We start from the raw sequence: 55,238 nt of genomic DNA on the forward strand, positions 1-55,238 counted from the left end.
ATCGCGCTCGCGAAGCGCTTTCCGTACCGTCTGTTCTTCAAGACCCACCGCCTGCTGGCCCTCGCCTACCTCGCGCTGGTCTTCCACTCGGTGCTGCTGACGCCCTTTGCCTACTGGGCGCAGCCGATGGGCATCGTGCTCGCCGTGCTGATGGCCGGCGGCAGCGTCGCCGCCGTGGTGTCCCTGTCCGGACGCGTCGGCCATCGGCGCAAGGCGGTCGGCGAGATCGAGGAGCTGGTGCCCTTCCCCGACAACCGCGTGCTCAAGGTGGCGATCCGCTTCAAGGACCGCTGGCCGGGGCACGAAGCCGGGCAGTTCGCCTTCGTCACCTTTTCGACGGACGAAGGCGCGCACCCCTTCACCATCTCCTCGGGCTGGCAGGGGGACGGCCGCCTGTTCTTCCTGATCAAGGGCATCGGCGACTACACCGCCCGCCTGCGCGAACTGCTCCGCGTCGGCGACCTCGTGACCGTCGAAGGCCCCTATGGCCGCTTCGATTTCGCCAGCGGCAGCGTCGGCGGCAAGCGCCGGCAGATCTGGGTCGGCGGCGGCATCGGCATCACGCCCTTCATCGCCCGCATGAAGGCGCTCGCGGTGGCGCCCGACGGGCGCGAGGTCGATCTGTTCTACAGCACCGCCGAACCCGACGAGGGCTTCATCGCCCGCCTGCAGCGCGATGCGCAGGCGGCGGGCGTGAGGCTGTACGTGCTGGTGAGCGCGCGCGACGGCCGCCTCGACGTGGCGCGCATCTGCGACACGGTGCCGGGATGGGCCGAGGCGGACGTCTGGTTCTGCGGACCCGGCCGTTTCGGCCAGGCCCTGCGCGAGGGCTTCGTCGCCCGGGGCCTGCCGGCGGCCGACTTCCACCAGGAACTCTTCGACATGCGCTGAGCGCGGGCGGCGTGCGGGCGCATCGGCGCCCGTCCCCGCCGCTCCTTGGCGCACGCTCTTTCTCCGTTCAGGTTCGATTCAGTGGCGCACTTGCACACTGGGCTCGCGATTCCGGACGACTGGCATCCGCGATGCCCGTCCGGTCGAGTCTTCAGCCCGGATCAAGGAACGAACCATGAACAGCCAATTCCGCGCGTTTGCGCTGCTGTGCGGCCTCGCCGCCAGTGCCGGGGCGCTCGCCGCCCCAAGCACCGCCCTCCTGGAGCGCTACGCCGCCGAGGCGCGCGTCGCCGACCCCGCCTTTGCGGGTTTTTCCGCTGCACGCGGCGAAGCCCTGCACCGCACCCGCCACGGCCTCGGCAAGCCCGACACGCCCGCCTGCACCTCCTGCCATGGCGAGAACGCGCGCGCCGCCGGCCAGACCCGCACCGGCAAGGCCATCGAGCCGATGGCGGTGTCGGTGTCGGCCACACGCTACGGCGATCCGGCGAAGGTCGAAAAATGGTTCAAGCGCAACTGCAACGAGGTGCTCGGCCGCGAGTGCAGCGCACGCGAGAAGGGCGACTGGCTCGCCTGGATGAGCACCCAATAACGCCACCCCGGAGACCCGTCATGAAGACCCCCGCCCTTCGCCCCTTCGCCCTCGGTGCCGCCGCGATCGCCGTGACCCTCATGCTGCTCGGCCGCGCCCAGGCCGGCGACGACGACTTCTATCCGCCGGTCACCGACCCGCTCACCGTGCAGGAGTGCGCGAGCTGCCACATTGCCTTCCCTGCGTCGATGCTGCCCGCGGCGTCGTGGAGACGCATGATGAGCGAGCTGGAAAATCATTTCGGCGACGACGCCAGCGTCGATGCCGACACCACCGCCGCGATCACCCGCTACCTGGTCGAACACGCCGGCGACGCGCGCGGACGGCCGGGCAAGCTGCTGCGCGGCCTGCACCCCGGCGATGCGCCGCTGCGCATCACCGAGCTGCCGAAGTGGGTGCGCGAGCATGACGAGGTCCCGCGCTCCGACTGGACCCGCAAGGATGTGGGCAGCAAGGCCAACTGCACCGCGTGCCACATCGACGCCGCGAAGGGCTACTTCGAGGACGACTGAAGGAGGGACCGGATCATGAAACGCTTTCTGTCCGCCTTCATCGCCCTGGTCGGCCTGGCCTGGGGCTGGGAAATGCTGTCGGCGACCGGCGCCGTCGCCAGCGCGCCGGGCAATCCGTGGGCGGTACGCGAGCACGCGTTGACCTTCACCGGCCTCTCGTCCTTCGCGCTGATGTCGCTGGCGATGCTGCTCGCCACCCGACCGGCGCGGCTGGAGCGTCTTTTCGGCGGCATGGACCGCATCTACCGGGTGCACAAATGGGCCGGCATCCTCGCGGTCGGCTTCGCGGCGCTGCACTGGCTGGTCGAACTCTCCGACGACCTCATCAAGGCCCTGTGGGGGCGCGAGGGGCGCCTGCCCAAGGATCACGGCGGCGGCCTGCTCGAAGCCATGCGCGACGTCGCCGAGGAGCTCGGCGAGTTCGCGGTCTACGCGCTGCTGGCGATGCTGGTGCTGACGCTGTGGAAGCGCTTCCCGTTCCGGATGTGGCGCTACGTGCATAAGGTCATGCCGGTGCTGTACCTGGCGCTCGCCTTCCATGCCGCCTTCCTCGCGCCGCTCGACTACTGGACGCAACCGGTCGGCGTGCTGCTGGCGGGCCTGCTCGCTGCCGGCAGCGTCGCCAGCGTCGTGGTGCTGGCTGGCCGCATCGGCCAGGACCGCCGCGTCGGCGGCGTGGTGGAGTCGGTCCGCGACGCCGGAGCGGGCGTCACCGAGGTGGTCTGCCGGCTCGACGAGGGCTGGCGCGGACACCGGCCGGGGCAGTTCGCCTTCGCGACCTTCGATCGTCTGGAGGGCGCGCATCCCTTCACGATCGCCGGCGCCGACCGCGGCGACCGTCGGGTGAGCTTCCAGATCAAGGCCCTGGGCGACTACACGCGCGGCCTCGCACAGCGCCTGCAGCCGGGTCGGCCCATGCAAGTCGAAGGCCCCTATGGATGCTTCGATCTCCCGCAGTCGGGGGACGGGCGGGAGCAGGTCTGGATCGCCGGCGGCATCGGCGTGACCCCCTTCCTCGCCTGGCTCGAGGCGCTGCAGGCGAGGCCGGAGCAGGCGCCCGACGTCGATTTCTACTACAGCGTGCGCGAGCATGCCACCGACCCCTTCCTCGCCCGCCTCCAGGCCTTGTGCGCAAACCTGCCCGCGGTGCGCCTGCACGTGATCAGCGGCGCCCGCAACGAGCGCCTCACCGCGGCGACGCTGCGCGACCGCCCGCGCGCGGGCGCGGCGCCGGAGATCTGGTTCTGCGGGCCGCGCGGCCTCGCCACCAGCCTGCGCAAGGGCTTGCGCGGCCTCGGCATGGGCGGCGCGCGCTTCCACCAGGAGGCGTTCGAGATGCGCTAGCGCGTCGGGCGCGCGTGCAGGTCCTCGACCGTGGTGCGTGCCGGCGGCTGGGCAAGGAGCAGGCCGAGCAGCTGCTCGCGCTGGCGCACGTTGAGGATCGCGCGCTCGGCGATCAGCTGCTCGATGATCAGGCGCTGCTGGGCCTGCTGCAGCTCGGCGATCGCCGCACGCTCGGCTTCGATGCGCAGCGGGTCGATCGACTCGGCGAAGAGCGCTTCGACGAGGGCGTGGCGGTGACGCTCCAGGCGGACGGCGGCCGCCTCGAACTGCTGCAGGAAGGGCGCTTCGACCGCCTCCCAACGCGCGCGCTGCGCCTCGTCGAGCGCCAATACCCGATGAAGGGGTGGCGCCGGCGTGGCGGCGGCACCCGGCCCGAGCCGATCCAGCAGCACGGCGCCGAGCACGCCGAGGTTGAGCGCGACCGACAGCAGCAGCGCCATTCCAGGCTTGGTGGTCTTCATCGCGTGCTCCCGCTTGCGCCGCAGGCCCCGGCCCGCGGACAGAGATTTCCCGGTGGGACGGCGCCGAACACGCTCATGGCGGCCAACGTCGTGTTCGCTGCAGGCGGCGACCGCGGCGCTTCGAGCTCCATCAGCAGTCCGCCCAGCCACAGCCCGAGCCCGACGGCTGCGACGGAACCGGCGAACGGAGAGAGGCCGAAGCGCCAGGGCGTCGGCGGGCGGATACGATCCGCCCAGCGCACCCACCAGGGGCTCTGCCTGCGCTTGCGCGCGGCCGGCGTCGCGCCCGCCTGCAGGCGGTCGACCAGCTGTGCTGCCAGATCGACCTCGAGGCGGATGGCGGGGAGCGCCGCAAAGGCGTCGCGCAGGGCGCGCAATTCGGCGAGCCGGCGCGTGCAGCGCGGGCAGCCCGCGCAGTGCGCGATCAGTCCGGTGCCGGCCTCGGAGGGCAGGGCCGCATCGGCGAGGGCCGACAGCGCTTCGTCGGCGGGGCACGGCCCGGAAGGGCACGACCCTGTGGGACAAGAGCTATTCATGGGAGGCTCCGGTGTGCGGGTCGAAATGTTCGAGCAAGGCGCTGCGTGCGCGTGCGAGGCGGGATTTCACCGTGCCTTCGGCGATGCCGAGGACGCTCGCCAGTTCGCCGTAGGCCAGGCCCTCGACCTCGCGCAGCAGCAGGATCTCGCGGTGCTCGGCGGCGAGCCGCCGCAGCGCGCGCTCGAGTTGGACCTGGCGTTGTCGGCTGGCATAGCGGGCCTCCGGCCCCGGGGCCTCGTCGGCGACCTCCATGCCTTCCTCCAGCGGCGCGAAGCGCACCACCTGCCGGCGGCGCAACTGGTCGAGCGCCGCGTTGCGCGCGATCTGCAGCAGCCAGGTGGAGAAGGCCGCCTCGGGGCGCCAGCCGGGCAAGGCCTGCCAGGCCTTGACGAAGACGTCCTGGCTCAGCTCCATCGCCTCCTCGCGGGCATCGAGCATGCGGTGGAGGAAGCGGAACACGCGCTCCTGATGGCGGCGGACGAGCGCGCCGAAGGCGGCCACGTCGCCGGCGCGGGCGCGGGCGAGCTCGCGCGCCTCGCCCGTGTCCGCGCCCGCGTCCGCCGCACTGCTCGGACGCTCGCCGATCATGCGCGCGGGAGATCCGTCACCAGGCCGTCCTCCGCTGCCGCTGTCGAATCAGTGTCCCGTCTCCAGCCCTTTCCAGCCCGGGTGGTCGAAGTGCGCGGCGTAGTCGTCGAGGGTCTGCGCGAGGTGGACGACGCCCTCCTCCGGCTTCGCTCCTGCGGCGTGGCCGCCGATCACCTCGACGCCCTCGCCGAGCCTGCCGATGATCGCGTGCAGCACCTCGTCCGCTTCGGGCTTCAGCTTGCAGTTCTGCACGATGTAGGCGACCTGCCCTTCGACCCCTTCGGCCAGCGCACGATATTGCGCGGCATCGAAGCGCCCGGCGTGCACCTGCGGGATGGCCCGCGCGAGCGCGTCGCGGATCGCCTCCATGCCGGTCCGCAGCGCGGCGTCAGTCTGCCATCTGGCGCCGTGGTCGAGCTGGAGGACCGCGGCGTGGGTGTCGTGGCGATGGCTGTCGGCCGCCACGGCCGGGGTGATAGACAGCAGGCCGGCGAAGATCGCGACGGCGCCGCAGGCCAGCAGGCGGGAGGAGGAACGGGATTGCATGTCGAAGAGGTCCTTTCGTCGTGGGTTCAGGGGGCGGAATCGCCTTCCTGCACAATGAAACGAAGCGCCGCACAAAATGTTCCATGCCCCGACGCAAAAACCTTCCGCGCCGCACCGCCGGTCGCGCGCGGCATCGCGCAGCCCGCCGACCGCCCCGCACGAGCGGCCCTCATCCCGCCGCGCGCACCAGCCGCCCCTCCCCCGCCTCCTCGTGCGTCACCCCGTCGCGGATGTGGTAGATGCGCTTGAAGGTGGGGATGATCTTCTCGTCGTGGGTCACCACGATGATCGCGGTCTGGAACTGCGCGGCCAGGTCGTTGAGGATGCGCACCACCGCCATCGCGCGCACGCTGTCGAGCGGCGCGGTGGGCTCGTCGGCGAGGATCACCGGCGGACGGTTGACCAGCCCGCGGGCGATGGCGACGCGCTGCTGCTCGCCGCCCGACAGCTGCGAGGGCATGGCCGCGGCGCGGTGCGAGATGTCGAGCGCGCCCAGCAGCGCCCGCGCCTGCGCGCGCGCCTCGGCGTTCGGCACCCCGGCGAGCATGGGCAGCAGGGCGACGTTGTCGGTGACGTCGAGGAAGGGGATCAGGTAGGGCGCCTGGAACACGAAGCCGATCTTGTCGCGGCGCAGGGCGCGCAGGTCGCGCACCTTCCAGCCCGCGTCGAAGATGCACTCCTCGCCCAGGGTCATGCGCCCCGCGCTGGGGTCGATGACCGCGCCGAGGCACTTCAGCAGCGTGCTCTTGCCCGAGCCCGAGGGGCCGATCAGGCCGACGACCTCGCCCGGGGCGACGCGCATGTCCACGCCCTTCAACGCATCCACCGCGGTGTCGCCCTTGCCGTAGCGCTTGGTGAGGCCTTCGATCAGGATGCCCTTGCCGGCGCGCGTCGCGTAGTCCATGTCAGCCTCCGATCGCTTCGGCCGGATCGACGCGCAGCGCAAGCCGGATCGACACCAGGCTGGCGAGCACGCAAATCGCCATCACCGCCGCGAAGCCCGCCACCGTGTCGGCGGGCACCAGCAGCACGTACTTGGGGAAAAAGGGCGCCGACCAGGTGGCGGCGATCTTGCCGACCACGAAGCCGATGAGCCCGAGCGCCACCGCCTGCTGCAGGATCATCGCGGCGATCGTGCGGTTGCGCGTGCCGATGAGCTTGAGCACCGCGATCTCGCGGATCTTGTCCATGGTCAGCGTGTAGATGATGAAGGCGACGATGGCCGCGCTCACCACCGCGAGGATGACGAGGAACATGCCGATCTGGCGCGCCGAGGTGGCGATCAGCTTGCCGACCAGGATGCCCTCCATCTGCGCGCGGGTATATACGGTGTGGCGCTGCCAGCGCCGGATGGCTTCGGCCACCTCGTCGGGCGCGTGGCCGGGCGCGAGCGTGACCAGCACGGCATTCACATAGGGGTTGGCGCTCTGGGAGGCGAGCACCGCGTCGAGCAGGCCGGGCACGCCGGGACGGTTGAGCGCCGGGTTGGCCTCGGTGCGGCGGCGGTTCTGCAGGATGGCATCGTTGTCCTTGAGGAACTGGGCCTCCTGCGCGTCCTTGAGCGGGATGAACACCATCGGGTCGCCGGCCGAGGACACCATGCGCCGCGTGAGCCCGACCACGGTGTACTGGTTGCGCCGGATGCCCACACGCTCGCCGAGGCGCAGGCCGCTGGCGACGTCGGCCACCGCCTCGTAGTGGCCGCGGGTGATCTGCCGCCCGGCGACCAGGTAGGGCGGCCAGCCCGGCGTCGATCCCGCCTGGCCGGCGGCGATGCCGACCACCATCGCGCGCACGTCCGTGCTGCCCTTGCGCACCTGCATGGTCAGGTAGGTGATGTTGGCCGCGCCCGCCACGCCGCGCTGCCCGAGCAGGCTGCGGTAGAGGTCGTCGTGGACGCTGGACGATTCCGCATAGGGGCCGAGCGTGTCGCGCTGCACCACCCAGAGGTCGGCGCCGCTGTTGTCGAGCAAGGCCTTGCCGTCGTCGACCATGCCGCGATACACGCCCGCCATCACCAGGGTGACGCCGATCAGCAGCCCGAGGCCGATGCCGGTGAACACGAACTTGCCCCAGCCGTGCAGGATGTCGCGCCCGGCGAGGCTGATCATTTGCCCGCTCCGTCCAGTGCCGCGACGACCTCGGTGCGGCGGCCTGCGCGCAGCCCGGCCTCGCTATACACGACGATCTCGTCGCCCGCCGCCAGGCCCTCGCGCACCTGCACGCGCCCGTCGAGGTCGCTCGCGCCGAGCTTCAAGGGCACGAAGCGCAGACCGCCCTCCCCCGCGCGCCGCCACACCCCGACCGCACCCGCCTCGCGCCGCAGCGCGGCGTTGGGGATCACCGCCGCGGCGTGCAGCGGCGGCAGCGCCAGCGTGACCTCGGCCAGCTCGCCGAGCGGCGGCATCGGCTCGGGGAGCCGGTCGAAGACCACCTTGGCGAGCAGCTCCTCGGTCACCGCGTCGGCCTTCGGCTCCACGTGCAGCACCCGCCCGGCGAGCGCCTCGCCGCTGCGCGAGCGCAGCACGATGCGGGCCGGCAAGCCGGCGGCCAGCCCTCCGGCATTGACCTGGTCAAGGCGCAGGTCGACCCACAGGGTCGCCGGGTCGATCACCTCGAGTACCGCCTGGCCCGCCACGACCGTGGTGCCCGGCTCCACCTCGCGCAGCGTGACCACGCCATCGACCGGCGCGACCAGGCGCAGGTTGGCGAGCTGAGCCTGCAGCGCGGCGCCTTCCGCGCGGGCGCGCGTGCGCTCCTCGCGCGCGGCGGCGAGGCCGGCCTCGGCGACCTCGAGCTCCTGGCGGCGGGTGAGCGCAAGCTCCTCGCTCGCAGCCTGCAGGCTGCCCAGCTTGTCGTAGCGCCGTGCCTGCGCGCGCGCGAACGCCTGGCGCGCCTCGGCCTCGCGCATCGCCGCCTGCGCGCGCTCGAGCACGGCCTCCTGGGCGCGGATGCGGTCGCCGAGATCCACCGCGTCCATCTCGCCGAGCACCTGCCCGGCGCGCACGCGCTCGCCCACCTGCACGTCGACGCGCTTGACCCGTCCGGCCGCGGTGGGGCCGATGCGATAGGCGTGGCGCGCCGCCACCGTGCCGATACCGAACAGCGCGGGCGACACCACGCCCGCCTCCACCCGCGCCACCGTCACCTTGACCGGGGCGAGCGGGCCCGAGCGCATCGCGACGTTGGCGAACACCGCCAGCAGCGCGACGATCACCGCGACCAGCGCGAGCGTGCGCGCCTTCATCCTGGGCAGGCTCATGTCGCGCTCCGGATGCCGGCCAGGTAGATGGCGAAGACGCGCGGCGCGTCCCGCCGTATCCGGAGCAGGTCGCCGGCGAGCATGGACTGCATGATCAGCCCCTGCAGGGTGCCGACGAAGAGGATCACCGCCGCATCGATGTCCAGCGCCGCCGACACCTCGCCCGCCGCCTTGCCGGCTTCGAGGCGGCCGCGGATGCGCTCGCCGTAGCGCTCGAGCAGCGCGCGCGCGAGCCGCTTCGCCGGCGTCGCCTCGGCGCGCTGGAGCTCGCCGAACAGCATGCGCGGCACCCCCGGGTGCTCGGCGACGAAGTCCGCATGGGCGAGGAAGATCGCCTGCAGCGCCGCGAGCGGCGACGCCGCCTGCGCCGCGGCACGGTCGACGCGCGCCAGCAGGCGCTCGGCGACCCACTCCATGACCGCCTCCCAGATCGCGTCCTTGCTCGGGAAGTGGCGGAACAGCGCGCCCTGCGTCAGCTTCATGTGGCTGGCGATCGCCGCGGTGGTGATCTCGCCGGGATCACGCTCGGCCGCCAGCTCGATCACCGCCTCGACGGTGACCGCCCGACGCGTCTCGGCGGGTAAGGGTTTGGCACGCAAGACAGCGCTCTCTCTAGTAAGTAATTGATTACTATCTTAACTCAAGAAAGACCTTCGACAAACCCTTCTATCCGGGTCCCGACGTTTCCGTAGCCGACGTAAGTGCGACCCGTCGGGTCGCCCCTACACTGCCAGCGGCAGCTCGACGTCCACGCGCAGGCCGCCGAGCACGCTGCCGCGCCCAAAGCGGAGCGTGCCGCCGTACTGGGTGACGATGTCGCCGACGATCGCCAGGCCGAGGCCGTGGCCGGGGCGGGACTCGTCGGCGCGCAGGCCGGCGGTGCCGAGGCGCTCGAGCAGCTCGGGCGCCACGCCGGGGCCGTCGTCCTCCACGCTGAAGGCGAGCCGCGCCGTCCCCGCGTCGGGCGCCACAACCACCCGCACCCGCGCACGCGCCCACTTGCAGGCGTTGTCGAGCAGGTTGCCGAAGAGCTCCAGCATGTCCTCGCGATCCACCGGCCAGGTGCGCTCGTCCGCCTCCAGCTCGATGCGCAGGCCACGCCCGGCGTGCAGGCGCTGCAACACCTCGACCAGCGCGCCGAGCTGGGCGCGCAGCGCGAAGCCGGCGCCGCCCGCAGCGCCGCCGGCAAGGCGGGCACGGCGCAGCTCGCGCTCGATGGTCGCGCGCATGGTCTCGAGCTGGGTGCGGATCGCCGCCGCGCCCTCCTCGTCGCCACGCGCCGCAAGCGCGTCCGCGCTGTGGCCGAGCACCGCGAGCGGCGTCTTGAGGGCGTGGGAGAGGTTGCCGGCGGCGTGGCGGATGCGTCCGAGGCGCTGGGCCTGATGGCGCGACAGGCGCTCGACGGCGGCGAGCAGCGGGCGCACCTCGGCGGGCGCGTCGGCCTCGAACTGCACCGCCTCGCCGCGCTCCAGCCGCCGGCAGGCGTCCACCGCCTCGTCCAGCGGTGCCAGCCCGCGCAGCAGCACGCGCCGCTGCAGCACCAGCAGCACGAGCAGCGCCAGTCCGAGCACGGTCAGCGCCTGCGCGCGGAAGGCCGCGATCGCGGCATCGATCGCGGCGACGTCCTCGGCGAGCGCGATGCTCACCGCGCGGCCGTCGGCGCTGTCGGGGAAGCGCTTCGCGACCACCAGCAGCGCCTGCCCGGCAGGGCCGGCCAGGCGAGGCGACACAAGCCCCTCCGCCCCCTCCGGCAGGTCGAGGTCGGCGTCCCAGGTCGAGCGCGAACGCCACTGCCGATCGCCGAGGCGCACGAGGAAGTAATGCCCCGACAGCGGCAGGTCGTAGGCCGGCCCGGCCGCGCCCATCAGCGCGCTGTCCATCCCCGCCTCGCCGTCCTGGCGTGCGAGCGCGTCGAGCAGATGCACGTAGAGCAGGTCGGCGTCGTGGTCGAGGCGGGCGAGCACGTGCTCCTCGACCATGCGGCGCGGGAAGTCGCGAAGTGCGAAGGCCAGCAGGACGCCCGCGGCGAGCAGCACCAGGGCGAGCGTGAGCGAGAGGCGACGGCGGATCGAGTTCATCTTCCGGCCCGCCCCCGCGCACGCGCCTCAGTCGCCGCTGCGGAACACATAGCCCTGCCCGCGCCGGGTCTCGATGCGTTCGTTGCCGAGCAGGCCGCGCAGGCGGCGGACGTAGACCTCGATGACGTTGCTGTCGCGCTCGGCGTCGTAGTCATAGACGTGCTCGGAGAGCCGCGTCTTCGACAGCACCTCGTCGGGGTGGCGCATGAAATAGCGCAGCAGGCGGAACTCGGTGGCGGTCAGGGCCTGCTCGTTGCCGGCGCGATCGACCAGGCACTGGCGCGCCTCGTCCAGCCGCCAGTCGCCCGCGCGCAACTCGGTGTCGGGCACCGGCGCGGCGCGGCGCAGCAGGGCCTGAATGCGGGCGAGGAGCTCCTCGACATGGAAGGGCTTGCCGAGATAGTCGTCGGCGCCGGCCTGCAGGCCCTCGACACGCTCGGCCCAGCCGTCGCGCGCGGTGAGGATCAGCACCGGCACCCGGTTCGCCGCCGCGCGCCACTCGCGCAGCACGGTCAGCCCCGGCTTGCCGGGCAGGCCGAGGTCGAGGATCACCGCGTCGTAGGGCTCGGTCGCGCCCAGATGGGCGCCGTCGATGCCGTCGCGCGCGAGGTCCACCGCATAGCCTTCGGCGACCAGCCGCGTGCGCAGGCGCTCGCCGAGCGCCACGTCGTCCTCGACCACGAGCAGGCGCATCGCTCACTTCTCCTTGCGTTCGAGCACTTCCCCGTTGGCGGCGTCGAGCTCGAGCTCGTGCACCCGGTTACGCTCGTCGATCAGCTTGACCTCGTAGATCCAGCGTCCGTCCTCGCGCTCGAGCTCCAGACCGACGACCTGGCCGGGCTGGATGGCGCGGCTGCGCGCGAGAATGTCCTCGGCGGAGAGGATCTGCCCGCTCTCGCGCAGCTGGCGGATCTCCTCCACGCGCACGCGCTCGCCCGCGCTCGCGCCGGACACGGACAGGCCACCTGCGACAAGGAGCGCGGCGGCGGCCAGCAGGGAACGGAATCGCGTCTTCATCTTCATTCTCCGGCGGGTTTCGACGCAGACAGTGTGCCCGCCGCAATCTGAATGCAAGCTGAACACGAGCACGCAGATCGCGACTCGCGTCGCTCCCACAAGAACCACCGCGGCTCCGCAGCGCGCCGTAGGAGCGACGCAAGTCGCGATTCCCCCGTCCAGCCCTCGCCGCCGTCGGTCGCCGCCCAGCGGCCCGATCGCGACTGGCGTCGCTCCCACAAGAACCACCGCGGCTCCGCAGCGCGCCGTAGGAGCGACGCAAGTCGCGATTCCCCCGTCCGACCCTCGCCCCCCTCGGTCGCCGCCCGGCGGCCCGATCGCGACTGGCGTCGCTCCCACAAGAACCACCGCGGCTCCACAGCGCGTCGTAGGAGCGACGCAAGTCGCGATTCCCCCGTCCGGCCCTCGCCGCCGTCGGTCGCCGCCCGGGCGGCCGCAATCGCGACTGGCGTCGCTCCTACAAGAACCACCGCACCTATGAGGCGTGCCGTGGGAGCGACGCGAGTCGCGATCCGGACCGTGAAGAAACGCGAGCATGCGATTCCTGCCGCACCCGCCGCGCCACAGGGCAGTCCCGCTCACCCCACCTGGCAGGCCAGCCCCTTGAGATATTCGCCCTCCGGCACGGCCAGCCCGATCGGGTGGTCCGGCGCGGCCGACAGGCGGTACAGGATGCGCGCATCCACCGCGGCGTCGATGGCCGCGCCGGCGACGATCTTCTGGAACAGCTCCTGCCCGATGCCGCCCGAGCACGAATAGGTCATCAGGATGCCGCCCGGGTTCAGCAGGCGGAAGCCGAACAGGTTGATGTCCTTGTAGGCGCGCGCGGCGCGCTCGGCGTGCGCGGCCGAGGGCGCGAACTTGGGCGGGTCGAGCACGATCAGGTCGAACTTGCGGCCCTCGTCCTTCAGCGCGCGCAGGGCCTTGAACACGTCCGCCTCCAGCCACTCGGCGCGCTCGGCGTCGAGTTGCGGGTTGAGCGCGAGGTTGCGCCGCGCCGACGCCAGCGCCGGGCCGGACGAGTCGATCGACAGCACCGAGGCCGCCCCGCCGGCGAGCGCCTGCAGCGAAAAGCCGCCGGTGTAGCAGAAGCAGTTGAGCACCGTGCGCCCGCCGGCGAGCTGGCCGGTGAGCAGGCGGTTGTCGCGCTGGTCGAGGTAGAAGCCCGTCTTGTGGCCGCCCTCGGCGTCCACCTCCATGCGCACGCCGTTCTCGACGATGGTGAGCCCGCCCGCCGGCAGCGCACCATGCGCGCAGCCGGTGCGCGACTCCAGACCTTCCAGCCCGCGCACCTCGGAGTCGGAACGCTCGTACACCGCCGCGCAGCCGGTGGCCTGCACCAGCCCGGCGACGATGGCCTCGCGCCACTTGTCCGCGCCCGCACTGGTGAGCTGCAGCACCACCACCTCGCCGTAGCGGTCGGCAATCACGCCCGGCAGACCGTCGGACTCGCCGTGGATCAGGCGCACACCCTCCTGCCCGCGCAGCGCCGGGATCGCCGCGCGGCGCGCCACCGAGGCCGCCACCGCGCGCTTGAAGAAGGCGTGGTCGATCGCCGCCTCGGCATCGAAGCTCCACACCCGCGCGCGGATCTGCGAGGACGGCGACCACGCCGCCCGCGCCAGCGCCTTGCCCTCGGCCGTCACCACGGTCACCGTGTCGCCCGGCCGCGCGCGGCCCTCGAGCCGGTCCACCGAGCCGGCGAAGATCCAGGGATGGCGGCGGAACAGCGAGCGTTCCTTGCCGGGGTGGAGGACGAGTTGGGCCATGGGAGCTTCCGGAGAGTGCGAACGAGTCAGGGCGCGGAGTGTAACGGCTGCGCATCGTCGCACCCAAGGCCGGCGCCCAAGTTCGGAAACGAAGAGCCGCTCACTTTCAGCATCGGGCAGCCCCGATCGGCGACCTCGGCCCTGCAGACGCATCCTCCACCGCCCGCTTCAGCCGCGCCACCGCCCCTTCGACCGCGCCCTCGTCCAGGTTCCCATAGCCAAGCACCAGCCCGTTGCAGCGCACCGGCGGGCGCGCGTAGGCGGACAGCGCGCGCACGCCCAGCCCCACTTGCGCGGCGCGCTGCGCCACCGCGACATCGGGCAGCTCGTCGGGCAGCCACATCACCAGATGCAGCCCGGCTTCTCCGCCCGACAGCAGCAGCCCGGGACCGAAGGCCTGCCGCAGGGCGGCACGCAGCGCAGCCTGGCGGGCGTTGTAGCGCGCCCGCATGCGACGGAGATGGGTGATGTAATGCCCGCGCCCGATGAAGTCGGCGAGCGCGCGCTGCTCGATGCCCTGCCCGGCGCGCGTGGCGCGCGCCGCAGCGTGGATGAAGTCCGCCGCGATGGTGCGCGGCAGGACGAGATAGCCCAGGCGCAGGCCCGGATACAGTGTCTTGCTGAAAGTGCCGGCGTACACGACCGTGGCGCCGGGCTGCAGGCCGAACAGCGCGGGCGGTGCCGGACCGGCACGGCGGAATTCGCTGTCGTAGTCGTCCTCGACGATCCAGGTGCCAGCCGCACGGGCACTCTCGATGAGCGCGAACCGGCGCGGCAGCGACATCACCCGCCCGCTGGGGTACTGGTGCGAGGGGGTGGTCATGATCAGCCGCGGCGGATGGCGCAGCCAGTCTTCCGCGACGGGGGCCAGCCCCTCGTCATCGACCATGACGTCGTGCACCTGCAGGCCGGCGAGCCCGAAGGCGACGCGGGCGGCAAGGTAGCCCGGGTTCTCCACCCAGACCGTGTCGCCGTGATCGGCGAGCAGGCGCGCGCACAGGTCGAGCCCCGCCTGCGTGCCGCTGGTGATGAGGAGCTGCGCGGCATCCACCGCGAGGCCGCGTACGCTGCCGAGGTGGGCCGCGAGCGCCGCACGCAGGCTCGGATCGCCACCGTGCGCGGCGTAACCGAGCTGACGCCAGCCGGCGTCGCGCCACGCGCGCTCGAGGCAGGCGCGCCAGGCACGGAAGGGGAAGGCACCGAAGTCCGGCACGCCGGGCGAGAACGGCAGCGCTTCGGCGTCGCGCGCCGGCTCGCGTTGCAGCGCCGCAGCCGCGCGCGCGGACAGCACCGGCGGCGGCCCCTGTGTGCGGGACACGGGTTGCGAGGCGCCCGGTGCGGCGGGCAGTTGTGCCACCCGCGTCCCGTGGCGATCCGCCATCAGGCAGCCTTCGGCGACGAGCTGCTCATAGGCGAACAGCACCGTGTTGCGTGCGATGCCGAGCGTCGCCGCGAGGCTGCGGCTGGCGGGCAGGCGCGTGTCGGCCGCCAGCCGGCCCGACAGGATGGCCTCGCGCAGGCGGAGATAGAGCACGCGCTGGCGCGGCACCGCTGCGGGCAAGGGTGGGGCGAGCAGCCAGTCGAGCTCCATCGTGGCTCCAATCTGGAAGGTCCTTGTGGCACTACGAAAGGTACCACCACGAACCTAGGATAAGGTGATCGAACCCCTCGGAGCCTCGACGCCATGTCCCGCCCCACGCGACCTGCCCCCTCCCCGCGCACCCGCGTGCGCCGCCTGCCCGAGCGCGCGCACTACGACGCCGACACCATCGCCGCGATCGTCGATGCGGCGATGCTGTGCACCGTCGCCTTCCAGCTCGACGGCGCGGTCCATGCCATTCCCACGATCCACTGGCGCGAGGGCGGGCACCTCTACCTCCACGGCGCCAAGGCCTCGCGCATGCTGAAGGCGCTGACCGAGGGCGAGGCCTGCGTGACGATCGCACTCGCCGACGGCCTGGTGCTGGCGCGCTCGGCGATGCACCACTCGATGAACTACCGCTCGGTGGTGGTCTACGGCCGCTTCGAGGCGGTGACCGAGCCCGCACACAAGCTCGCCAGCCTGCGCGCCTTCATCGACGGCCTCTACCCCGGACGCTGGGACACGCTGCGCCCGATCACGGAGAAGGAGCTGAACGCCACCAGCGTGCTGCGGATTGCGCTCGACGAGGCGTCGGCCAAGGTGCGCGACTGGGGCGTGAAGGACGACGAGGAAGACCTGGACTGGCCGGTGTGGGCGGGCGTGATCCCGCTGCGCACGCTGGCTGGCGAGCCGGTGACCGAGCCGGACAGCGTGGCGCGATCGGTACCGCCGACCCGCTTCGGTTAAGGCAAGAACCGGGCGGCGAGCGCCTCGCGCGGACCGCCACTACGCCATCAGGGACGCCGCCGCGCATTGCCGAAGCGGCCGCCGCCGGGCCGGCCGCCGTACGGACGCCTGCGCTCGTCCTCGTCGTCACGCTTGGGCTTGGGCATCAGCAGGTTCTTGCCGCCCTGCTGCGCCAGCCTGGCATGCTCGCGCAGCGCCGCCTCGAAGTGCTCGGCGCCGATCGCGATTGCCGCATGCTCGGTGGCCGGCTTGTACGCCGACAGGCGCTCGCGCAGCAGGAACACGCGCTCATCGGCCTCGGCCTTCCTCGGCAGGCCCTCGACCAGCTGCACGGCCAGCGGCGTCAGCACGTAGCCCTCGCCCGCCGTGGTCAACAGGCCGTGGGTGACGAAGCGCTCGAAGGCCACCGCCCACGCCGCGGGGGCGGTGACCGGAAAGCCCATGAACTCGGCGGCCGCGACGATATCGGCCAGCGCGGCGGGTCGCCTCTTTGCGGCGATCAGGGTCGCCAGCAGCAACTGCGCGTCGGTGTCGTGGATGGGGTACATGGGTTTTGCCTGCCTCTCGGGTTGTGAAGCGCGCCATGATGCCCGAGGCGCGGCGATCCGGCGCAAGGGAAGTCGTCGTGCCGCGTAACAATCGTCCGCTCGGATTTCCTCGCAACTTGATAGACTTGAATCATTACAGATCGGTGAAACCGACTTGCCCCTCTCCTCCCTCCTGTATCGTTCGCGCGCCACGGTCGCCGCCCTCGTTCGCAGTGACGGGATCGCGGGCAGGCTGGTGGTTGCCTGGCTGGCGTTCACGGTACTGCTCGGCGGCTACTGGTTGCAGCTCGACCACTCGCACACCGCGCTCGTCTCCCAGGCCGAGAGCCTGACCCGGTTGCGTGCCCTGCAGACCGCACACGCATTGGCGCTGCACACCGGAGCGCTGTTCCGCAAGCTCGACTATCTTTCCCTGCACCTGGGCGAGCATTGGCTGAAGGAAGGTCCGCAGGGCGCGCGCGACGCCCTCGTGCGTGCGCACCTTGCGCTTCCCGAAGACGCCCTGGTCGGCATCGACGTCGCCGATGCCGAGGGGCGGCTCCTCTACTCCACCGTCGGCGAGCGCCTGCCGCTCGAACTCGAGCGCTACGGCATCGCGGACTTCGGGCATTTTCGCGTCCATCTGGAAGGGGACAAGGGCCTCTTCATCGGCCAGCCCTACCGCGGACGCATGACCGGCGCCTGGATCGTGCCGTTTTCCCGTGCGCTCGTGGAGGAGGGGCGACTGCGCGGCGTGATCGTCCTGTCGGTGTCGGTCGCCCATCTCACCCGGGCACTGAGGGAACTCTATCCGGGGACCTCGGACGTGGCGGCGCTCGTGCTCGACGATGGTCACTTCCTCGCCCACTCCAACCGGACCGCGGGAGCCATCGGGCGCTCGGTGCCGTCCGACCGCCCCTATCTGCTCGATCGCGTGGCGCTGCAGGGCAACTTCGATGCGACCGCGCCACTGGACGGCGTCGAGCGTTATTACGCCTGGCACCGCGTTGCGGGCTTTCCCGTCGTCGCCGCGCTCGGGCTGAGCAAGGCGGACGCGCTCGCCCCGGTGCGCGGCACGATCCGCGACAACCGCCTCCGCAGCGGCCTGGGCTCGCTGCTGCTCTTGGCAGCGGCCTTGCTGATCAGCCTGCTCTGGCGCCGCCACGCCCGCCAGGGCGAAGAGCTCGGCCGCGCCCGCAGGCGGCTGGAGAAGCTGGTCGGTCACTTTCCGGGCATGGCCTACCAGTTCCTGCTGCGTGCGGACGGCAGCACCTCCATGCCCTACTGCAGCCCGGGCGTGCGCGAACTCTACGGGGTGGGGCCCGAGGGGCTGCAGGATTCGGCGATGCGCCTGTTCGAGCGCGTCCACGCCGACGATCTGGACCGTCTGCGCGACAGCATCCTCCGCTCGGCCGCGAACCTCGCGCCCTGGCGATGCGAATTCCGCGTGCGGGGCGAGGGCGACCGGCTGCGCTGGCTGCTCGGCGAAGCCAACCCCGAGCGCACGCCCGAAGGCGACACGCTGTGGCACGGCTATGTGCACGACATCACCGAGCGCCAGGTGGCTGCGCAGCAGTTGCGCGAAAGCGAGGCGCGCCTGCGCCAGGCGGTCGACGCCGTCCGCGACGGCCTGTGGTCGTGGGATCTCGCCCGCGACCGCATCGCGCTCGACGAGCGCATCCTCGAGATGCTCGATCGTCCGGAACTGGGCTCGGAGATGTGCTTCGACGACTTTTGCGCGCTCGTCCATCCGGCCGATCGCCAGCGCCAGGACGCGATGCTGCGCGCCGTGCCGAGCGCGACGCCCGACGCTCCCGTGGCGGGCGACCTCCGCCTGCGCGCCGCGTCCGGGCGCTGGGTCTGGATCCACGCCCGCGGCAGCGTCGTGGAGACCGACGCGCAGGGTGGCCCGCGGCGTCTCGTGGGCACCTTCTCCGACATCACCGCACGGGTCGCCGCCACGCAGTTGCGTCGGGCCCTCCTCGACCACAGCGCGGCCGCCATCGCCATGCTCGACGCCGACCTCGACATCCTCGAAGCCAACAGCCGCGCCCACGAGATCTTCGCGCCGCCCTCGACCCCGATCGGCGGACTCAAGCTCACCGACCTCGCCCTGCACGAGGACCAGGCCATCTTCATCCCGCAGCACTACGCGGCGCTGCGGGCCGGCGGACAGGTCAACATCGAACTGCCCTTGCGCGACAATCGTGGCAAGAAACGCTGGTTCGACGTACATGGCGTGATGCTGGACCCGGAGGACCCCGACAGCGACACCGTCTGGACCCTGGTCGACATCTCCGACAAGTACCGCACGCGGATGGCGCTCGCCACCGAGCGCCTGCGCCTGAAGACGGTGCTCGAGCGCTTCCCGGGCGGCGTCCTGATGGAAGACCAGGACGGCCTGATCAGCTCGGTGAACCGGGGGTTCTGCGAACTGCTCGGTCTCGCGGCCGCCCCGGACGAACTGATCGGCCTCACGCACGCGGCGCTGTGCGAGCGGCTGGGTACGGAGCGCATGGGGTGGCTGCATCGGCCCGACGCCGACCTCACGGCGGAGAAGCGCGCCACGGTCGAAGTGGAGGGCGTGAAGGGGCGCACGCTGGAGATCGACTGGCTGCCGATCGAACACGACGGGCGACGCCTCGGCCGCGTGTGGCTGCTGCGCGACGTCACCGAGCGCAAGGAGCGCGAACGCCGGCTGGCGGAGCTCGCCGCCACCGACCCGCTGACCGGGCTGCCCAACCGGCGCAGCTTCCTGGCGTGCCTGGACGCCGCGCTCGACGACGCCCGGCGCGAGCCCGCGCGCGGCAGCGCACTGTTGATGATCGACATCGACCACTTCAAGCACGTCAATGACACCCACGGGCACCCGGTCGGCGACGAGGTATTGCAGCACGCGGCACGGCTGATCCGCGGCGGCCTGCGCCAGCACGACCGGGCGGGCCGCCTCGGCGGCGAGGAATTCGCCGTGCTGCTCGACGACGTCGACGCCGACACCGCCCTCACCCTCGCCGAACGCCTGCGCCGTAGCGTGGAGGCGGCGCCCGCGGCGACCGCGGCCGGCGCGGTGTCGCTCACCATCAGCCTCGGTCTTGCCCTCGTGTCGGGAGGGGATCCCGCCCGCGTCCTCGGTGACGCCGATGCCGCGCTCTACCGTGCCAAGCGCGGCGGCCGCAACCGTGTCTGCGTCGCAGTTCGCACCCCGGGATAGACCAGCGCGCCGCCGGCATCGAAGCACCACGCGCATGCGGCGGTTCCGCCATCCCGCCCGCGCTGGCTATACTCCCCGCCACTTTCACCCAAGGGGAGACCTGACCCATGAAGCTCGAGACCATCGCCGTGCACGGCGGCTACTCGCCCGATCCGACCACCAAGGCCGTCGCGGTGCCGATCTACCAGACCACCTCGTACGCCTTCGACGACACCCAGCACGGCGCGGACCTCTTCGACCTCAAGGTGCAGGGCAACATCTACACCCGCATCATGAACCCGACCACCGCGGTGCTCGAGCAGCGCGTGGCCCAGCTCGAAGGCGGCATCGGCGCGCTCGCCGTGGCCTCGGGCATGTCGGCGATCACCTACGCCATCCAGACCATCGCCGAAGCCGGCGACAACATCGTCTCGGCGTCGACGCTGTACGGTGGCACCTACAACCTGTTCGCGCATACCTTCCCTCAGTTCGGCATCGAGGTGCGCTTCGCCGACTACCGCGACCCCGACAGCTTCGCCGCGCTCATCGACGCGCGTACCAAGGCGATCTACTGCGAATCGGTGGGCAACCCGCTCGGCAACGTCACCGACATCGGCCGTCTCGCCGAGATCGCGCACAAGGCCGGCGTGCCGCTGATCGTGGACAACACCGTGCCCTCGCCCTACCTGTGCCGCCCCTTCGAGCACGGCGCCGACATCGTGGTGCACGCGCTCACCAAGTACCTCGGCGGCCACGGCAACTCGATCGGCGGCGTGATCGTCGACTCGGGCAAGTTCCCCTGGGCCGAGCACAAGGCGCGCTTCAAGCGCCTCAACGAGCCCGACGTCTCCTACCACGGCGTGTGCTACACCGAGGCTCTGGGTGCAGCCGCCTTCATCGGCCGCGCGCGCGTGGTGCCGCTGCGCAACACCGGCGCGGCGATCTCGCCCTTCAACAGCTTCCTGATCCTGCAGGGCATCGAGACCCTGGCGCTGCGCATGGACCGCATCTGCACCAACACGATCAAGGTCGCCGAGTACCTGAAGAAGCACGCCAAGGTCGAGTGGGTGAACTACGCCGGCCTGCCCGACCACGCCGACCACGCCCTGGTGCAGAAGTACATGGGCGGGCGCGCCTCGGGCATCCTGTCCTTCGGGGTCAAGGGCGGCTTTGAAGCCGGCGGCCGCTTCCAGGATGCGCTGAAGCTCATCACCCGCCTGGTGAACATCGGCGACGCCAAGTCGCTCGCCTGCCACCCGGCCTCCACCACCCACCGCCAGCTCTCGCCGGCCGAACTCGCCAAGGCCGGCGTGTCGCCCGACATGGTGCGACTGTCGATCGGCATCGAGCACATCGACGACATCGTTGCCGATCTGGAGCAGGCGCTGGCGGCGGTCTGACGTAGTTCTTAATGCGTCTGTCCGGGACAGACCGCGCATTTCCTGCGAAATCGTGGTCTGTCCCCGTTTCCTCCCGTTTCCTTTCCCTTCCCCGTTTCCCGCGGCTTTCCGCACAGACCACCGCTTTCACGAGAAACCCCGATGCTCGCAGTCCTGCAGCGCGTCTCCGAAGCGCGTGTGATCGTCGATGGCGAGACCATCGGCGAGATCGGCCCCGGCCTCCTCGCGCTGGTGTGCGCCGAGCGCGGCGACACGCCCGCCGAGGCCGACAAGCTGCTCGCCAGGATCCTCAAGCTGCGCATCTTCGCCGACGAAGCCGGGAAGATGAACCGCTCGGTGCAGGACGTCGGAGGCGGGCTGCTGGTGGTGAGCCAGTTCACCCTCGCCGCCGACACCTCGGGCGGCAACCGGCCGAGCTTCACCAAGGCCGCAGACCCGCACACCGGCCAGGCGCTCTACGAGCATTTCGTCGCCCGTGCCCGCGCCGCCCACGCGCAGGTGGAGACCGGCCGCTTCGGCGCCGACATGAAGGTGCAACTCATCAACGACGGCCCGGTCACAGTGCCGCTGCGCATCGCCCCGACCGCAGCGGACGACCCCCGCGGTTTTGCGTAGGAGCGACGCGAGTCGCGATCGGCCTCGCTGCTGCGAAGGACGCCGGCGGGAGTCCGAACGCTGCAATCGCGACTTGCGTCGCTCCTACCCCCCGCCCCACCGGCGGCGCGCGACTGTTTCATGGCGCGTCGGGGCATAATCGTGGCTCCCAACCCCTCGACCAGGAGACAACATGAAGCTCTACTTCAAACCCGGTGCCTGCTCGCTCTCGCCCCACATCGCGCTGGAAGAATCCGGCCTGCCCTACGAGACCGAGTCGGTCGACCTCAAGACCAAGGTGACCGCCAGCGGCGCCGACTTCTGGAAAAGCAACCCCAAGGGCTACGTCCCGGCGCTGCTGCTCGACAGCGGCGAGCTGCTCACCGAAGGCGCGGCGATCGTGCAGTACATCGCCGACCAGGCGCCGCAGAAGAAGCTCGCGCCGGCCAACGGCACGATCGAGCGCTACCGCCTGCAGTCATGGCTCAACTTCATCGGCACCGAGCTGCACAAGTCCTGCAGCCCCTTCTTCAACCCGGCCTCGGGCAAGGAGTGGAAGGAGATCGCCGGCGCCAACCTCGAGCGCCGCCTCGGCTATGTAAACGAGCAGATCGATGGCAAGTCCTACCTGCTGGGCGAGGACTTCAGCGTCGCCGACGGCTATCTGTTCACCGTGCTGAGCTGGATGAAGTTCGTCGGCATCGACCTGGCGAAGTGGCCCAACCTGAGCGCCTTTCAGGCCCGCGTGGCGGCGCGTCCGGCGGTACAGGCGGCGCTGAAGGCGGAAGGCCTGGCCTGAGTGGCGCGAAGCATCGCCAGCAGATCGTGAATGCGCGGCTGCCGGCGCTCCTGCAGGGGCCGACGCCGCGATGTCTCTGCAGGAGCGCCGCAAGGCGCTAGGACCGCCATCGTTCTCTCGCATCGGCTCGATGATCGCCACCGTCACAGCTAGCTCGCACCCCTCTCCATGACCGATCCCGCCTCCCGCGCTCCCCTCCTCGCCGGCGCTCTGCTCGCTGCCCTCGGCGTCGCTCTCGGCGCCTTCGGTGCGCATGCGCTGCGCGGGGCGCTCGATGCCGCCGCCCAAGGCTGGTGGCAGACCGCGGTGCAGTACCAGATGTGGCACGCGCTCGGGCTGCTCGCGATCGGCGCGGCGCGCGTGCAGGGCGGCAGCCTCCCGGCTTCGCTGCTCGCCGGCGGCACGCTGATCTTCTGCACCACGCTCTACGCGATGGCGCTGGGTGCGCCGCGCTGGCTGGGGGCGGTCACCCCGATCGGCGGCAGCCTGATGATCGCCGGCTGGCTGGTGCTGGTCTGGCGAGTGGCGCGCCCGCGGCGCTGAGGACACGGCCGCAGCTTGGAAAGCGTCTTTCAAGGACACGGGCACTTTGGGAGCCGCCGCAGCGGCTTGCAGCGCCCGCTCTTCAGCGGTGTGGCGGCGGCAGCGTGCCGAAGACGCGGTCCCAAAGATCCGTCACCGTGCCGTAGCCGCGGCGCTCGTCGCAAAAATGGTGGAAGCCGTGCAGCCGCCGCCGCGCCTCCAGCCAGCGCCCCGCCGGGCGGGTGTCGTGCAGGCGGTGGTGCACCGCCTCCTGCAGCAGGTTGCCGAGCAGCATGCCCGCCGACAAGGGCGCCGCGTATGCGCTGCCACCGGAAATCAGCGCCGGCAAGCCGACCACTGCCAGCACCAGCAGCACGCTGAACAGCACCGGTACGCGGATCGTCACCCCGGCATGGCGGTGATGGGCCAGGTGCCAGCGCTGGAAGGGCTCGATCCCATGCAGCATCCAGCGGTGGAGGACGTATTCGATCAGCGTCCACGCGGCCAAGCCCGCCACCACCAGCACGGCGGCGAGGCCCGGGCCCGCAGCGGCGGTCGGCTGCGAACTCATCGCCAGCACGACCAGACCGGCGCACGGCACCACCAACGAGGCCGGATAGGCGAGCGCCAGGCGCAAGGTCCAGGGTTCAGCCATCGTCGGCGCGCTCCAGGATTTCCCAGGCGTACATCAGGCTCGCGTCCGAAAAGCCGAGTCCGGTCTCCTCGTCCAGCCACCAGCCGAATCCGCGTTGATCCACGCCTTCAAAGCGCCACCGGCGCAGTTCGCCGCTGCACAGGCGGATGACATAGCTGCAGCCGCCGACGGGTTCCATGGTGTCGAAGTCCTCGCAATCGTCATGCCGGCGCAAGCGCGCGCCCTGATGGAATGATAGCCGCGCTGCACCACCACGCCAGCGCGACGCACCCCTGAACCACTGCGCGGGGGATTGCAGCGCAGATCGCGACTTGCGTCGCTCCCACGAAAACCGTCGCGCCTCCAGCCCCCGGCGCGCCCCGGGGCGTCCGGCAGGAGCGACGCAAGTCGTGGTCCCCGCAGTCGAGATGCCACGGCTTGACTATACAGTACCGTTTTGGTACTTTTAATTCCGACACCACCCACGCGAGCACATCGACATGCTGCGCATCAGCAAACTCACCGATTACGGCACCCTGATCCTGACCCACATGGCCGGGCATCCGGATCGACTGCACAGCGCCGCCGGCCTCGCCGAAGCGCTCGGCCTCGGTCTGCCCACGGTCAGCAAGGTGCTCAAGACGCTCGGCCGCCACGAGCTGGTGAGCAGCCAGCGCGGCGCGCATGGCGGTTACGCGCTCGCCCGTCCGCCCGACCGAATCACCGTGGCCGACGTGATCGACGCGCTCGAGGAGCAGGCCTTCGGGCTCACCGAGTGCAGCTCGAGCAGCGGCGTGTGCGCGATCGAGTCCGACTGCCGTATCCGCGAGAACTGGATGCGGATCAACACCGTGGTGCGCCAGGCGCTGCAGGCGGTGAATATTGCCGACATGGTCCACCCCGTCCACGGCGCCGCCTTCCCCGCCCCGCACACCACCGAACACCGCATGCATGGCCCCGCGCGCAGCGCCGCGGCCTGCCTCCCCGCAGCGCGCGCAGACGAACAGGAGATCTGATGATGAACGCCCCCACCTCTGCCCCCACTTCGACCCCTTCCTCGGCCTCCATCGCCTCCCCTGCCCGCCGCGGCGACGCGATCGGTGCCTTCCTCGAGCAGGACTACGCCGCCGGCTTCGAGACCACGCTCGACACCGACACCGTGCCCAAGGGTCTGTCGGAAGACGTCATCCGCATGATCTCCGCGCGCAAGGGCGAACCCGAATGGCTGCTCGACTGGCGCCTCGAGGCCTACCGCCACTGGCTGACGATGAGCCCGCCGACCTGGGCCGCGGTGCAGTTCCCGGCGGTCGATTTCCAGGACATCGTCTATTACTCCGCACCCAAGTCGAAGAAGGACGGCCCCAAGAGCCTGGACGAGGTCGACCCCGAGCTGCTGCGCACCTTCGAGAAGCTCGGCGTGCCGCTGCACGAGCGCGCGCGCCTGGCCGGCGTGGCGGTGGATGCGGTGTTCGACTCGGTGAGCGTGGCGACCACGTTCAAGAAGGAGCTGGGCGCCCACGGCGTGATCTTCTGTTCCTTCTCCGAGGCGGTGAAGGAACACCCCGAGCTGGTGCGCAAGTACCTCGGCACCGTGGTGCCGCCGGGCGACAATTTCTACGCCGCGCTCAACTCCGCGGTGTTCTCCGACGGCTCCTTCGTCTTCATCCCCAAGGGGGTGAAGTGTCCGATGGAGCTCTCCACCTACTTCCGCATCAACGCCCGCGACACCGGCCAGTTCGAGCGCACGCTGATCATCGCCGAGGAAGGCGCTTCGGTCAGCTACCTCGAAGGCTGCACCGCGCCGATGCGCGACGAGAACCAGCTCCACGCCGCGGTGGTCGAGCTGATCGCGCTCGACGACGCCAAGATCAAGTATTCCACCGTGCAGAACTGGTACCCGGGCGACAAGGACGGCAAGGGCGGCATCTACAACTTCGTCACCAAGCGCGGCGACTGCCGCGGCGCGCGCTCGCACATCTCCTGGACCCAGGTCGAGACCGGCTCGGCGATCACGTGGAAGTACCCGAGCGTGATCCTGCGCGGCGACGATTCGGTGGGCGATTTCCACTCGGTGGCGCTGACCAACAACCTGCAGCAGGCCGACACCGGCACCAAGATGATCCACATGGGGCGCAACACCCGCAGCACCATCCTCAGCAAGGGCATCTCGGCCGGGCGCGGCAGCAACACCTTCCGCGGCCTGGTCAAGATCACCCCCAAGGCCGAGGGCGCGCGCAACTACACCCAGTGCGACTCGCTGCTGATCGGCGACCGCTGTGCGGCGCACACCTTCCCGACCATCGAGGTCCGCCACCCCACGGCGCACGTCGAGCACGAGGCCACCACCTCGCGCATCGGCGAGGACCAGCTCTTCTACGCGATGCAGCGCGGCATCAGCGCCGAGGACGCGGTGTCGATGATCGTCAATGGCTTCTGCCGAGAGGTGTTCAAGGAGCTGCCGATGGAATTCGCGGTGGAAGCGCAGAAATTGCTGGGCGTGAGCCTCGAAGGCAGCGTCGGCTGAGCCGGCGCCCACATGGAAACAGGGCCGTGCGTTTTTTCGTGGGAGCGACGCAAGTCGCGATCCAAGGCCCGAGAAGCACGATCGCGACTTGTGTCGCTCCTACGGGGGCGCCACTTGCGACATCGAGATGGAAATCCGGAGAACAAACATGCTTAAAATCAACAACCTGCACGCCGCGATTGACGGCAAGGCGATCCTCAAGGGCCTGAACCTCGAGGTCGCGGACGGCGAGGTGCACGCGATCATGGGTCCCAACGGCTCGGGCAAGAGCACGCTCGCCCAGGTGCTGGCCGGACGCGAGACCTTCACCGTCACCGACGGCAGCGTCGACTGGAACGGCGCCGACCTGCTCGCCCTGCCCGCCGAGGAGCGCGCGCGCGCCGGGCTCTTCCTCGCCTTCCAGTACCCGGTCGAGATCCCCGGCGTGTCGAACGCCTACTTCCTCAAGGCCGCAGTCAACGCGGTGCGCCGCCACCGCGGGCTGCCGGAATACGACGCGATGGACTTCCTCGCGCGGGTGAAGGCCGAGATGAAGGCGGTTGGAATGAAGGAGGAATTCCTCTACCGCTCGGTGAACGAGGGCTTCTCCGGCGGCGAGAAGAAACGCAACGAGGTGCTGCAGATGGCGCTGCTCGAGCCCAGGCTCGCGGTGCTGGACGAGACCGACTCGGGCCTGGACATCGATGCGCTGAAGATCGTCGCCGAGGGCGTCAATCGCCTGCGCTCGCCCGCGCGCTCGATGATCGTCATCACCCACTACCAGCGCCTGCTCGACTACATCGTTCCGGACAAGGTGCACGTGCTGTCGCAGGGCCGCATCGTGCGCTCGGGCGGGCGCGAGCTCGCGCTCGAGCTGGAAGAGCACGGCTACGGCTGGATCGACGCGGCGCAGGGCGACAAGGCCGGCGGCGCGTCCGCGGGAGCGCGGCCATGAGCGCGATCGACTTCTGGCTCGGACGCCAGCGCGACACCGCTGCCGATCTGCCCGGCGCCGACCTGCCCTGGCTCGTCCGCCTGCGCGAGGACGCCATCGACCGCTTCGCCGACGAAGGCTGGCCGACGACACGGCGCGAGAACTGGCGACACACCTCGCTCGCCTTCATGGCGCAGCAGGCGCTGGCGGTGCGCGAGACGGTCGCGCCCGAGGCGGTCGTGGCGGACCTGCGCGCGCGCTACCGGGCAGCGCTGGGCACAGCACAGGACCCCGCGCGGAAGGCCGTGGAGTCCGCCGGCGACGACGGCCACTGGGTGGTCTTCGTGGATGGGCACTTCGCCCCCGCGCTGTCCGCCATCGGCGGGCTTCCCGGCGGCGTGCGCATCGGCAGCCTGGCCGATGCGCTCGGGCAGACCCCCGAGGCGGTCGAGGCCGCCTTCGGCCAGGCCGGCGACGGCGAGGCCCCCGCCGCGCTCAACGCCGCGCTGGCCGCCGACGGCGCCTGGATCCGCCTGGGGCGCGGCGTCGCCGTGGAGCCGCCGATACACCTCGTCTTCCTCACCGCGACCGTCGCCGACCAGCACCTGCGCAACCTCGTCGTCACCGAGCCCGGCGCGCAGGCGACGATCGTCGAGCACTACCCGGCCGGCGCCGCCGGCAGCACGCTGACCACCGCCGTCACCCGCGTGCTCGCCGCGCAGGACAGCCACGTCACCCACCTCAAGCTGCAGCAGGAGGCGCCAGAAGCCATCCACCTGGCGACGATCGAAGCCGAGCAGGCCCGCGGCGCGGTGTTCGCCTCGCACTCGCTGTCCTTCGGCGCCCGCCTGGCGCGCAACGACATCCGCACCCGGCTCGCCGGCGAGGGCGCCGAGGTGCTGCTGAACGGCCTCTACCACGCCGACGGCCGCCGCCATGTCGACCACCACACCCGCATCGACCACGCCCGCCCGCAGGGCACCAGCCGCGAGTTCTATCGCGGCCTGATCGACGGCAGCGCGCGCGGGGTGTTCACCGGGCGCATCCTGGTGGCCCAGGACGCCCAGCGCACCGACGCCATGCAACGCTGCGACAACCTGCTGCTGTCCCGCCTGGCCGAGGCCGACGCCCGCCCCGAGCTCGAGATCTACGCCGACGACGTCAAGTGCGCCCACGGCGCCACCGTCGGCCAGCTCGACGAGGACGCCCTCTTCTACCTGCGCAGCCGGGGCGTCGACGCGGTGCACGCACGCCAGCTGCTGACCTACGCCTTCGCCGCCGAGGTGCTCGACCGCATCGCCCACGCGCCGCTGCGCGCGTTCGGCCGCGCCGCGCTGCTCGAACGCCTGCCCGATGGCGCCCGACTGGAGGAACTGCTGTGAACGCTCCGTGTGACCCCGGCGCGCAGACGCCCATCCTGGACCTTGCCGCCGACTTCCCCATCTTGTCGCGGCCGTTGCATGGCCGCCGCCTGGCCTACCTGGACAACGGCGCCACCACGCAGAAGCCCGCCGCGGTGATCGAGGCCGAGGCGCGCTTCTACCGCGAGTCCAACGCCAACATCCACCGCGGCGTGCACTGGCTGTCGCAGCACGCCACCGAACTCTACGACGGCGCCCGCGCCACGGTGCAGCGCTTCCTCAACGCCGCGCGCGCCGACGAGATCGTGTTCACCCGCGGCACCACCGAGGCGATCAACCTGGTGGCGCAGAGCTGGGGCCGGCCACGGCTCGCGGCCGGTGACGAGATCCTGCTCAGCACCATGGAGCACCACTCAAACATCGTGCCCTGGCAGCTCGTGTGCGAGCAGACCGGCGCGGTGCTCAAGGTGATTCCGGTGCGGGACAACGGCGAGCTCGACATGGCGGCCTTCGCGGGCCTGCTCGGCGAGCGCACGCGGCTGCTGGCGATCACCCATGTGTCGAACGCGCTCGGCACGGTCAATCCGGTGGCCGAGATGACGCGGCGCGCGCACGAGATGGGCGCGGTCGTGCTCGTGGACGGCGCGCAGGCGGTGGCCCACCAGGCGGTGGACGTGCAGGCGATCGGATGCGACTTCTACGCCTTCTCGGGCCACAAGCTCTACGGCCCAACCGGCGTCGGCGCGCTCTACGGCCGCGCCGAGCTGCTGCGCCACATGCCCCCCTGGCAGGGTGGCGGCGACATGATCCGTACCGTCGCCTTCGACAACACCACCTTCGCCCCGCCGCCGCAGCGCTTCGAGGCCGGCACGCCCAACATCGCCGGGGCGATCGCGCTGGCTGCGGCGATCGACTACGTCCAAGGCGTCGGGCTCGCGCGCATCCACGTCCACGAGCAGGCCCTGCTCGACTACGGCACGCGCGCGCTCGCCGCCATCCCCGGGGTACGCCTGGTCGGCACCGCGGAGCGCAAAGCCGGCATCCTGTCCTTCCTGGTCGACGGCATCCACCCGCACGACCTCGGCACCATCCTCGACGCCGAGGGTGTGGCGATCCGCGCCGGGCACCACTGCGCGATGCCACTGATGACGCGCTTCGGCATCCCCGGCACCGCGCGCGCCTCGCTCGGCCTCTACAACGGCCTCGCCGACCTCGACGCGCTGGTCGCGGCGATCCACAAGGCGCAGGAACTGTTCGGCACGCGCGGCGGCACGGCGTCTGGCAACGGGAGAGTGGCATGAGCGGGATGCAGGATTCGCTGCGCGAGCTGTACCAGGAGGTGATCTTCGATCACAACCGCAACCCGCGGAACTACCGCCCGCTGCCCGCCGCCAATCACCACGCCGACGGTCACAACCCGCTGTGCGGCGACCAGCTAACGGTGTACCTGCAGGTCGAGGACGGCATCGTGCGCGACTCGAGCTTCGTCGGCCACGGCTGCGCGATCTCCACCGCTTCGGCGTCGCTGATGACCGAGGCGGTCAAGGGCAAGCCGGTCGCAGAGGTCGAGGCGCTGTTCCGCGACGTCCACGCGCTGCTCACCGAAGGCCGCGAGGCCGCCGACCCGGCGCGCGACTTCGGCAAGCTGGAAGTGCTCTCCGGGGTCAAGGAGTTTCCCGCGCGGGTCAAGTGCGCCACGCTCGCCTGGCACACCCTGCACAACGCGCTCGTCGGCGAGCACGAAACCGCACACACCGAATAAGACCTCGAGGAGCACATCATGGGCGACCACTACGGCGAAACCGATTCCCGCGTGCTGCAGCGCGACTGCGCGGCGGTGAGCGTGCCCTGGGGCAAGGCGGAGACGCTCCCCGAGGGGTCCTACGCGCTGGTGACCCAGCGCCTGGGCGGCTCGATCACGGTGATGTGCGGGGGCAACCTCTACCGCATCGACGAGCGCAACGCCGACGCGCTCGGCCTCGAGCCGCAGTTGTCGGCAGCCCCGCCGGCCGACGCGGACGGCGAGCAGACCGCAGAGCGCGTCGAACAGGCGGCGTGGGCGCAACTCGCCACCTGCTACGACCCCGAGATCCCGATCGACATCGTGAACCTGGGCCTGGTCTATGCATGCACGGCAGAGCCGCTGGCGGACGGCAGGTTCCGTATCGCCGCGGCGATGACCCTCACGGCGCCCGGCTGCGGCATGGGCACCCTGATCGCCGACGAGGCGCGCGACAAGCTGTTGCAGATTCCCGGCGTCGCCGATGCCGAGGTCAGCCTGGTCTGGGACCCGCCGTGGAGCCGCGAGATGATGAGCGAGGCCGCGCGGCTGGAGATGGGGATGTTCTGAGGGCAGCAAGGCGCATTCGGGCGTTCGTGCGAGTGAAGTCGGTCGTCACTGCGTCAATGCCCGCATCGCGACTTGCGTCGCTCCTACGGCATCGTGACTTGCGTCGCTCCTGCGGCGTCGTGACTGCGGCGTCGCGACTTGCGTCGCTCCTACGAAAACGTCGCGCGGGGAGAAAGCATCGAGCGTGGAAAAGACATCGCACGCTTGGAGGAAACGGCACGCGCGTGGAAAACCTCCGCGTCGGGAAGGCGTCACGCCTGGACACCCTCCCGTAGGAGCGACGCAAGTCGCGATTTCCACGGCCGATCAGCGTAGCGAGAACTGCACCTCGCCGCCCTCGCCGAGCGCCTCCACCTTCGGCTCGAGCACGAAGACGCGCTCGCCGGGCACGCCCCCCTCGCCCGCCAGCCAATCCCGCACGACCTGCGCACGTGCGCGCGCCAGAGCCAGCAAGTCGTCGTCACCGACCTTCGCGTTGGCGCGCATCAGCGCCTCCATCTCGGGCACAGGAATGTCCTTGACCATGCCGACCAGATTGCGCTCCTTCTTGAAGTCGGCGGCACGGTAGGCTTTCTTCAGCAACTCGGCGTACTCCGCCTCGCCCACCTCGACCTCCTCGATCGAAGGCGCGGCCTGACCCTTGGCGATCATCGCCTTGAGCTTCTGCGCGCGCACCGCGTTGGTCAGCGCCGCCTGGCGCAGGCCGTCGAGGTCGGAGGCGGGGTCGGCACGGCCGACGATGTCCAGGCGCAAGGTGGGGCGATCGACCAGCGCCTGCGCGAGCGTCTTCAGCCTGCCCTGCTCCGCCTCGCCCAGGGTGGCCGTGCCCGCGGCGAGGTCGAGCTGCGAGAGCTCCTCGCCGCCGCCGAGCGCCGAGCCGAGCAGCGCAAAGGGCGAGGTGATCGCCTTGCCGATCAGGTTGAACAGCATCTTCATCACCAGGCCGAACACGCTGAACTGCGGATCGTCGAGCGTGCCACTCACCGGCAGGTTGAGGTCGATCTCGCCGCGGCTGTTCTTGAGCAGCGACACCGCCAGCTGCACCGGAAGGTTCACCGCATCCGGGCTGTCCACCGCGTCACCGAAGGTGAGCTGGTCGAGGAAAATGCGGTTGGTCGCGGTGAGCTGGCGGTCGATGATCTTGTAGTTGAGCTCCGCCGACAGCTTGCCCTTGGCGATGCCGTAGCCGACATACTTGCCGGAGTAGCTCGACAGCCCGGTGAGCTCGAAATCCTTCACCGAGGCGAGGATGTCGAGGTGGGCATCCTGGCGGAAGGGGTTGAGCTCGCCGGTGATCGACAGCGGCGCGCTCTTGTCCACCTTGCCGACGATCTCCACCCTGGCGAGCTTGTCCGAGCTCGTGGAGAAGCCGGTGATGGTGCCGGCGAGCCCGGTCAGGTTGGCGTCGTAGTTGGGGCGGACGAAGCGGTCGCTGAAGGCGACGTTGCCGCGCTTGAGCTCGATGCGGTCGATGCGCACCGGCGGGGGCGGCGGGCCTGGGGGCGCGATCGGGGAAGTACGCTGGCCGTCGGCGGCCGCCCCACCCTGCATCTCGCCCTGCTCGACCTCCTTCGTGTGCGCGACGGCAGCCGCCGGCTTCGCGGCCGCTTCGGACTCACCCTTGACGCCGCCGATCTCGCGCAGGTTCAGGCGGCCCTGGCTGTCGAGGATCAGGCGGGTGTAGAAATCGTCGAGCGCGATGCGCTTGACGCCGAGCGAAAGGGGCTCAAGGCGCGCGTCGATACCGCCGATCGCGAGCGTGCGCCAGCGCAGGAAGTCGGTCGCGTTCAAGCGATCGACCGAGGCGAAGTTCGCCACCCCGACGTCGCCGCTGAAGCTCGCGAGCAGCTTGCCGCGGCGGTCGGTGTCGAGCTTGAGCCGGCCCTTGGTGGTGAGGTTGCCGCGCGAGATCGCGATCTTGGTCTGCTCGAGCACGTAGGGCTGCAGCGGCAGCAGGTCGACGTTGCGTAGATCGAGGGCGAGATCGGCCTTGAGCGGCGCGATCGTCAGCGGCCCCGAGGCCGCCACCTTGCCGCGCTTGTTCAGCATGGAGTCGAGCTTGAACTGGATGGCGTCGCCCTTCTCGGTGGAGAAGCCGTCGAGCTCGAAGTCGATGCCCTCGAGCGTGGTGAGCACCGGCCGCGCCACGCTGCGATCGTCCAGCCGCACCGAGGCGCCACGCAGCGCGAACTTGTCCACCGCGATCACCCAGTCGGGCTCGGCCTTGCCCTTGGCCGCCGGCGCGGAAGCTGCCCCCTTCGCCGGCGGCGGCACGAGCGCCCTAACGAGGTCGAACTCGCCATCCTTGGTGCGCACGGCGGAGACCGCCGCCCCCTGGAGCTCCACCCCGCCGATGCGCACGCTGCGCCCGGCGAGGTCGACCGTGGCGCTGCGCACGTCGAGCGCCGGCAGGCTCAGCGCCGGCGTCTTCGCATCCTTCAGCAGCAGCGCGAAATCGCGCAGTGCGAGCGCCTCGGCGCTGACCTGCACCGCCGGCGCGCCGTCCTTGCCGAGCGTCATGCGGTATTGCGCACCGCCGCTGAGACTGCCCTCGCCGATCGAGGCGCCGGGCATCGCCGCCGCCAGGTAGGGCGCATAGCGCGGCAGGCGGATCGACTCGAACTGCAGGCTGCCCGAGTACTCGAAGGGCGCCAGGCGCAGCACGTCCTCGTGGGTGAATTTCTCGCCGGCATCGGTGACGTAATCGAGGCGGATCTCGGCCGGCAGCTCGCCCTCGGTGGCGAGATCGCGCATGTCGAGGTTGATCGCCTCGATGCGCGCGCGGAAGGGCTCGGCCAGGCCGCGGTCCTCGAAGCGCACTACCCCGTCGCGGATGCGCGTGAGCGCGAGCAGGAAATCCGCTCCGGCCGGGGTCGCGTCGCGGGCATCGGCCACCGTCTTGCCGTCCGCCGGGGCGGCCGGCGTGGTGACGCCTGCGTCTGCCTGGGCTGCACCCGCGGCCGGTCCGGAAGCCGCCTTCTGCGCGACCTGCGCGGCGGCCTTGCCCCCTTTCGTAGCCTTGCCCTTTGCCTTCCTGGCGCCTTCGGCGGCCGGAGGCGATATCAGCCCGAGCACGTTGAGCCCGCCGTCCTTCAGCCGCACCAGGTCGAGCTCCGGACGTGCCAGGCGCAGCCGGGTGAAGTGCCAGCGCCCGATCATCGGCTGCACGTCGGCGAATTCGAGCTCCACCTCGTCCGCGGTCGCGACCGGCGCGCCCTCGCGATCCTGCAGCACCAGCTTGTGAACCTGCAGCGGACCGCGCAGGGAGAGCACCGGCGCACCCTCCACCGTCTGGCTGAACGAGAGCTCGAGATTGGTCGTCAGCAGCGCCGAAGGAAGGCGGAAGCGCGGCTCGATCGGCAGGTAGGCGATCCAGGGCGTGAGGTCGAACTCCTTCAGCGAGACGTCGAGGATGGTTTCTTGCGATTCGGCGAAGGGCTTGGTGCGCGCATTGAGCAGCAGCGCGTCGCCGTTGAGCTTGGCCGAGAGCGAGGGTTGCACGAAGACATCCACCCGCACCGGCAGGTTGGAGACGAAGGGCACGCCGACGCCCAGTTCGGAGAGCTCGTGGGTGATGCCGCGCACGCGGTCGTCGACGCGCACAAGGCCGTCGCTGATGCGGATGTTGCCGATCGAGAACAGCGTCGGCGGCGTGTCCTCGGCGGGTTCCTCGCCACCGAGCGCGGCGATGCGCTCGAGCACGTCCGTCCAGTTGTGGCGCCCCTCGGCTTCGAGCGCGACATGGACGCGCGGCTTGTCGAGGGCGAGCTCGTGCAGCACGATGCCCTTGCGCAGCAGCGACTCGAGCTCGAGGTTGGCGCGCAGCGATTCAAAGCCGAGCGCCTCGGCGCTGCCATCGGCCTCCATGATGCGCAGTCCGCCCACCTCGGCAGTAAGGCGGAAGGGGTTGATCAGCACGCGCTCGACGACGACCTCGCGCCCGAGCGTCTCGCCGAGCAGCTTCTGCGCGTAGTGCCGCGCCACCGGCGGCACGGCGAGGTAAGCGGCGGCCGAGAGCGCGAGCAGGATCGCGACCGTCCACAACGTCCGACGCAGCCCCTTGCGCCGAGGCGGCTGCACGGTCGAGTCGGTCGTGGGTTCAGACATGGGAAACTCCATCAGGATGAATTCGTCGCCGGAACTGCCCGGACATCATGCGGCGGGAGCCCGCCTGGCATGCGCCGGAGCCCGGCCGGGCGTTATTTTGCGCCGCTTTGTGGCGCTCGGGTAAGGAAGCTGTGCACACGCAACACGGTGAGACGGTCCATGCGGGCATTCAAGCCTCGCCCTTGGACGGCCTCGCCGCCGGGCGTCCGAGCAGCGGCAGATAGGCGAGCGCCTGCAGCGCGAGCAAGGCTCCGAAGCCCCAGGCCAGCGCGCGCGCAAGCTCCACACCCATGCCTCGCATGAGATCGAGGCCGATGCCGAAGCCCCACTGCACGCAGAAGGCGCCGGCGAACGCCATCAGGTTGAGCGCGGTGCTGACGCGGCCGAACAGCGCGGGCGGAAAGGCGCGCGCCGCCGACAGGTAGATCTGCGAGTTGGCCGCGGTGAGCAGGCCGAATGCGGTCCATAGCGGGAGCACCGGCAGGTCGGACCACAGGATCAGCGCCTGCACCAACAGCATCATGCCGTAGCCCGCGCGCAGCAGGCCGAGCGGCTGGACTCCGGCGCGCGCCAGGCGCACGCCGAACACGCCCACCGCGAGCTGTCCGGCGAGGTTGCCGAGGTTGAGGGCCACCAGTACCGTCGCCGCACCGGCGATGTCGAAGCCGTTCACGTTCATCACCCACGGCACCACCCACAGGCTCTGCAGCGCCATGAAGCCGCCGACGAAGAACACCGAGGCCGCCGCATGGCGCAGGAAGGCGGGCGCGGCGAAGATGCCCGCCACGACGCGCAGCGCGGCCGCCAGCGAGGCCTCGCTATGCGCCGCTGGCGAATCGGGCAGCGCGCGCAGCGCCAGCACCGCGGCAAACAGGGACACCGCGGCGATGATCCAGAACGCCCCGCGCCAGCCCAGCACCGGCAGCACCGCCGCGAGCGGCACGCTGGCGGTGAGCGCGCCGAGCGAGCCCGAGGCCATGATGAAACCGATCATCGAGCTCTGGCGCTCGGGCGGATACCACAGCGTGAACCCCTTCAGCGCCGCCATCAGGCAAGCCGACACCCCCAGGCCCACCATGGCGCGTGCGCCCGCGAGCGCGCCGAGCGAGTCGGCCATGGCGAACAGCGCGCTGCCGAGCGCCGCGAGCAACAGCAGCGCGGCCTCCACCCGCCGCGGACCGAAGCGGTCGAGCGCGATCCCGACCGGAATCTGCGCCGCGCCGAAGGCGAGGAAATACGCGCTGGTCAGCAGGCCTAGGCTGGCCGCCGACAGGCCGAGCTCGTCGGTGAGCCGCGGCGAGATCACCGCGTTGACCGTGCGCAGCAGGTAGGACAGGTAATAGCCGAGCGCGAACGGCACGAACACCCGTACCCAGCCGCTCGTCGAGCCGCCCTTGCAGCCGTTCTCCGCCCCGCCCGACCGCCTCGTCCGGACCACCCGCGTCCCCTGCGAAAAAGCGCGCATTGTGCCTGCAAGCGCCGTGCCGCCCAAGCGATGCGGACTTTGATGCACGACAAACAGTTGTCAGTCCAACGCAGCCGGGATGCCCTTGACCTGCATCAATGCCGTTTGTCGCCCCCTGCGGAGAATTCGATACACCCGCCAGAGAGGAGACTCCGATGAATACCATTTCCGAACTCATGACCCACGACCACCGCGACTGCGACGGCATCTTCGCCCGCGCCGAGGAGCTTGCCTCCGACGGCGACTGGGCCGACGCTGCCGAAGCGCTGAAGAAGTTCGCGGACGCGCTCAACGCCCACTTCGACGCCGAGGAGAGCACCCTCTTTCCCGCCTTCGAGCAGGCGACGGGCATGACGCAAGGTCCCACCATGGTGATGCGCCATGAACACCAGAACATGCGCGACACCCTGGCCGCCCTGCAGTACGCCCTCGACAAGCAGGACGCCGACGACTTCGCCGGCGAGGCCGAGACGCTGCTGATCATGATGCAGCAGCACAACATGAAAGAAGAGAGCGTGATCTACCCGATGCTCGACAGCCGCCTGCCCGGCGACGAGCAGGAGCGCCTGTCGGCCTCGGTCGGCAAGCACCTCGGCGAGGCCCGCGCAGCATGAGCGGACGTGTCGTCGATGCCCGCGGCCTCGAGCCGCCCGAGCCCTTCGAGCGTGCCATGGAGGGCCTGATGGCCCTCGGCAAGGACGAGGAAATGCTGCTCATCCTCGACCGCATGCCGCACCCGCTGCTACGCATCCTCGATCGCGACGGCTACCGCCACGCCGAGGCCTTCCGCGACGACGGCGCCGTCGAGATCCGGATCCGCCAGCGATGATGGGGCCGGGCCTCTCCTACGACGACACGCCGCCGTTCTCGGCACCGATCCGCTTCTTCCTCACCGCCCCGCTGTTCGGCGTGGCGGCAGGGCTGACGCTGATCTTTGGCGGCGAGATCCTCGTCTCGCGGTGGACGCCCGGCGCACTCGCCATCACGCACCTCTTCGCCGCCGGCTTCATGTTGCAGGTGATGCTCGGCGCGTTGCTGCAGGTCATGCCGGTGGTGGCGGGCGCGAGCATGCCCGCGCCGCTGCGCATCGCCGGCATCACTCACCTGGCGATGGCGCTCGGCGCCGCGGGGCTCGCCTTCGGACTGGGTGCCGGCGCACCCGGCGTCCTGCTCGGCGGCGCCGTGCTGCTCGTGGGCGGACTCTTCGTGTTCCTCTCCGCCGCCGCGCTGGGCCTCAGCCGCGGCGCACGCACGGGCAACAACACCCGCACCCCGCGCGATCTGCGCATGGCCTTCGCCGGCCTCGTCGTGACCGCGGTCCTCGGCTTCAGCCTGGTGCTCGTGCTCACGCGCGGCGTCGCCCTGCCGGTGCCGCTGCCGACCGTGGTGAACCTGCACGCCGGCTGGGGCTGGATGGGCTGGGCCGCAGTGCTGCTCGCCGCCGCGAGCTGGGTCGTGGTACCGATGTTCCAGATCACCGCTGCCTACCCGCAGCGCTTCACCACGCTGTGGGCACCGGCGGTCACCGCCACCCTCGTGTTGTGGACCCTCGCCGAGTATCTCGCAATCGATGCCGCGCGCTTCATCGCCATCCTCGCACTCGGGCTGCTCGGCGCCGGCTACGCGGGCACCACGCTGTACCTGCAGGCACACTCGCGGCGCAGCAAGCCCGACACGCCCTTCCTCGCCTTCCGCGAGGCCATGTACTCGGCGCTCGCCGGCGTCCTGGTGCTGGCGATCTCGCTGTGGTCCGACGCCGACTGCTGGCCGATCCTCGCCGGCGTGCTGATCCTGCACGGCGGTTTCGGCGGCACCATCACCGCGATGCTCTACAAGATCGTGCCCTTCCTCGCCTGGCTGCACCTCACCCAGGCCGGGCTGAAGGCACCGAACATGAAGAAGCTGCTGCCCGACACCCCGATCCGCCGCCAGCTGCGCGTGCGCACCACGAGTCTCGCCACGCTCTGCGTCGCGGTCTTCGTGCCGGTGCTCGCCCCGCTCGCCGGCGTCGTGCTGGCGGTCGAGTTCGGTTGGCTCTTCGCCAACCTGCTGCGTGTGGTGCGCGCCCGCCGCGATGCAGCGAAAAACGCCGGGCCGCGCCCCGGAAGCCACGCCAGCGCGTGATTCCGGTTTTTTTTGCGACGCGCGAATTTTGTTTGACGAACGAAAAAGGCATCTGTATAGTTCGCGGCTCTCGGGGTGTAGCGCAGTCCGGTAGCGCGCTTGCTTTGGGAGCAAGATGTCGGGGGTTCGAATCCCTCCACCCCGACCAGCTCACATCCCGACTGCCCGCCGGAAGCTGCCCGTAGCTCAATTGGATAGAGCACCGGCCTTCTAAGCCGGGGGTTGCAGGTTCGATCCCTGCCGGGCAGGCCAGGAAAAGTTTTTCGGGATTCCGGTTTTCCGGGGTCCCACAGTGGCGGCATTAGCTCAGTTGGTAGAGCACTGGATTGTGGCTCCAGGTGTCACCGGTTCGATTCCGGTATGTCGCCCCATCGATTCGATGTCCCGACGGGACCCGGCCAACGTCGGAAGAGTCCCGAAAGGTACGCTGCAAGCATGAAAACCCACCCGAAGCGGTGGGTTTTTTCGTTTCCGGACACGCTGTTCGCTACCGCATCCATGCTCCATGGAGCAGAGCCGGGCCACTCAGGCAGCCAAGGCCTTCACGCGACCGGCGACACGAGCATCCACACCATGCCCCAGATCCGGGAAGAGCTCGACGCTGACGGCCGCACCGAGCGCCTGCATCGTCTCGGCGGCCATCAGGCTGTAGCGCGCATCGATCACCGGATCCTGCTCGCCGTGCAGCAGATGCACCTGCGTGTTCGCCGGCGCCACGCGCGGTGGCAAGGCAAAGCGGCCGGCGATCGAGATGACGCGCGCGGCGACCGTTTCCGGCAACTGGGTGGACTCCAGCGCCATGATCGCACCCTGCGAGAAGCCGACCAGCGTGGTGGCGGCGGCATCCACCCCTGCCCTCGCCTGCCAGTCGCGCACCTGGCGCACGAACGATGGCATGGCCTCGGCGATACGCGCCGGGCGGCTGTCCTCGGTCACCCCGCGTACCGAGAACCACTGCCAGCCGCCGCCCAGGTCGCTGGGGTCGGGTGAGCGCACGCTGACCACCCAGGCGCCCGGGTCGGCCTCGGCGAGCAGGCGGCCGAGCGGCACGAGATCCTCGGGGCGTGATCCCACTCCATGGAAAAGCAGGATCAAGCGCGCCGCCGGGGCGGACGCTTGTTGAACGATGAGATCCTGATCGGACATGGTCGCGCCTCAGTCGGCCAATGCCTGGTTCGCGTCGGCACCCTTCATCGCGGCGAGGTCGGCACCGAACAGGAAGGAATCCATCGACAGCACGCCATGCACGATGCCCCCTTCGATGACGCTCGCGGGCACGGCCTGCGCCGCCGCGCCGGCGGCCACCAGCAGCGGCAGGTAATGCTCGGCGGTGGGATGCGCACGGCGGGCGTGCGGTGCGATCTCGAGCGCCTGGCGCAGGCGCGGGTGGTCGCCCGCCAGCACCGCGTCCCGCACCCAGTGCGCGAACTCCGCTGCATAGGCTTGGGCGCGTGGATCACCGAGGCGGAACTCGTACAGGTTGTGGGTCAGGCTGCCCGAGCCCACGATCAGCACGCCTTCGCCTGCCAACGGCGCGAGCACCCGCCCGTAGTCGTAGGCGCCATCGGCGTCGAGCCATTCCGGCAGCGATACCTGAAACACCGGGATGTCGGCCTTGGGGTAAAGGTGCGACAGGGGCACCCAGGCACCGTGGTCGAGGCCCCGATCGGCATTCGGGGTGGCGGGCAGACCCGCCGCCTGCAGCAGTTCGAGCGCACGGCGCGCAGCGAGATGGGCGCCTTCGGCCGGGTACTGCAGCGTGTAGAGGGTCGCATCGAAGCCGCCGAAATCGTGGATGGTCGCGGGCCGAAGCGACAGCGTGACCTGCGGCTGGCGCGTCATCCAGTGCGGCGACGCCACCAGCACCGCGTGCGGACGCGGCAGCCGGCGGCCGAGCGTGGCGAGATTCGCGCCGGCGAGGCCGGGGTCGAGCGCGAAGGTGGGCGCGCCGTGCGAGACGAACAGGGTAGGCAGCATTTGCATCAGAGGTCTCCAGATGGACGGCGATGACGCGGGCCGACCGGCCGCTGTCGTCCCGGGCCCCCGGGGGCCCGGATACGCAGCGCGTGCGCGGCCCAGCCGGCGTAGGTGGGCAACAGGCGCTCGAGCGGGCCAGGCGTCATGGTGTTTCTCCGCGGGTTCCGTCGCCTTGTGCGGGTCTGGCGTCCTGTTGCGATGAACTGACCATGGCAGCACTTTACGGGCCATCGCGATTGAGATAAACAGCCATCCAGACGAGAAACTGTTCCACATGAAGAGACAATGGACCGATTTGTCGAGATGCAGACCTTCTGCGCGGTGGTCGATGCCGGCAGCTTCGTGGGCGCGGCCGAGGCGCTCGGCTTGTCGAAGGCGACCGCCTCGCGCTATGTGGGCGAACTGGAGACGCGACTCGGTGTGCGCCTGCTCCACCGCACCACCCGGCGCCTGTCATTGACCGAGGACGGCGAACGCTTCTACGCCCGCAGCCGGGAAGTGCTCGCCGGGCTCGAGGAAGCGGAAGCCGAGCTGCATTCGCGCAGTGGCGCGGCACGCGGGCTGTTGCGCATCAACGCCCCGGTCACCTTCGGCATCCGGCACCTCGCGCCCCTGTGGGGCGCGTTCCGGGACCTGCACCCGCAGGTGCGGCTCGAGGTGACGCTGGCGGACCGTACCGTCGATCTCGTCGAGGAAGGCTTCGATATCGCGATCCGGATCGCTGCGCTGCCCAGTTCCACCCTCGTCTGCCGGCAGCTCGCCCGCACGCGCATCGTGCTGTGCGCCGCGCCCGCCTATCTGGCAGCCCATGGCGCGCCCCGGCTGCCGGCAGACCTCGCCAGCCACACGGTCATCGCCTACAGCTACTGGTCCGGAGGCGACGAGTGGCAGTTCGACGGACCGGACGGGCGCGTGAGCGTGCGCACGAGACCCGCCGTACACACCAACAGCGGCGACACCTGCCGCGCGATGGCACTCGCCGGCCAAGGGGTGATCCTGCAGCCCGGATTCCTGGTCGCCGAAGATCTGGCGGCGGGCGCGCTGGTGGAGCTGATGCCCGCATATCGATCCGTCACGCTCGGCATCTATGCTCTGTACCCGACGCGCAAGTTCGTCCCGCCCAAGGTGCGCGCGCTGGTCGACTTCCTCGCCGAACGCTTCGCCGCGCCGCCGCCGGGCTGGTGAGGCCGCGCAGATCGCCGCGGTCGTTGCGCTCGGCGGAACAGTCCATCCGCCGGACAGGGCTGGGCCTTCAGCGGAGAGCTCGGCACCGACCTCGACGACGTCAAGGCTGCGCATCACATGCACGAGTTGTACACCCGCGCGGACCCGGCCTACACGGGACGTGCAACCGTGCCCGTACTGCGGGACCGGTCGCGCCACACCATCGTCAAGAACGAGTCTGCCGACATCCTGCAGATCCTGAACAGCGATTTCGGCGCCATGGCACACAACGACATCGACCTGCGCCCGCTCTCCGCCGATCCGAACATGATGGCCTACCTGCGCCGCTTGCTGGCGCTGCCCGCGTTTGCCGGCAGCACGCGAGCCGATCACATCAAGGCCGGGTATTACTCCATCCTGGCGCTGAACCCGACGGGCATCGTGCCGGCAGGGCCGCTCCTCGACGATCTCTGCGCGGGCAGCCTTAGTGCGCTTCCCCGAGCACGGCGCGATGACGCCCTGCCTTTTGGTCCGGGCCGCCGCCGGGTCCGGCAAGCGGCTCGAGCAGGATCGTCAAGCCGCCCAGGGCGAAACCGACGTCACCGTGCGCCTGCAGCCTCGGCTCGGGGCCCGGCTTGCTCAGGTCGCCTGGCGCAGCACCGGCGGAGCCGGTTGAAGCTTCGCGCGGCCGCGGCGCGACACCTTCCCGGCCGTGGGCACGAACGCCCGCCCGGATGCAGGTCCCGGCCGGGCGAGGCCGCTCTGAAAACATTTACTTACATTTCGTCCTTTAGCGCGCTTCGCGCGATGTGCCACGTTTCAGAGTGAATCGCAGAACAGGCCGGTCCCTTCCTGATCGGTGATCTGCACCCGGCAACGCCGTCCCCCCAAGGCTCCGGCCTCGAAGCGAGGTAAGCGTGGCGTCGCATCTCGGAATCCTGTCGGCCTTGCGGGCATTGCGGGAACGCTTGGCGATCCGCATGGCCGTGCGCCTCGGCGGCAACCCGCAAGTCGAGATCCTGGGTTCGCAGACGCTCGCCGGCAAGCCGCAGGCCAACACCGACACGCTGGGGCTCTACCTGCATCGCATCTCGGTCGATCCCTTCAGCCGCAACCGCCACCTTCCGCCGCAGCCGGGACGCCACCTTCCCCGCCCGGAACTTCCGGTCAATCTGCACGTGCTGCTGGTGGCCTGGTGCACGCACACCGAGCAGGAGATCGAATACCTCGCCGCCGCGATCCAGATCATCGGCGCAGGGCTCGTGCTCGAGAGCGCCGACATGAGCCTCGCGGATCCGGACTGGGGGCCCGAGGACGTTGTGCAGGTGCTCCCGGAGGAGATGAGCACCGAGGACCTGATGCGGCTGTGGGACAGCCTGCCGGACGACTACCGGCTGTCCGCCCCCTACCTGGTAAAGACCGTGCGTCTCGCCCCCGATCTCGAGCGCGAGGAGGGACCGCCGGTGAAGACCCTCGTCTTCCCGATGCACGTGCCCGACGGGAGCGCGCGATGATCGTCGAGACCCTCGTGCTGCATGCCAGCGACTTCATCGAATGGGAAGACGCGAGCGGCGCCCAAGGGGGAGCACGGCGGCCGGTGTGCGTGCGCGCGTTCCGCATCCAGTTCGACGACGCGCCGGCCGATCTCGAGCTGGTCCACAAGAACACCGGCACGGCCCTGTGGCGCCGCGTGCCGGCCGGGCTGCGGCAGGTGATCGACGGTGAAGCGGACGCGGGGGCACTGCAGCCTCCGGACGAGCCGCTCTATGCGCTCAGCGGAGCACTGCTCGACCCCGCGGGGCACTACCTGCCGCGTCGTTTCGCGCTCGATGCCGGTCGCCGCACTGCTCACAAGCTGCGGCTGTACCGCTCGCCGCTCGGCACGCGCTTCGGTCGCGCCGGCGGGCTCGTCGGACGCACCGCACTCGAGGACGGCAGCGCGGTGCCCTGGGCCCTGCTCGCGCTCCGCGTGACCCCGCCGCTGGCCCCCCCCTTCGACTTTGTCGCCCAGAGCGACGCGCGCGGCGAGTTCCGGCTGGCGCTCGAGCGGCTCCCGGCGCTCACCAAGGACGCCCCGGCGGCGAGCTACCCCGGCCTGCTGGAGGTGCGCGCCGCCGCCGCCGGCACCAACCCCGACACCCTCCCCGTCGCGCGCATCCGCGGCAACGGCAGCGGCGACGGCGCATTCAAGACACAACTCGTGGTGGACATTGCGCCCGGGCGCATCGCCACCCTGGCCAGCCCGGGACGGGAAGCCCTCGTCCTGCGGTTTCCCTGACCCGCCGGGTGGACAGGCCTCACCGGCAACGAAGGAGAAGCGACATGCCCGAGTACCTCGCTCCAGGCGTCTTTGTCGAAGAGACGAGCTTCCGCAACAAATCCATCGAGGGGGTCGGCACCAGCGTCGCCGCGCTGGTGGGCCCCACCCGCAGCGGCCCGCTCCGCGGTCTCCCCGAGGTGCTGACGAGCTACGCGGACTTCGAACGCATCTACGGCGACGCGCACGACCTGGCCTTCGGCGCGGACGGCAAGGCCGTGCTCAACCACACCGCGCACGCGGCGCGCGCCTTCTTCGACAACGGCGGCAAGCAGCTCTTCGTCGCCCGCGTCATGCAGGGCGTCAACGGCCTCGCGGCGGACGCGGCCGGCGTGTGGCCCGGTGCCGCCATGAAGGCCGACGCCGGAAACACGCTGAGGTTCTTCAGCCGCTTCCCGGGCCGGATGGGACGGTACGCCCTCGAGCTGCGCTGGCGCGACAGCGAGAACCTGCTGCGCAGCGAGACCGCGGCAAGTGCGCGCGCAGGCGCGCTCTACTTCCTCGAGGCGCGGGGCGTGACGCTCGCCGCGAAGGCAGCCGGTCCGATCGACGACGCGGCCTTCCCGGTCGACCTGCGGGCCATCGTCCGGCTCGACGGCGCCAACCTGGCGATCCAGGACGGGCGCGCCACGATCGTGTCGAGGGCCGACGAGGATGCCCCCGCGGCGCTCGCGGCAAACCAGATCACCAGCCTGATCCCGGCCCAGCTGCCCGCCGGCGCGAGGCTCACCCGCGTGTTCGCGCGTCCGCCCGCATCCGGCGCACTGGCGGCGGGCACGCCGGCCGAATTGCGCCTGGCCGAGGTCGTCGATCTCGCCGCCTTCACCGGCGGTGCGGGCTGGGGCAGCCGCAAGGCAGTGCGCGGCACACTGGATGCCGCGGGCGAGGTCTTCACGGCCACACCCGCGCTCAATCCGGGCCTCGCCGAAGCCGTCACGCTGCCCCTCGCCGCACTCGCCGCGGCGCCCGGTGCCGCGCGCGCGCTGTTCGTGCTGCGCAGCTTCGACGTCGATGTGCGCAACGGCGGCAAGGACGGCGAAGTGATCCGCACCTACCCCGGCCTGACGACCGCCGCCACGGGGCCGACCAGCCTCGCCGCCGGGCTTGCGGTCACACCCGACCGTCGCGCCGAGGCGCTGAGTTCGCCGGTCGCCTGCCGCCTCGCCGCGAACGCGACCGATGGCGCGATCCTCGCCGCGCTGCTGTCCATCTGCGCCCCCGCCGCGCGCGACCCGGGCGAGGCCTCGCTCGACGAACCGCGCTACCTGATCGAGCTCGAGGGCGGCAGCGACGGCGACGAGCCGGGCGCGATCGACTACGCCGGCGAAGCCGACGAGACCAAGGGCAGCACCGGACTGAAGGCGCTCGAGGACGTCGAGGACGTCGCCATCGTGATGACGCCCGCAGCCGCGGGCAGCGCCGAGGACGTGCACAAGGCGGTCGTCATGGAGGTGCAGAAGCACTGCCGGCGCATGCGCTACCGCATCGGCATCGTGGACGCGCGCGCCGGGCAGAGCCTCGGCGAGCTGCGCGCCTTCGCCGGCAACTTCGACGACTCCCGCCTCGCGCTCTACCACCCCTGGGTGGTGATCCCCGACCCGACCCGCACCCGGCGCGACATCACGGTGCCGCCCGCCGGCTTCATCGCCGGCGTGTATGCGCGCACCGATGTCGACCGCGGCGTGCACAAGGCGCCCGCGAACGAGATCGTCATGGGTGCGCTGCGCTTCGACCAGCAGATCAACGCCTTCCAGCAGGAGCTCCTCAATCCGAACGGCATCAACTGCCTGCGCTCCTTCGCCGGACGCGGCCACCGCGTGTGGGGCGGACGCACGCTCTCCAGCGATCCCGAGTGGAAGTACGTCAACGTGCGGCGCTACTTCCTCTATCTCGAGCGCTCGATCGAGAAATCCACCCAGTGGGCGGTGTTCGAGCCGAACGGCGAGGCACTGTGGGCCAACATCCGTTCCAGCGTGGAGGACTTCCTCTTCGCCGAATGGCGCAACGGTCGCCTGCTGGGCGCCACGCCGAAGGAGGCCTTCTTCGTGCGCTGTGACCGCTCGACGATGACCCAGAACGACATCGACAACGGCCGCATGGTGTGCCTCGTCGGCGTCGCCGCGCTCAAGCCCGCCGAATTCGTCATCTTCCGCATCGGTCAGAAGACCGCCGACGCCTGAGACAAGGAGAGATCGTCATGGCCGTGTTTCGCGAAACCCCGTATTCGGCATTCAACTTCCTCGTCGACCTCGAACCCGGGCAAGGCGAAGAGGTGCAGGCCGGCTTCTCCGAGGTCTCGGGCCTCAACGCCGAGATCACGGTCGCCGAGTACCGTGCCGGAAACGACCGCGTGAATTACGTGCGCAAGGTACCCGGCATCCACAAGGCGGGAGACGTGACCCTCAAGCGCGGCGTGATCGGCGCGCAGAACCTCTACGAGTGGCTCGAGCTCGGGCGCACCGGCAAGCTCGCCCAGGTCAAGCGCGACATCGTCGTCAAGCTGCAATCCGAGGATCGCGCCGGCACCGTGGTGAGCTGGAAGCTGCGCGGCGCGATGCCGATCAAGTGGACCGGCCCGACGCTCACCGCCAAGGGCGGCGGCGACATCGCCATCGAGGAACTGGTCCTCTCGGTCGAGACCATCGAGCAGGAGTGAGGCGGTGCTGCTCGCCGACAAGCGCATCGAGCTCGATGCACGTCCCACGGCGCGGCGGCTGGCGCCGGTCGAGGTCGTGCTGATCGGCCATTGCCCCTCGCTCGACGGGCGTGCGCGCTGGGACAGGCTCGCGCGCGACCCCGCCGTGCTCGGCGAGATCGCGGCGCTGGGCTTCGGCGCGGAGGTCGAGCGCCTGCGCGCCCTCGCGGCGGGCGCCACCGCGGGCGAAGCCGGCGACCAGGCCTTGCTCTCCCTCTATCGGCTGCCGATCCCGATCCGCTCGCTCGGCCACTTCCAGGTGCTCTTCCCCGAGGCCTTCGCGGTCGCTTGCGGCTACCGCAGCACCCTGGCGGGCGATGCGGCGTGGCTACCGATGGCGGTGCAGGATTTCTTCGCCGCCGACGAGCGCGGCTTCGAGGACACGCGCGCGCTGTGGGTGATCCGTGTGCCCGAGGCCGAAGGCTTCGCCGCCTTCCTGCCACGCCCCGACGCGAGCCTGGCCGAGCCCGCCGGGCTGGGCGCCTTTGAACGCGCGCTGCTGGTGGAGCGCGCCGGCATCCTCGCGCTCCCCGACCTCGAGCGGCTGCTGATCCCGCACGCCCTGCCGGACCTGCCGCGCGTGCGCCTGGCCAACCCCGAGCCCGCGTTCCTGCCCTGCGGCACCGAAGTCGACGACACCCATCGCGAGCGCCGCCGCGCGGGCGAGCGTCCGCCCGCTGAAACGCCCCGCGTGCCCACCGACATCGTCCCGCCCATCCTGCGCACGCTGGCGCGGCTGCGTCCGGACGTGCAGTGCCTGCTGACCCTGCCGCTGGACCACCAGCCGCAGGACGAGCTGCCCGCGCCCGCGCGCGGCTTCCTCGCCCACGTCGCCCGCATCGTCGGCGACGCCGGCGCGGAACCCGCGGGCGAAGCGGACGACGCTCCGCACGCCGAGCTGGCCGGCAAGCTGCGCCATCTGCAGCTGCTGTGGCCCTACCTGCGCAGCGCGGACCGCCCGCTGGCACCGGCCTGCGGGCTGATCGCCGGCATGCAGGCCGCGGTCTCGCTCCGGTACGGCGCCTGGCGCTCGATCGCCGGGCGCCCGCTGCCCGGCAAGGCGCTGCCGTGGCCGCCACCGACGCAGCAAGCGGCCACCGCCCTGCGCGCAACGCCCGGCGCGACCGTGGTGCTGACGCGCGCGGGCCGGCTGCAGGTGGACGACGAGGCCTTATGCGTGCCCTGCCTGCCCGGCGCCGACCTGCAGCGCATGACGAAGGCGCAACGCGGGCTGGAGCACTGGCGTTCGGCCGAGGTGATGCGCTTCATGGGCTGGCTGCGGCGCGAGCTGCAGGCCCTGGGCGAGCGGCTGCTGTTCGACACCGATCCGGGCGACCCGCGGCCCGAGCTCGCCCTGCGCGGCTTTTTCGGGCGCCTGCACGAGGCCGGCGCCTTGCGCGGCGCGCAGCCCGAGCACGCCTACCGCATCCGCGAATTGCCGGCCGTCGATTCCGCGATCGCGTTCGAGATCGAGATCGCGCCGGCCTACCCGATCGACCACCTGCGCCTGACCTTCCTGCACGACCGCCACGCGGCCGTGACGGAAACCCGCATCGAGGCCATCGATGGCTGACTCCGCCGGCGAATTCATCCCCTTCCGCTTCCGCGTCGCGCTCTACGACGGCGAAGGCGGCCGGCTGCTGTGCCGCGGCGCCTTCAGCGAGGTCAGCGGCCTGGAGGCCACCATGGCGCCCAAGACCCTGCGGGAAGGCGGGCGCAACTGGGGCGAGGTGCAGCTCGCCGGCCCCACGAGCTTCGCGCCCGTCATCCTCAAGCGCGGCATCACCGAGGTGGCGGACCTGTGGAACTGGTTCGACGTGAGCACGCGCCAGTCTAACCATGCCTTGCGCCTGTCCGGCACGATCGACGTCTATCACCCGCAGGACCCCGACAAGCCGCTGCTGCGCTGGCGGATCACGAACGCCCTGCCGACCCGCTTCAAGGGCCCCGACCTGTCCTCCACCGCGAGCCAGGTCGCGATCGAGGAGCTTCAGCTCGTACACGAAGGGCTGGAGCTCGAGCGCGGCTGAATGGAGACGACGACATGCCTGCCCCGCAGATCGCCCGTGCCAAGCTGATCCCGATGAACGGCGACCAGGTCGAGACCGACGAATCGAAGCACATCGACGTCCAGTTCAACCCTGCGACGCTGCGCGTGACCCTGTCGAACACGCTGAAGGCCGACAACCGGGCAGGCAGCGGCGGCAGCGGCGCGGCGGCGCAATACATCGACAAGAGCGAATCGACCCTCGCGGTCGAGCTCGTGTTCGACACCAGCGTGGCCGCGAAGCTCGGCTCCGACGCCCGGGCGAATCGCGAGACGGTCGCCGCCGACAGCGACGTGAGGACGCTCACCAAACGTATCGCCGAAACCTTCATGAAGCCGCAGGACGCCGGGTCGAACCGCCCGCGGGCCCCCGGGCGCTGCCGTTTCCAGTGGGGCAGCTTCCAGTTCACCGGAATGCTGTCGAGCTACTCGGAGACCCTCGACTTCTTCGCGCCCGAGGGCATCCCGTTGCGCGCCACCCTGGCGCTCACCTTCAAGGAGGACCGCTACCAGTTCGCGCTCGACCCCACGGTGCGTGCAGACGCACGCCCGATGCCCGGCTTCGCTGCCGGCGGCGAAGGCCGTGATGCCGCGAGTGCCGCGCAGTCTGCCGGCCGCGATCCGCGCGACTGGCGCGTCATCGCCGAACTCAACCGCCTCGACAACCCGCGCTTCACCGTTCCGGGCGCCTTGCTGATTCCGACTGGAGGCACCTGATGCCGCTGATCATCGACGAACTCGTCGCCGAGGTGCAGGCCGAGCCGAACCCCGCGCAAGCTTCGGCCACCGAGGCGCGCCCGCCGGCCGGTCCGCCCGGCGACACCCTGCTCGACCTGCTGGCCCTGGCCCGCGAACGGGAGGCTCGCCTTGCCATCGACTAGCGCCGCGCTCCTCAGCGTCCGTCCGCGCATGCGCGTCGATGGAGACGACCGCCCCGCGCTCGGCACCGCGGTGCAGGCGCTCTCGGTGCATCTGCCCGCGAGCGGCATGGCGAGCGCCGAGGCGCGCGTGGTCAATTGGGCCGCGGGGGAAGGCGCGGCACCGGACTTCGCGTTCCAGGATCTGCGCCTGGGCAGCAGCATCGAGATCCTCCTCGGGGAGCACGCCAGCGGCGCCGTCTTCGTTGGCGAGATCACCGCGCTGGAGGAGCGTTACGGCGACGGCGCGCCGCAACTCGTGATCCTCGCCGAGGATGCGCTGCACCGGCTGGCGCGCCGGCGCGCCAGCCGGGTGTTCGAGAACCGTGGCCTGGCCGCGGTCGTCCGTGCGATCGCCGACGACGCCGGACTGCAGGCCGACGTAGGCATCGAGGTCGGCAGTGCGGACTGGCTGCAGCACAACGAAAGCGACCTCGCCTTCCTGCTGCGCGTGCTGGGCCCGCACGACATCCCGCTGCGCATCCAGGACGGGCGCCTGCACGCGCGTGCCGAGGAGGCGGACCCGGACCCGGTCCGCATCGACGCCGGAGCGAACGCGCGCCGCATCCGCATCATCGCCGACCTCAACCAGCAGCCACGGGAAGTGCTCGCACACGGCTACAACCTCGCCACCGACTCCAGCACCCAGGGCAGCAGCGCCGCACTCGCGCCCGCGCCCCCCGGACGCAGCGCCGCGACGACGCTGGCCGAGCTCGGCTGGGAGGGGCGCTCGCCACGCCCCCACCCCTTCCCGCGCACCCAGGCCGAGGCCGAATCGCTCGCACGTGGCGCGTTCCGCCGCGATGCACGACGCTTCCTCCATGGCGAGATCGTCTGCACCGGCACGCCCGAACTGGGAGTCGGGCGCGAGCTCGAACTCACCGGGGTATCGCCGCGGCTCGCCGGACGTTACCGCATCGCCGAGTGCTGGCACCACTTCGACAACACCCAGGGCCTGTCGACACGACTGCGCGTCGAACGGCCCGACTGGACCCCCTGAGGAAGCGCCCGCCATGTCGCGCCATAGCCCCGGTCCGCTGCAGGAACTGCACCTCGGCGTCGTCCTCGACAACGACGACCCGGACGACCGCGGTCGCGTGAAGCTGCACCTGGCGGCGACCGGCCTGGAGACCTGGGCCGCCGTGATGGTGCCGAGCGCGGGCGGCGGCTACGGCGTCAGCCTCCTGCCACGCGTGGGCGAACAGGTCGTGGTCGCCTTCGTCGCTCCCGACCTGCCGATCGTGCTCGGCGCGGTGTGGAGCGGTGGCGCCAGCCAGCCCGAGGACGCGCGCCCGGTCGACGAACGCTACCTCGTGCAGAGCCCTGCCGGCCTGAAGGTTCTGCTCGACGACCGGCAGCCGAGCGTGACGATCGAGACCCCGGCCGGAAACCGCCTCGTGATCACCGACCAGGGCGGTGGCAAGGTCACGATCGAACAGGGCGGCGAGCGGGTGGACATCGCGCCGGGCACGGTCAAGCTCACCGGCTCGGGGATCGTCAGCATCGAGGCCGCCCAGGTCACGATCTCCGCCGGCCTGGTCAAGGTCGACGCCGGCCTGAGCAAGTTCTCCGGCGTCGTGCAGTGCGACACGCTGATCAGCAACGCGGTGGTGTCGACGAGCTATTCGCCGGGAGCGGGGAACCTATGGTGAGCATCGATTCCGCCCTGCGCGCCGAGCGCCCGATGCGTCCCGCCCGCGGCGCCCCCTCCGCGGCTCCCCACCAGCCGCAGGTCATCGCCCCCTTCTTCGCCGGCGAAGGCGAGGGGCTGACCCTGCATCGCTACTTCGACGAGGACTTCGTCGCGCGTTTCCTCAACGACGCCCAGGCTGGCCGGCTCACCGGGACTGCCGCGCAGCCATGGTTCCGCGCCGACCGTTTCGGCCGCTTCGGCGCCGAGCCGACCCTGCGCCTGCCCCTGCACCGCTGCTTCTACCTCGTGTGCGCCGAGGTGCGCTGCATGGCCGCAGGCGGCCCCGCCTTCGATCCGCGCAAGATCCTCGGCGCCGGCCTCGTGGTGCGCCGGGTAGCGGCCGACGGCTCGGCGCAGCGCTGGATGGTCGCCGACGGCCAGCCATTGGGCTGGCGCGACGGCAGGATCCCCGATCACGACCCCGACGACGTGCACCGCCTCCGCGCGCGCGGGCTGCTGCCGGTGCGCTTCCCCGAACCGCCCTATTCCGGGGAGGAGGTCGCCCCCCTGCACACGCTGCTGGCGACCCGCCGCGACGCACGCGGAGTCGAGCGCAAGCACACCCTGCTGTGGGGCTACCTGCCGCTCTCGGGCAGCGCCCGCGTGCAGGCCGAGGCGCCGCTGCCGCAGACCGACGGCGGCGACGCCCCCGACTTCGGGCTGGAGCATGCATGGCCGCTCGGCACCCGCGACGCCAGGCCCTGGGTGGACGGCGACGGCCTCGTCGTCACCGAGGGTGTCGCCAGCGTCGGCTTCGTCGAGCTGCTGCAGACCCTGGTCGCGCAGTTCCGCATCGACGACGCCACCGACCCCGACAACGCCGGCCTGCGCACCCTGCTCGGCCAGATGCGCTTCCACCACTTCGAGGTCCGCCTCGTCGAGGGCGAAGGCTTCCCGCAACGGGTGCCGGTGTTCGGCGACACGGCACTCGACTGGCTGGACCGCAGCGCGGCGGCCCTGGTCGAGTTCTTCGCCCGCATCGACCGCGGCGAGTTCGTCGCCGGCCGCACCGCGCTGCCCGACGGCACGGGCGGAAGCCGCAAGGACCGCCTGCTGCTCTCCGAACAGCAGGCCGAGAACCTGCGCAGCCTGGTCGGGCTGCGCCTGGCGCGCGCCCAGGTGCGCTTCGACGACGGCCTGCCGATGCCGCGCTACGGCCAGGGCGACGACGACCGCTTCACCGCCCTGCCCTTCATCCGCTGGCACGACGAGTGCGGTTGCGAGCGCGTCGCCTGGGGCCCGGCCAGCCACGTCTTCCGCGTCGCCTCGCCCTTCGACCCCGAGGCGCAGCGTCCGACCACGGTGGTCCTGCCCGCGCTCGACGACCTCAAGCGCGGGCTTCCGCGCGGCGTGGCGATGCTGGCGCCCAAGTCGCTCGCCGACGTGCTGCGCAAGATCAGTCCGGACGCCGACATGAAGGGCGACGGCCCGGGCAACCGCAGCGGCGCGTGCTGGAGCTTCAGCTTCAGCCTGCCGGCGATCACGCTGTGCGCGACCATGCTGCTGATGGTCGTGATCAACCTGCTGAACCTCTTCCTCGGCTGGCTGCCGCGGGTATTCCTCGCGCTGCCGCGCCTGTGCCTGAAGGCGCTCCGGGGCAAGTGAGACCAACGAGGAGACCGCGATGCCGACCCCGGAGTCCCTGCTCACGAGCTTCCCCCTCCTCGCCAGCCCGGTCGCTGGTGGCCGCCAGCACTGGCAGACCGGCAACGCGAGCGTGCGCGAAGTGATGCTCAACATCCTGCTGACCCGCCCCGGCGAGCGCCTGATGCGGCCCGAGTTCGGCGCCGGCATCCGCAGCTTCATCCACCACCCCAACAACGAGACCACGCGCGCGCTGATCGCCGACGCCGCGCTGCGCGCGCTGCGGCGCTGGGAACCGCGCGTGAGCATCGAGGCGGTGCGCGCCGTGGCCGACCCCGAGCGCCTGTCGCAGGTGAACCTCGAGGTGCGCTACCGGCTGCTTGCCGACGAGCGGCGCGAGACGCTGCAACTGGCGCTGGACCTGGGATGACTGCCATGCACGCCGCACGCCGGTCGATCGCCCCCACCCCGTCTCGACGCCGCCAGGCGAAGGGTGCTGCCTTCGCCCACGCCCGCCGCGCACCCGAATCCTGAGGGAACCGAACAAATGTCGCCCCCCAAGCCGTTCCCCGTCCCCGACCTTGACGACCGCCGCTTCGACGAACTCGTCGCCGAACTGCAGGCACGCCTCGCGCGCCACGTGCCGGAACTCGCCCCGCTCGCGCCCGGCGACCCGGTGTTCGCGCTGGTGGATCTGTTCGCCTGGCTCACCGAAACCATCCTTTATCGCGCCAACCGCATTCCGGACCGCCAGCGCCTGGCCTTCCTCAACCTGCTGCAGATTCCCCTGCGCCCGGCACGCCCGGCGAGCGGCATCGTCAGCATCGACTCGACCGCGCACGCGCTGCCGCTGCCGATTCCACCCGAGGCGCTGCTCAAGGCGGGGACGACGAGTTTCTCGACCATTGGCGAGGTGCAGCCCACGCCACTCACCCTGCGCATCGTCGTCAAGCGCAGGCTCGACGAGGCCGCGCTTGCCGCCGAGGGCATCAGCCTCGACCAGTTGCGCGCGCAGTACGGGGTAGAGCCGGCCGCCTTCCGGCCGGTGACGCTGCACCCCGGGCGCGACCGGCCGAGCGCCGCCGGGACCTGCGACGGCGCACTGCATCTGGGCATCTGCCTCGCCAGACCAGCCCCGGCGACGCAGGCCGAACGCGTGCGCCGGGCACTCGGTGGCGTCCTCCTGAACGTCGGGCTGGCGCCGGACACGGAGCAGGAGGGCGGGCTCGCCACCGGCCTGCGTGCGCGCAGGCTGACGTGGGAGCTGGCATGGTGGCCCGAGCCCGAAGATACACCGCAAAGGGTGCAGTACCTCCCGCTCGAAGTCGTCGCCGACAGTTCGGCGGGCGGACGCAGGACCGGCGTCGCACGTCTCCGCCTGCCGCGCGACGCGGAGATGCTGCGCGCGACGAGCGCCCTCGATCCCCAGTTCGCCGGACTCGGCGACACGCCGCCCGAGGCACCCGCCGACCTGCGCCCCGATCAGCTTCTGTTCTGGCTGCGCCTGTCCTGCGCGGAGGAGCCCGATCTCACGCTCGGCTACCTCGGCCTCAACGCGGTCGAGGTGATCGGCCAGGGCATCGCGCGCGACGTCCTGCTCGGCGCCGGCACCGGCCGTCCCGACCAGCGCCTCGAACTGCCCGACCCGGACGTGGATGAGCGCAGCGTCGAGATCGAGGTGGAGGCCCGACGGGCCTTTCGCGCCTGGACCCGGGTCGCCCATTTCGCCGGCAGCGGTCCCGACGACACCGTCTTCGTCGTCGACTCCGCCGACCGCAGCGTGCACTTCGGCGACGGCGTCCGCGGCATGCGTCCGCCCGCCGGGGCCCGCATCCGCGCCGCCTTCTACCGCCACGGCGGCGGCAGCGGCGGAAACCTTCCACCCGGCAGCATCCGGGAACTCCATGGCGCGAGCGAAAAGCTCGCGGTACGCCACGAGTGGCCGACCCGCGGCGGCGTCGACGCCGAGTCGCTGGACGAAGCCGAGCGCCGCATCCCGGCCTTCCTGTCCCACCGCGACCGGGCAGTCACGGCGGAGGACTTCGCCGTGCTCGCGCGCGACAACCCGATCAACCCGGTCGCGCGCGCCGAGGCCGTGGCAGGATTCTTCCCCGGCGCAAGCCTCGCCGCGGTGCGGCGCAACGTCCCCGGCGTCGTCAGCGTATTCGTGATGCCGCCGGCACCGCAGGCGATGGCGGCCGCACCGCGTCCGAACGCCGGGCTGCTCGCGGACGTGCACGCGTACCTCTCGGCGCGCTGCATGCTCGGCACCGAGCTCTACGTGCTTTCGCCACGCTTCGTACCGATCGCGCTCGCACTCTCGCTCGAGGTGGTCGATCCGACGAGCGAGCAGCAGGTCCATGCGGAGGTCGAGCGCGCCCTGCTGCGCTACCTGTGGGCCTTGCCGC

55 protein-coding genes and 3 tRNA genes (2 of these 58 running past the window's edge) are annotated in these 55,238 nt (G+C 70.9%); 38 read left to right on the forward strand and 20 right to left on the reverse strand.

Going from position 1 to position 55,238, the window contains the following annotated elements; translation table 11 throughout:
* The 4 genes from PO78_RS04695 to PO78_RS04710 all read left to right on the forward strand — a co-directional run.
* On the forward strand, positions 1-891 hold the 3' portion of the coding sequence (locus tag PO78_RS04695; RefSeq protein ID WP_043742473.1) for a ferredoxin reductase family protein. Its footprint begins 450 nt before the window's first position; 891 of the gene's 1,341 nt are visible here — the last part of the coding sequence; the start codon falls outside the window, past its left edge; its stop codon occupies positions 889-891.
* A 175-nt stretch (positions 892-1,066) separates the two neighbouring features.
* Positions 1,067-1,483: a DUF1924 domain-containing protein gene (locus PO78_RS04700; protein ID WP_004366204.1), complete on the forward strand. Its 417-nt coding sequence runs from the start codon at positions 1,067-1,069 to the stop codon at positions 1,481-1,483.
* A gap of 20 nt (positions 1,484-1,503) precedes the next feature.
* The gene (locus PO78_RS04705; RefSeq protein WP_043742394.1) at positions 1,504-1,995 is read left to right on the forward strand and encodes a diheme cytochrome c; all 492 of its coding nucleotides are present in this window, start codon (positions 1,504-1,506) and stop codon (positions 1,993-1,995) included.
* Positions 1,996-2,010: 15 nt separating this feature from the next.
* Complete coding sequence (locus PO78_RS04710) at positions 2,011-3,339, forward strand: ferredoxin reductase family protein (protein ID WP_043742396.1); 1,329 nt, start codon at positions 2,011-2,013, stop codon at positions 3,337-3,339.
* On the opposite strand, the gene PO78_RS04715 is transcribed toward PO78_RS04710, so the two are convergent.
* The 13 genes from PO78_RS04715 to pdxR form a co-directional block, all read right to left on the reverse strand.
* Complete coding sequence (locus PO78_RS04715) at positions 3,336-3,800, reverse strand: periplasmic heavy metal sensor (protein ID WP_004366198.1); 465 nt, start codon at positions 3,798-3,800, stop codon at positions 3,336-3,338. The two genes, PO78_RS04710 and PO78_RS04715, sit on opposite strands and share 4 nt — an antisense overlap.
* Complete coding sequence (locus PO78_RS04720) at positions 3,797-4,336, reverse strand: hypothetical protein (protein ID WP_043742398.1); 540 nt, start codon at positions 4,334-4,336, stop codon at positions 3,797-3,799. Before PO78_RS04720 ends, PO78_RS04715 begins: the two co-directional genes overlap by 4 nt.
* Positions 4,329-4,925, reverse strand: a complete 597-nt coding sequence (locus PO78_RS04725) for an RNA polymerase sigma factor (RefSeq protein WP_043742400.1) — start codon at positions 4,923-4,925, stop codon at positions 4,329-4,331. Before PO78_RS04725 ends, PO78_RS04720 begins: the two co-directional genes overlap by 8 nt.
* Positions 4,926-4,973: 48 nt before the next feature.
* Positions 4,974-5,471 carry a hypothetical protein gene (locus tag PO78_RS04730; protein WP_043742402.1) on the reverse strand — a complete coding sequence of 166 codons (498 nt, stop codon included), beginning with the start codon at positions 5,469-5,471 and terminating at the stop codon, positions 4,974-4,976.
* Positions 5,472-5,640: 169 nt separating this feature from the next.
* A complete protein-coding gene (locus tag PO78_RS04735) occupies positions 5,641-6,375 on the reverse strand; it encodes an ABC transporter ATP-binding protein (protein WP_043742404.1) in 735 nt (244 codons plus the stop codon).
* A 1-nt stretch (position 6,376) separates the two neighbouring features.
* A complete protein-coding gene (locus tag PO78_RS04740) occupies positions 6,377-7,582 on the reverse strand; it encodes an ABC transporter permease (RefSeq protein WP_043742405.1) in 1,206 nt (401 codons plus the stop codon).
* Positions 7,579-8,733, reverse strand: coding sequence for an efflux RND transporter periplasmic adaptor subunit (locus PO78_RS04745; protein WP_043742407.1), 1,155 nt, complete (start codon positions 8,731-8,733; stop codon positions 7,579-7,581). The genes PO78_RS04740 and PO78_RS04745 overlap by 4 nt, the downstream gene beginning before the upstream one ends.
* Positions 8,730-9,332 carry a TetR/AcrR family transcriptional regulator gene (locus PO78_RS04750; RefSeq protein ID WP_012585248.1) on the reverse strand — a complete coding sequence of 201 codons (603 nt, stop codon included), beginning with the start codon at positions 9,330-9,332 and terminating at the stop codon, positions 8,730-8,732. The genes PO78_RS04745 and PO78_RS04750 overlap by 4 nt, the downstream gene beginning before the upstream one ends.
* Before the next feature lie 123 nt (positions 9,333-9,455).
* Positions 9,456-10,811, reverse strand: a complete 1,356-nt coding sequence (locus tag PO78_RS04755) for a sensor histidine kinase (protein WP_043742409.1) — start codon at positions 10,809-10,811, stop codon at positions 9,456-9,458.
* 27 nt (positions 10,812-10,838) lie between these two features.
* Entirely contained in the window at positions 10,839-11,504 is a 666-nt protein-coding gene (locus PO78_RS04760) for a response regulator transcription factor (protein ID WP_043742411.1), read from the reverse strand.
* A 3-nt stretch (positions 11,505-11,507) separates the two neighbouring features.
* Positions 11,508-11,828, reverse strand: coding sequence for a PepSY domain-containing protein (locus PO78_RS04765; RefSeq protein ID WP_012585246.1), 321 nt, complete (start codon positions 11,826-11,828; stop codon positions 11,508-11,510).
* Positions 11,829-12,406: 578 nt separating this feature from the next.
* Positions 12,407-13,597, reverse strand: coding sequence for a class I SAM-dependent rRNA methyltransferase (locus tag PO78_RS04770; RefSeq protein WP_043742413.1), 1,191 nt, complete (start codon positions 13,595-13,597; stop codon positions 12,407-12,409).
* 106 nt (positions 13,598-13,703) lie between these two features.
* Positions 13,704-15,188, reverse strand: a complete 1,485-nt coding sequence (pdxR, locus tag PO78_RS04775; protein WP_043742415.1) for a MocR-like pyridoxine biosynthesis transcription factor PdxR — start codon at positions 15,186-15,188, stop codon at positions 13,704-13,706.
* A gap of 93 nt (positions 15,189-15,281) precedes the next feature.
* Between pdxR and PO78_RS04780 the strand changes: the two genes are divergently transcribed.
* Positions 15,282-15,926, forward strand: coding sequence for a pyridoxamine 5'-phosphate oxidase family protein (locus PO78_RS04780; RefSeq protein WP_043742416.1), 645 nt, complete (start codon positions 15,282-15,284; stop codon positions 15,924-15,926).
* Positions 15,927-15,973: 47 nt separating this feature from the next.
* Here the strand turns inward: PO78_RS04780 and PO78_RS04785 are convergent, their stop codons facing one another.
* Positions 15,974-16,474: a hypothetical protein gene (locus PO78_RS04785; protein WP_004312945.1), complete on the reverse strand. Its 501-nt coding sequence runs from the start codon at positions 16,472-16,474 to the stop codon at positions 15,974-15,976.
* A 154-nt stretch (positions 16,475-16,628) separates the two neighbouring features.
* Here PO78_RS04785 and PO78_RS04790 point away from each other — a divergent pair, with 154 nt between their 5' ends.
* The 5 genes from PO78_RS04790 (at position 16,629) to PO78_RS04810 (ending at position 22,979) form a co-directional block, all read left to right on the forward strand.
* Positions 16,629-19,664, forward strand: a complete 3,036-nt coding sequence (locus PO78_RS04790) for a diguanylate cyclase (RefSeq protein ID WP_043742418.1) — start codon at positions 16,629-16,631, stop codon at positions 19,662-19,664.
* 107 nt (positions 19,665-19,771) lie between these two features.
* Entirely contained in the window at positions 19,772-21,043 is a 1,272-nt protein-coding gene (locus PO78_RS04795; RefSeq protein WP_004312943.1) for a bifunctional O-acetylhomoserine aminocarboxypropyltransferase/cysteine synthase, read from the forward strand.
* 141 nt (positions 21,044-21,184) lie between these two features.
* Positions 21,185-21,658, forward strand: a complete 474-nt coding sequence (gene dtd / locus PO78_RS04800; protein ID WP_004312942.1) for a D-aminoacyl-tRNA deacylase — start codon at positions 21,185-21,187, stop codon at positions 21,656-21,658.
* A 172-nt stretch (positions 21,659-21,830) separates the two neighbouring features.
* The gene (gene gstA, locus PO78_RS04805; protein ID WP_004312941.1) at positions 21,831-22,436 is read left to right on the forward strand and encodes a glutathione transferase GstA; all 606 of its coding nucleotides are present in this window, start codon (positions 21,831-21,833) and stop codon (positions 22,434-22,436) included.
* Between the two features lie 168 nt (positions 22,437-22,604).
* Positions 22,605-22,979: a DUF423 domain-containing protein gene (locus PO78_RS04810; protein ID WP_004312939.1), complete on the forward strand. Its 375-nt coding sequence runs from the start codon at positions 22,605-22,607 to the stop codon at positions 22,977-22,979.
* An 82-nt stretch (positions 22,980-23,061) separates the two neighbouring features.
* On the opposite strand, the gene PO78_RS04815 is transcribed toward PO78_RS04810, so the two are convergent.
* Together PO78_RS04815 and PO78_RS04820 are read right to left on the reverse strand one after the other, a co-directional pair.
* Complete coding sequence (locus tag PO78_RS04815; RefSeq protein ID WP_004312938.1) at positions 23,062-23,613, reverse strand: sterol desaturase family protein; 552 nt, start codon at positions 23,611-23,613, stop codon at positions 23,062-23,064.
* A complete protein-coding gene (locus tag PO78_RS04820; protein WP_004312935.1) occupies positions 23,606-23,791 on the reverse strand; it encodes a hypothetical protein in 186 nt (61 codons plus the stop codon). Before PO78_RS04820 ends, PO78_RS04815 begins: the two co-directional genes overlap by 8 nt.
* 301 nt (positions 23,792-24,092) lie before the next feature.
* Between PO78_RS04820 and PO78_RS04825 the strand changes: the two genes are divergently transcribed.
* From PO78_RS04825 to sufT, 7 genes are all read left to right on the forward strand, one after another.
* Positions 24,093-24,608, forward strand: a complete 516-nt coding sequence (locus tag PO78_RS04825; RefSeq protein ID WP_004312934.1) for an SUF system Fe-S cluster assembly regulator — start codon at positions 24,093-24,095, stop codon at positions 24,606-24,608.
* On the forward strand, positions 24,608-26,116 hold the full coding sequence (gene sufB / locus PO78_RS04830) for a Fe-S cluster assembly protein SufB (protein ID WP_012585243.1): 1,509 nt from the start codon (positions 24,608-24,610) through the stop codon (positions 26,114-26,116). Before PO78_RS04825 ends, sufB begins: the two co-directional genes overlap by 1 nt.
* A 148-nt stretch (positions 26,117-26,264) precedes the next feature.
* Positions 26,265-27,050 carry a Fe-S cluster assembly ATPase SufC gene (gene sufC / locus PO78_RS04835; RefSeq protein ID WP_004312930.1) on the forward strand — a complete coding sequence of 262 codons (786 nt, stop codon included), beginning with the start codon at positions 26,265-26,267 and terminating at the stop codon, positions 27,048-27,050.
* Complete coding sequence (sufD, locus tag PO78_RS04840; protein WP_012585242.1) at positions 27,047-28,411, forward strand: Fe-S cluster assembly protein SufD; 1,365 nt, start codon at positions 27,047-27,049, stop codon at positions 28,409-28,411. Before sufC ends, sufD begins: the two co-directional genes overlap by 4 nt.
* Entirely contained in the window at positions 28,408-29,691 is a 1,284-nt protein-coding gene (locus PO78_RS04845; protein WP_004311650.1) for a cysteine desulfurase, read from the forward strand. Before sufD ends, PO78_RS04845 begins: the two co-directional genes overlap by 4 nt.
* Positions 29,688-30,152 carry a Fe-S cluster assembly sulfur transfer protein SufU gene (gene sufU, locus PO78_RS04850; RefSeq protein ID WP_004311652.1) on the forward strand — a complete coding sequence of 155 codons (465 nt, stop codon included), beginning with the start codon at positions 29,688-29,690 and terminating at the stop codon, positions 30,150-30,152. Before PO78_RS04845 ends, sufU begins: the two co-directional genes overlap by 4 nt.
* Before the next feature lie 18 nt (positions 30,153-30,170).
* Entirely contained in the window at positions 30,171-30,740 is a 570-nt protein-coding gene (gene sufT / locus PO78_RS04855) for a putative Fe-S cluster assembly protein SufT (protein WP_043742421.1), read from the forward strand.
* A gap of 306 nt (positions 30,741-31,046) precedes the next feature.
* Here the strand turns inward: sufT and PO78_RS04860 are convergent, their stop codons facing one another.
* Entirely contained in the window at positions 31,047-34,847 is a 3,801-nt protein-coding gene (locus PO78_RS04860) for a DUF748 domain-containing protein (protein ID WP_043742423.1), read from the reverse strand.
* Between the two features lie 169 nt (positions 34,848-35,016).
* Positions 35,017-36,312, reverse strand: coding sequence for an MFS transporter (locus PO78_RS04865; protein ID WP_231570618.1), 1,296 nt, complete (start codon positions 36,310-36,312; stop codon positions 35,017-35,019).
* Between the two features lie 155 nt (positions 36,313-36,467).
* Here PO78_RS04865 and PO78_RS04870 point away from each other — a divergent pair, with 155 nt between their 5' ends.
* The 6 genes from PO78_RS04870 to PO78_RS04895 all read left to right on the forward strand — a co-directional run bounded on the left by PO78_RS04870 (position 36,468) and on the right by PO78_RS04895 (position 38,807).
* Positions 36,468-36,926, forward strand: a complete 459-nt coding sequence (locus PO78_RS04870) for a hemerythrin domain-containing protein (protein ID WP_004311660.1) — start codon at positions 36,468-36,470, stop codon at positions 36,924-36,926.
* The gene (locus PO78_RS04875; protein WP_004362914.1) at positions 36,923-37,141 is read left to right on the forward strand and encodes a DUF2249 domain-containing protein; all 219 of its coding nucleotides are present in this window, start codon (positions 36,923-36,925) and stop codon (positions 37,139-37,141) included. The genes PO78_RS04870 and PO78_RS04875 overlap by 4 nt, the downstream gene beginning before the upstream one ends.
* Entirely contained in the window at positions 37,138-38,436 is a 1,299-nt protein-coding gene (locus PO78_RS04880) for a hypothetical protein (protein ID WP_004311663.1), read from the forward strand. The genes PO78_RS04875 and PO78_RS04880 overlap by 4 nt, the downstream gene beginning before the upstream one ends.
* Positions 38,437-38,507: 71 nt before the next feature.
* Positions 38,508-38,584 (forward strand) — tRNA-Pro (locus PO78_RS04885).
* A gap of 27 nt (positions 38,585-38,611) precedes the next feature.
* Positions 38,612-38,688 (forward strand) — tRNA-Arg (locus tag PO78_RS04890).
* A 43-nt stretch (positions 38,689-38,731) separates the two neighbouring features.
* Positions 38,732-38,807: transfer RNA gene (locus tag PO78_RS04895), tRNA-His, on the forward strand.
* 154 nt (positions 38,808-38,961) lie between these two features.
* On the opposite strand, the gene ypfH is transcribed toward PO78_RS04895, so the two are convergent.
* Positions 38,962-39,582: an esterase gene (gene ypfH, locus PO78_RS04900; RefSeq protein ID WP_043742428.1), complete on the reverse strand. Its 621-nt coding sequence runs from the start codon at positions 39,580-39,582 to the stop codon at positions 38,962-38,964.
* 9 nt (positions 39,583-39,591) lie between these two features.
* A complete protein-coding gene (locus PO78_RS04905; RefSeq protein ID WP_004311667.1) occupies positions 39,592-40,419 on the reverse strand; it encodes a dioxygenase family protein in 828 nt (275 codons plus the stop codon).
* Positions 40,420-40,698: 279 nt separating this feature from the next.
* Here PO78_RS04905 and PO78_RS04910 point away from each other — a divergent pair, with 279 nt between their 5' ends.
* The 15 genes from PO78_RS04910 to PO78_RS04970 form a co-directional block, all read left to right on the forward strand.
* Positions 40,699-41,598 (forward strand): LysR family transcriptional regulator, encoded by a 900-nt coding sequence (locus PO78_RS04910; protein WP_012585237.1) that lies wholly within the window; start codon positions 40,699-40,701, stop codon positions 41,596-41,598.
* Between the two features lie 117 nt (positions 41,599-41,715).
* Positions 41,716-42,405 (forward strand): hypothetical protein, encoded by a 690-nt coding sequence (locus tag PO78_RS23315; protein WP_231570619.1) that lies wholly within the window; start codon positions 41,716-41,718, stop codon positions 42,403-42,405.
* Positions 42,406-42,494: 89 nt separating this feature from the next.
* Positions 42,495-43,091 carry a DUF4255 domain-containing protein gene (locus PO78_RS04915; protein ID WP_043742430.1) on the forward strand — a complete coding sequence of 199 codons (597 nt, stop codon included), beginning with the start codon at positions 42,495-42,497 and terminating at the stop codon, positions 43,089-43,091.
* Complete coding sequence (locus tag PO78_RS04920; RefSeq protein WP_004311671.1) at positions 43,088-43,855, forward strand: hypothetical protein; 768 nt, start codon at positions 43,088-43,090, stop codon at positions 43,853-43,855. Before PO78_RS04915 ends, PO78_RS04920 begins: the two co-directional genes overlap by 4 nt.
* A 44-nt stretch (positions 43,856-43,899) precedes the next feature.
* The gene (locus tag PO78_RS04925; protein WP_043742432.1) at positions 43,900-46,074 is read left to right on the forward strand and encodes a phage tail sheath family protein; all 2,175 of its coding nucleotides are present in this window, start codon (positions 43,900-43,902) and stop codon (positions 46,072-46,074) included.
* A gap of 17 nt (positions 46,075-46,091) precedes the next feature.
* Positions 46,092-46,550 (forward strand): phage tail protein, encoded by a 459-nt coding sequence (locus PO78_RS04930; RefSeq protein WP_004311674.1) that lies wholly within the window; start codon positions 46,092-46,094, stop codon positions 46,548-46,550.
* Positions 46,551-46,554: 4 nt separating this feature from the next.
* Positions 46,555-48,162: a hypothetical protein gene (locus PO78_RS04935; protein WP_043742434.1), complete on the forward strand. Its 1,608-nt coding sequence runs from the start codon at positions 46,555-46,557 to the stop codon at positions 48,160-48,162.
* The gene (locus tag PO78_RS04940) at positions 48,155-48,619 is read left to right on the forward strand and encodes a phage tail protein (protein ID WP_004323182.1); all 465 of its coding nucleotides are present in this window, start codon (positions 48,155-48,157) and stop codon (positions 48,617-48,619) included. The genes PO78_RS04935 and PO78_RS04940 overlap by 8 nt, the downstream gene beginning before the upstream one ends.
* 14 nt (positions 48,620-48,633) lie before the next feature.
* Positions 48,634-49,353, forward strand: a complete 720-nt coding sequence (locus tag PO78_RS04945) for a CIS tube protein (RefSeq protein ID WP_004323179.1) — start codon at positions 48,634-48,636, stop codon at positions 49,351-49,353.
* Positions 49,353-49,517, forward strand: coding sequence for a hypothetical protein (locus PO78_RS23145; RefSeq protein ID WP_197068731.1), 165 nt, complete (start codon positions 49,353-49,355; stop codon positions 49,515-49,517). Before PO78_RS04945 ends, PO78_RS23145 begins: the two co-directional genes overlap by 1 nt.
* Entirely contained in the window at positions 49,504-50,553 is a 1,050-nt protein-coding gene (locus tag PO78_RS04950; RefSeq protein ID WP_012585234.1) for a phage late control D family protein, read from the forward strand. Before PO78_RS23145 ends, PO78_RS04950 begins: the two co-directional genes overlap by 14 nt.
* A 13-nt stretch (positions 50,554-50,566) precedes the next feature.
* On the forward strand, positions 50,567-51,205 hold the full coding sequence (locus tag PO78_RS04955; protein WP_043742436.1) for a phage baseplate assembly protein V: 639 nt from the start codon (positions 50,567-50,569) through the stop codon (positions 51,203-51,205).
* The gene (locus PO78_RS04960) at positions 51,199-52,851 is read left to right on the forward strand and encodes a hypothetical protein (protein ID WP_043742438.1); all 1,653 of its coding nucleotides are present in this window, start codon (positions 51,199-51,201) and stop codon (positions 52,849-52,851) included. The genes PO78_RS04955 and PO78_RS04960 overlap by 7 nt, the downstream gene beginning before the upstream one ends.
* Positions 52,852-52,870: 19 nt before the next feature.
* Entirely contained in the window at positions 52,871-53,260 is a 390-nt protein-coding gene (locus PO78_RS04965) for a GPW/gp25 family protein (protein WP_004323173.1), read from the forward strand.
* A 117-nt stretch (positions 53,261-53,377) separates the two neighbouring features.
* Positions 53,378-55,238, forward strand: partial view of a putative baseplate assembly protein gene (locus tag PO78_RS04970; protein WP_043742440.1) — the 5' portion only. 332 nt of this gene lie beyond the right edge of the window; 1,861 of the gene's 2,193 nt are visible here — the first part of the coding sequence; it begins with the start codon at positions 53,378-53,380; its stop codon lies off the right edge, out of view.

This window comes from Thauera sp. SWB20, from assembly GCF_000831325.1.
GTDB classification, from domain to species: domain Bacteria; phylum Pseudomonadota; class Gammaproteobacteria; order Burkholderiales; family Rhodocyclaceae; genus Thauera; species Thauera aminoaromatica.

Excerpts from the sequence above, each read along its gene's own strand:
- PO78_RS04700 (WP_004366204.1), top strand. The coding sequence starts at position 1,067 with ATGAACAGCCAATTCCGCGCGTTTGCGCTGCTGTGCGGCCTCGCCGCC.
- PO78_RS04705 (WP_043742394.1), top strand. The coding sequence starts at position 1,504 with ATGAAGACCCCCGCCCTTCGCCCCTTCGCCCTCGGTGCCGCCGCGATC.
- PO78_RS04710 (WP_043742396.1), top strand. The coding sequence starts at position 2,011 with ATGAAACGCTTTCTGTCCGCCTTCATCGCCCTGGTCGGCCTGGCCTGG.
- PO78_RS04715 (WP_004366198.1), bottom strand. The coding sequence starts at position 3,800 with ATGAAGACCACCAAGCCTGGAATGGCGCTGCTGCTGTCGGTCGCGCTC.
- PO78_RS04720 (WP_043742398.1), bottom strand. The coding sequence starts at position 4,336 with ATGAATAGCTCTTGTCCCACAGGGTCGTGCCCTTCCGGGCCGTGCCCC.
- PO78_RS04725 (WP_043742400.1), bottom strand. The coding sequence starts at position 4,925 with ATGATCGGCGAGCGTCCGAGCAGTGCGGCGGACGCGGGCGCGGACACG.
- PO78_RS04730 (WP_043742402.1), bottom strand. The coding sequence starts at position 5,471 with ATGCAATCCCGTTCCTCCTCCCGCCTGCTGGCCTGCGGCGCCGTCGCG.
- PO78_RS04735 (WP_043742404.1), bottom strand. The coding sequence starts at position 6,375 with ATGGACTACGCGACGCGCGCCGGCAAGGGCATCCTGATCGAAGGCCTC.
- PO78_RS04740 (WP_043742405.1), bottom strand. The coding sequence starts at position 7,582 with ATGATCAGCCTCGCCGGGCGCGACATCCTGCACGGCTGGGGCAAGTTC.
- PO78_RS04745 (WP_043742407.1), bottom strand. The coding sequence starts at position 8,733 with ATGAGCCTGCCCAGGATGAAGGCGCGCACGCTCGCGCTGGTCGCGGTG.
- PO78_RS04755 (WP_043742409.1), bottom strand. The coding sequence starts at position 10,811 with ATGAACTCGATCCGCCGTCGCCTCTCGCTCACGCTCGCCCTGGTGCTG.
- PO78_RS04760 (WP_043742411.1), bottom strand. The coding sequence starts at position 11,504 with ATGCGCCTGCTCGTGGTCGAGGACGACGTGGCGCTCGGCGAGCGCCTG.
- PO78_RS04765 (WP_012585246.1), bottom strand. The coding sequence starts at position 11,828 with ATGAAGACGCGATTCCGTTCCCTGCTGGCCGCCGCCGCGCTCCTTGTC.
- PO78_RS04770 (WP_043742413.1), bottom strand. The coding sequence starts at position 13,597 with ATGGCCCAACTCGTCCTCCACCCCGGCAAGGAACGCTCGCTGTTCCGC.
- pdxR (WP_043742415.1), bottom strand. The coding sequence starts at position 15,188 with ATGGAGCTCGACTGGCTGCTCGCCCCACCCTTGCCCGCAGCGGTGCCG.
- PO78_RS04780 (WP_043742416.1), top strand. The coding sequence starts at position 15,282 with ATGTCCCGCCCCACGCGACCTGCCCCCTCCCCGCGCACCCGCGTGCGC.
- PO78_RS04785 (WP_004312945.1), bottom strand. The coding sequence starts at position 16,474 with ATGTACCCCATCCACGACACCGACGCGCAGTTGCTGCTGGCGACCCTG.
- PO78_RS04795 (WP_004312943.1), top strand. The coding sequence starts at position 19,772 with ATGAAGCTCGAGACCATCGCCGTGCACGGCGGCTACTCGCCCGATCCG.
- dtd (WP_004312942.1), top strand. The coding sequence starts at position 21,185 with ATGCTCGCAGTCCTGCAGCGCGTCTCCGAAGCGCGTGTGATCGTCGAT.
- gstA (WP_004312941.1), top strand. The coding sequence starts at position 21,831 with ATGAAGCTCTACTTCAAACCCGGTGCCTGCTCGCTCTCGCCCCACATC.
- PO78_RS04810 (WP_004312939.1), top strand. The coding sequence starts at position 22,605 with ATGACCGATCCCGCCTCCCGCGCTCCCCTCCTCGCCGGCGCTCTGCTC.
- PO78_RS04815 (WP_004312938.1), bottom strand. The coding sequence starts at position 23,613 with ATGGCTGAACCCTGGACCTTGCGCCTGGCGCTCGCCTATCCGGCCTCG.
- PO78_RS04820 (WP_004312935.1), bottom strand. The coding sequence starts at position 23,791 with ATGGAACCCGTCGGCGGCTGCAGCTATGTCATCCGCCTGTGCAGCGGC.
- PO78_RS04825 (WP_004312934.1), top strand. The coding sequence starts at position 24,093 with ATGCTGCGCATCAGCAAACTCACCGATTACGGCACCCTGATCCTGACC.
- sufB (WP_012585243.1), top strand. The coding sequence starts at position 24,608 with ATGATGAACGCCCCCACCTCTGCCCCCACTTCGACCCCTTCCTCGGCC.
- sufC (WP_004312930.1), top strand. The coding sequence starts at position 26,265 with ATGCTTAAAATCAACAACCTGCACGCCGCGATTGACGGCAAGGCGATC.
- sufD (WP_012585242.1), top strand. The coding sequence starts at position 27,047 with ATGAGCGCGATCGACTTCTGGCTCGGACGCCAGCGCGACACCGCTGCC.
- sufU (WP_004311652.1), top strand. The coding sequence starts at position 29,688 with ATGAGCGGGATGCAGGATTCGCTGCGCGAGCTGTACCAGGAGGTGATC.
- sufT (WP_043742421.1), top strand. The coding sequence starts at position 30,171 with ATGGGCGACCACTACGGCGAAACCGATTCCCGCGTGCTGCAGCGCGAC.
- PO78_RS04860 (WP_043742423.1), bottom strand. The coding sequence starts at position 34,847 with ATGTCTGAACCCACGACCGACTCGACCGTGCAGCCGCCTCGGCGCAAG.
- PO78_RS04865 (WP_231570618.1), bottom strand. The coding sequence starts at position 36,312 with ATGCGCGCTTTTTCGCAGGGGACGCGGGTGGTCCGGACGAGGCGGTCG.
- PO78_RS04870 (WP_004311660.1), top strand. The coding sequence starts at position 36,468 with ATGAATACCATTTCCGAACTCATGACCCACGACCACCGCGACTGCGAC.
- PO78_RS04875 (WP_004362914.1), top strand. The coding sequence starts at position 36,923 with ATGAGCGGACGTGTCGTCGATGCCCGCGGCCTCGAGCCGCCCGAGCCC.
- PO78_RS04880 (WP_004311663.1), top strand. The coding sequence starts at position 37,138 with ATGATGGGGCCGGGCCTCTCCTACGACGACACGCCGCCGTTCTCGGCA.
- ypfH (WP_043742428.1), bottom strand. The coding sequence starts at position 39,582 with ATGTCCGATCAGGATCTCATCGTTCAACAAGCGTCCGCCCCGGCGGCG.
- PO78_RS04905 (WP_004311667.1), bottom strand. The coding sequence starts at position 40,419 with ATGCAAATGCTGCCTACCCTGTTCGTCTCGCACGGCGCGCCCACCTTC.
- PO78_RS04910 (WP_012585237.1), top strand. The coding sequence starts at position 40,699 with ATGGACCGATTTGTCGAGATGCAGACCTTCTGCGCGGTGGTCGATGCC.
- PO78_RS23315 (WP_231570619.1), top strand. The coding sequence starts at position 41,716 with ATGCACGAGTTGTACACCCGCGCGGACCCGGCCTACACGGGACGTGCA.
- PO78_RS04920 (WP_004311671.1), top strand. The coding sequence starts at position 43,088 with ATGATCGTCGAGACCCTCGTGCTGCATGCCAGCGACTTCATCGAATGG.
- PO78_RS04925 (WP_043742432.1), top strand. The coding sequence starts at position 43,900 with ATGCCCGAGTACCTCGCTCCAGGCGTCTTTGTCGAAGAGACGAGCTTC.
- PO78_RS04930 (WP_004311674.1), top strand. The coding sequence starts at position 46,092 with ATGGCCGTGTTTCGCGAAACCCCGTATTCGGCATTCAACTTCCTCGTC.
- PO78_RS04940 (WP_004323182.1), top strand. The coding sequence starts at position 48,155 with ATGGCTGACTCCGCCGGCGAATTCATCCCCTTCCGCTTCCGCGTCGCG.
- PO78_RS04945 (WP_004323179.1), top strand. The coding sequence starts at position 48,634 with ATGCCTGCCCCGCAGATCGCCCGTGCCAAGCTGATCCCGATGAACGGC.
- PO78_RS23145 (WP_197068731.1), top strand. The coding sequence starts at position 49,353 with ATGCCGCTGATCATCGACGAACTCGTCGCCGAGGTGCAGGCCGAGCCG.
- PO78_RS04955 (WP_043742436.1), top strand. The coding sequence starts at position 50,567 with ATGTCGCGCCATAGCCCCGGTCCGCTGCAGGAACTGCACCTCGGCGTC.
- PO78_RS04960 (WP_043742438.1), top strand. The coding sequence starts at position 51,199 with ATGGTGAGCATCGATTCCGCCCTGCGCGCCGAGCGCCCGATGCGTCCC.
- PO78_RS04965 (WP_004323173.1), top strand. The coding sequence starts at position 52,871 with ATGCCGACCCCGGAGTCCCTGCTCACGAGCTTCCCCCTCCTCGCCAGC.